The sequence below is a fragment of the Embleya sp. NPDC055664 genome, from assembly GCF_053618075.1.
In genome coordinates this window covers 225,164-282,834 of the sequence record NZ_JBSHGZ010000004.1, presented here as the reverse complement: position 1 = coordinate 282,834, position 57,671 = coordinate 225,164, and the positions used below count along the sequence as shown (strand labels likewise).

Sequence of the window (57,671 nt, the reverse complement as noted above, 5' to 3'; positions counted from 1 at the left end):
GGCACGCGCGGCCGATCTCGACCTCGCTCACCCAGGGCGGCCCCCAGCGCAGGTCGAAGGCGCAGCGCCGGGGGAAGTACAGCGCGGCCAGGAAACTCCGGCCGTTGGGGAGTTCGAGCCGGCCCTGCACACTCGCGCAGTGGATCCCGTCGAAGTGTTGGCCGACGTAGTGCACCGAGCCGGGGACGCCGAGGTGTGCGCCCGTCTCGCGCAGCCGGGCGTCGGCCTCGGCGAGCGCGGTCCGGACGCCGGCCGCCTCGTCTTCGGCGACAGAGGGGAAGACCCAGGTGGGGTCGCCGAGTTCGAGGGCAGTGGGGACGAAGTGCAGGCCGGATGGGGCGCCTTCGGGATCGGTGGTCATGCGCTGCCGAACCGGTGCCGGGCCGGTGCGGCCGCGGGGAACTCGATCTCGGGAATCGCGGTCACCGACCGAGCGTGCCGGGCGCGCGCACCTTCGGGCAAGCCGATTCGCGCGGTCGGGCCCGGGGCGGACCGGAGCCGCCGCCGGCGCGGTCAGGCGTGCGGGGCCTCCATCGCCGGGCGCAGCCGGCCCAGCAGGCCGTACAGCGCGGCGCGCTCGTCGAGGGTGAGTGCGTCGAGCGCGGCGCGCGTGGTGTGCATCTCGGCCCGGATCCGGCGGATCGTCTCGTGCCCCTCCTCGGTGGCCACCACGTTCTTGACCCGCCGGTCGGCGGGGTCGGCCTCGCGGCGGACCAGGCCGCGCGATTCGAGCCGGTCCACGATGCCGGTGACGTTGGAGGCGTCGCACACCAGCCGATCGGCCAGTCCGCGCATCGGCAGCGGGCGGCGCAGCAGGGACAGCGTCTTGGCCTGCACGGAGGTGAGCCCGTGCCGGCTGACCACCGCGGCGAAGTCGTGGAAGTACGCGGTACCCACGGCGGCCATGGCGTCCATGATCTCGGCGGTGCTCGGCTCAGGGGTGCTCGGCTCGGGACTGCTCATGACCCCAAGGTAATGCAAAAAGGTTGAGGACTTCAACCATTGAACTTGACGTAGCAATTTCCGGGTGTCTACGGTCGGTCCCGTCCAATTGCTTGAAGTCTTCAACCATCGAGGCCGACAAGCTTCTCGCTCGTAGAAAGAACACCCGTGACCCCCACCCCGCCCGACACGCGACGATCCGGTGGACCGCTGATCCTCGCCCTCGGCCTGGCCGCCATGGTCGTCGCGATGGCGCAGACCCAGGTCATCCCGATCCTGGGGCTGCTCCAGCAGGAACTGGACACCACGCCCGCCGGGGTCGGCTGGGTGACCACCGCGACGCTGCTGTCGGCGGCGGTGTTCACGCCGCTGCTCGGCCGATTCGGCGACCAGCACGGCAAGCGGCCGACCCTGATCGGCGTACTGATCGTGATGATCGCGGGCTCGGTGCTCGCGGCCGTGACGTCCTCGCTGCCGCTGCTGATCGTCGGCCGGGTGCTCCAGGGCGCGGCGACCGCGATCTTCCCGCTCGCGTTGTCGATCATCCGCGAGGAGGTGCCCGTCGAGAAGCTGCCCGGTGCGATGGCGCTGATCAGCGCCACCCTCGCGTTCGGCAGCGGTCTGTCGCTGGTGGCCACCGGGCTGCTCACGCGCGGTGACGACCCGAACTACCACCTGGTGTTCTGGTTCTCCGGGATCCTGTCCGTCGTGGCCCTGGTCGCGGTGCTGATCCGGGTGCCGGCGAGCCGGGTCAAGGCCGGCGGTCGGATCGACCTGCTCGGCGCGGCCACCCTCGGCCTGTTCCTGGTCCTGCTGCTCCTGGGCATCTCGCAGGGCCACGAGTGGGGCTGGGCGTCGGGCCGGATCATCGGCTCCTTCGTCGGCGCGGTGGTGATGGCCTTCGTGTGGGTCCAGGTCGAGCGCCGGGTCGCCGACCCGCTGGTGGACCTGCGGATGTTCGTGCACCGCCCGGTCCTGCTGACCAACCTGGCCGGTCTGTTCGTCGGTTTCGCCGCGTTCAGCCAGTTCATCGGCATCTCCTACCTGGTCCAGATGCCCGAGCGGGTGGCCGGATACGGCTTCGGCGCCTCGGTGTTGCGGGCCTCGGTGGAATATCTGCTCCCGGGCGCGCTGATCTCGCTGCTCGCGGCGCCGCCGGCCGGTCTGCTCGTGGGCCGGATCGGCGCCCGGGCCACGCTCGCGATCGGCTCGGCCGTCGGGGTGGCCGGCTTCGCCTGGCTCGCCTTCGGGCACGGCGCGTCCGCGTCGGTGATCCTCGCGGGCATGCTCACCGGTATCGCCATCTCGTTCGGCTACGCCGCGATGCCCGCACTGATCGTGGCCGGCGTACCGCACCACCAGACCGGCATCGCGAACGGCATCAACTCCATCTCGCGCAGCGTCGGCAGCTCGATCGCCAGCGCGGTGATCACCTCGCTGCTCGCGTCCAAGTCGGTCGAGGGCCTGCCCCCGGGCCTGCCGCCGATCCCGGCGGAGAGCCGGTTCACGCTCGGCTTCGTGATCGCCGGCGTGATGTTGGTCCTGGTCGTCGGGGTGGCGTTGCTCGGCCTACAGCGGGTACCCGCCAGGGCCGAACCCGTCGCCGTGCCCCACCCGCGGGTCCAGGAGTCCGTGGACGCCTGACCGACCGCGCCCGTCCCCTCCGTCCGTCCCACTTCGGAAAGGCCACCCGAGATGATCCCCACCACCAGCCGCGAATGGCACATCCTCGCCCGCCCGAAGGGCTGGCCGAAGGAGGAGGACTTCGCACTGCGCGAGGTCGAGATCCCGGAACTCGCGGACGGGCAGATCCTGGTCCGCAACCTGTTCCTGTCCGTCGACCCGGCGATGCGCGGCCGGATGAACGACGTCAAGTCGTACACCCCGCCCTTCGCGCTGAACGAGCCCATGGAGGGCGGCGCGGTGGGCCGGGTCGTCGCGTCCCGGTCGGACGCCTTCGCCGTCGGCGACTACGTGCAGCACTGGCTCGGGTGGCGCGAGTACTCGGTGGTCGAGGGCCGCGGGGCCGGGGCGGTCGAGGTCGATCCCGACCTCGCCCCGCTGTCCGCCTACCTCGGTGTGCTGGGCATGCCCGGTCTGACCGCCTGGGTGGGCCTGCTCGACATCGCGTCCTTCCGCGAGGGCGACGCGGTGTTCGTCTCCGGCGCGGCCGGCGCGGTGGGCAGCCAGGTCGGCCAGATCGCCCGGCTCAAGGGCGCTTCGCGGGTGATCGGCAGCGCGGGTTCGGCGGACAAGGTCGCCCTGCTCCAGGACGAGTACGGCTTCGACGCGGCCTTCAACTACAAGGACGGGCCGGTCGCCGAGCAGCTGGCCGAGGCCGCGCCCGAGGGCATCGACGTCTACTTCGACAACGTCGGGGGCGAACACCTCGAGGCCGCGATCGGCGCGCTGCACACACACGGCAGAGTCGCGATGTGCGGCGCGATCGCGCAGTACAACGCCACCGAGCCGACGCCCGCGCCGCGCAACCTCGCGCTGTCGATCGGCAAGCGGCTGCGGTTGCAGGGCTTCATCGTGATCGACTCCTTCGGCCGGCGCGACGAGTTCCTGGCCGAGGTCGGCGGCTGGTTGCGCAACGGCGAACTCAAGTATCGCGAGACGGTGGTCGAGGGGATCGAGAACAACCTGTCCGCGCTGCTCGGCATGCTGCGCGGGGAGAACACCGGGAAGATGGTCGTCGCGCTGCCGGAGTGAGCCGCCGCGGTGAGCGGGCGGGAGCCGGAGGGTGCGGTGACCGGCCGCAGTGAGCGGATGCAGACGTGCCGAAGGGCCGCGCGTGGGGGTCTACGCGCGGCCCTTCGGGGTGGTGCGGGCCGGTGACTCACCCTCGGGGGAGGGGAGTTCGACTCAGCCCAGGAACAGGTAGTCCGCCTGGTACGGCACTTCCGCCGTCGGCCGAGTGGCCGGGTCGCACGAGCCCGTCGGCGCCACGCCGCCCCGGGTGTTCAGGCGCAGTACCTGCGTGGTCGCGGACAGCAGCGCGTCCGGCTTGCCGGTCTGGGTGGCGTTCAGCACCAGCTCGGGGATGTTGCCGTCGCCGTTGGGCAGTTTGCTCGCCACCGCGCCGGTGACCGAGCTGCCGTCGGGGGCGACCCACTGCGGCGGGCCCGCCGTCGGGGTCACGAACGTGTGCTTGAGGTCGCCCTGGAGCTTGGCGGCGACGTCGAGCTGGGTGAACGCGGTGCCGCCGTCCTTGGCCGTGCACTGGTAGATCTGCTTGCCCGCGACCACCGACAGGTTCAGCGCCGGCGACTTCGGGGTGACCTTGCGGGAAAGCTGCCCGCGCACCGCGCCGCCCGGGAACTCGCCCGTGTGCAGGTTGGTGTAGTAGTTCGCCGGCGTCGCGTTGATCCGCTCCACCAGCGCCGGGTCGATGCCCTCGACGGTGCCGGCCAGTCCGGTCACCGACTGCGGCAGCCCCGCCTTCGCGTCGAACAGCGGCGCGACCACGTCGCCGTTGGCCCCGGCCGCCGCCCGGTGCAGGTGGCCGAGCGTGGGCGGGGCGATGCCGGTCCAGCTGAACGACCAGTCGATGCAGTTGCCCCACGGGCGGATCGAGGTGTCGGCCCGACCGTCCGGGTCGGCGCTCTTCTTGCCCTCGGCGTTCGGCACCTCCTGCTTGCCGGTCGCCTCGGCGGGCAGTGTGCCGGTCTTGAGCACACTGTTCACATCGGCCGCTCGGGCGAGCTTGACCAACTGCCCGCGTACCGCGCCGCCGGGGAACTCGCCGGTGTGCACGTTGAAGTACACGCTCGCCGGGTCGCTCTTGATCCGGTCGAGCAGCGCCGCGTCGGTGACCTTGACGGCGCCGGTGACCGCGGTCGCCGAGTCGGGCAGCGGCGAGGCGAAGAAGGGCACCTTGACCTCGCCGTTCTGCCCCTTGCCGCCCAGGTGCAGGTGCGCCGCGGTGGGCGCGCCGATGCCCTCCCACCGGATGCCGAAGCTGACCTGGTCGCCCTTGACCCGAACCAGCGCGGTGCCCTTGCCGTCGGGGTCGCCGACCCGCGCGTTGCCGCCGGGGACCTCGTTGGCCCCGGTCAGGCCCGCGGCGAAGAACGTCTCCTCGCCGGTCGCGGGCTCGGCGGCGCCGGTCGTGGTCAGGTCGGAGGCCGGCACGGCGCCGCCGTGTTCGGCGCCGTGGACCGTACCGGGATCGTTGGCGCCCTTGGCCGCGGCGGCCGGATCGGGGCGCGTGGCACCGGACTTGGTGTCCGAGGACGAGCAGCCGGCGACGGCGAACACGAGACCGGCGGCGAGGGCGAGTGCGGGCAGCGGATACCTGCGTGCGGACATGACGAGTCTCCCCGAAGACTGGGTGGGATGGATGCGTGCCGGGTGAGCGGCGCCGACGGGCGTCGGTGCATACCGCTCGGGTCGATCAGTAGCCGTAGCCGCCACCGCTGGTGGTCGGCGCCTTGCTCGTCTGCGGTGCGCCGGTCGCGGCCGCGCCCGCCTTCTTGCCGTCGGGGGTCACCGCGAACCAAGTCCCGTTCACGCCCTGGCCCTTGGTGTCGCCGGGCTGAGTGTCGGGCGCGAAGCGGTACACCGGCCAGCCGGCGATGGTGACCTGGGTGCTGCCGTCGCTACGGGTGACGCTGCCGACAGCGGACTGGTCGACGCCGGTCACGGTGACGCCGCCGGTGGTGGTCACCGGAGGCCACTGGGTTGCGCAGGCGCCGTCGCAGTTCGACTTGGACGGCTTGGCGGTGTCCTTGTCGAAGCGGTACAGGGTGAATCCGTTGCCGTCGGTCACGATCGGGCCGAGCTTGGCGTCGGTGCCCGCCTTCAGGACGGCCTTGCCCACCCCGCCGTTCGCGGCCCCGCCGGGTGTGCCGGGGGCGCTCGGCGCGGACTGCGCCGGCTGCGTGGCGGCCGGCGGCGTGGTGCCGGTGGACGTGTCGCTCTTCGAGTCGTTGCCACAGGCGGACAGACCGAGCCCGAGCGCACCGGCGATGGCGATCGCGGCGAAGCCGCGCGTGCTGAAGACAGACATGGTGAACCCCCGGAAAAGATCGATGAATGAGTCGAACTGCCTTACGGGGAACGGTTGTTGGTTCCGATCCCGGGCGGGTCGACCGGTGCGCTGCCGGTCGGTGGTGCGTCGACATCCAGCAGTACGGGGGAGGGGTCGAAGAGGGTTCAACGGTCGGGAAAGTTTTTTTCGACGAATCCCGACCGGACCCGAAACGGCCCCGGCGAGAATCCTCGCCGGGGCCGAAAAGCGCAGGTCGGCGGCCTACCAGGCGGCCGGCGCGTAGTCCTTGAGGAAGCAGCCGTACAGGTCCTCGCCGGCCTCGCCGCGCACGATCGGGTCGTAGACCCGGGCCGCGCCGTCGACCAGGTCGAGCGGCGCGTGGAAGCCCTCGTCGGCCAGGCGCATCTTCTGCGGGTGCGGGCGCTCGTCGGTGATCCAGCCGGTGTCCACGGCGGTCATCAGGATGCCGTCGGACAACATCTCCTCGGCGCTGGTGCGGGTGAGCATGTTCAACGCGGCCTTGGCCATGTTGGTGTGCGGGTGGCCGGGGCCCTTGTAGCCGCGGCTGAACTGGCCCTCCATCGCGGACACGTTGACCACGTACTTCCGCCGCGCCTTGGCCGCCGCCATCGCCGGACGCAGCCGGCTGACCAGGACGAACGGCGCGGTCACATTGCAGAGTTGCACTTCGAGCAGCTCGACCGGGTCCACCTCGTGCACACGCTGCACCCAGCTGTTGACCGGGTCCAGGTCGGGGACCAGGCCGCCCGCGTCGATCGCCGTGCCGGTCTCGATCCGGGCGGGTGAGGCCGAGCCGCTGGTCAGCGCGAGCGCGGTGAGCGCCTGCGGGGTCAGCGCCTGGTCGTCGCCGCGGGACTGGCCGGGCAGCAGCACGTGGCCGCTGCCGCCGACGTGGCCGAACGACACCATCTCCGGCAACTCGCCGGCGGGCAGCGGCGCGGCCTCGGCGGCGGCCAGCGCCGCGTACGCCTGCGGGGTCCGGCGTACCGTCTGCGCGGCGTTGTTGATCAGAATGTCCAGCGGCCCCGCCGCGGCCACCGAATCGGCCAGCGCGACCACCTGGGCCGGGTCGCGCAGGTCTATCCCGGCGATCTTGAGCCGGTGCAGCCAGTCGGCGCTGTCCGGCATCGCGGCGAAGCGACGGATCGCGTCGTTCGGGAAGCGGGTGGTGATCGTGGTGTGCGCGCCGTCGCGCAGCAGGCGCAGCGCGATGTACATGCCGATCTTGGCCCGGCCGCCGGTGAGCAGCGCGCGGCGGCCGGTCAGGTCGGTGCGCTGGTCGCGGCGGGCCCGGTTGAACGCGGCGCACTCCGGACACAGCTGGTGGTAGAACGCGTCCACCTTGTGGTAGCGCTGCTTGCAGATGTAGCAGGCCCGCGCGCGCTCCAGGACACCGGCGATCTCGGTGGTGGTGACCGTGGTCAGCGCGATCCCCAGCGTCTCGTCGTCGATCCGGCCCGGCGCGCCGGTCGCGGTCGCGGCGGTGACCGCCTCGTCGTTGGCGAGTACCCGGTCCCGGCGCTCCTTGCGGCGGCGCTCCTTGACGCTCTTGTAGATCGCGGCCGTGGCCCGCCGGATCCGCACCGCGTCCGGGTGCTCGACGTCGAGTTCCTCCACCTCGGCGAGCACGCTCAGGCACAACTCCATACGCGCGGGGTCGATCCCCTCCGCCACGCCCGTGTCCGCCTGAATCTCGCTACTCGCTGTCATCGCCGTTGCCGTTTCCTGTGCTCGCCGGTGCCACAAAACCCCGGCGGAACTCTACGTCGTGCCGACACGTGGGCCAATTTTTATCCGGCCCGGCGGTCCGGCGGTCGGTACGGAAGCGGCGGTCGGCGGTCGGTACGGGCGGGCTCGTCGGCGTCGCGGCTTCGCCTCGGTGTCAGGCGTCCTGCGCGTAGCCCTGGGCGACGTGCTCCAGCCACCACTGCGGTGCGGCGTTCATGAGCGTGCCGAAGTCCCAGTAGTCGTGCCAGCGCACGATCAGCCCGTCGCGGAACTCGTGCACCGACACGAACGGCAGCACCACCTGCTCGCCGGTCTTCCAGTGCCACTCCTCGGCGTGCTCGGTCACCACGAGGTTGCCTTCGGCGACGGTGCTCTTGTGGTGGTGGATGTAGCCGGTGAGCATGTCCAAGCCCAGTCGCAGCCGGGCCTCGATCGCCGCCGGGCCGGTCGCGCCGGGCCCGGGCGCGGCGACGTCCGTGTAGTGGCCGTCGGCGGCGAAGCAGGCCGCGACCTTGGCGAAGTCGCGGGCGTACAGGTCCTGCCAGAACTGTTCGATCAGCCGCTTGTTCGCGGTCGCGTCACTCATGGCGCGAACACTATGTACGAGCGCCGAAACTGAACAGAGGCAAGCTTTCTCGAAATCGGGACCGGGACCGGGATCGGGGCCGGGGCGAACACCCGGCCGCTCAGGTGCGATCGAGCAGGAGCACGGTCAGCAGCGGCGCGTTCGGCCACGCCGGGCGCAGGTCGCAGAGCACGTGGTAACCCCAGCGCTCGTACAGGGCCAACACCCTGGGATGGGTCGGGTCGACCAGCAGCGTCACCCGCTGCTCGGTGCGGGCGGCGAGCAGCCGGTCGTGGATCACCCGTGCCGCGCCCGAGCCCCGCCACGGTTCGCGCACCATCAACTCGTTGAGCGCGAAGGTACGCCGCCCGTCCTCCTCGATGTCCACCGCCGGCACCGGCTCGGTCAGCCCGATCCACCAGCGCGCGCCGGGCTGGAGGGTGTAGCCGAACGCGTAGCCGACCGGGATGTCCCGACTCCACCCGATCACACACTCGAACCCCGGCGAGGCGGCGTACCCGGCCAGCCGTTCGGCGAAGGCGTCCACCGACTGGAACGGCTGCGCCGACTCGGCCGCGTACACCTCGGCGTAGACGTCGAGCAGCACCTTCCGGATCTCGTCGAGGTCACCGCCGCGGTGGTGGGTCAGCTCGATCTCGGTCGCCACGCTTCCTCCCGGTCGGGGTGATCGGTCCCCGAGAGGGGACTTTCCCCGGGGCGCCGCGAGCCACGCCCGCGCGGTGATCCTGATGGGCCGTCAAAAGCCGTTCGGGGTCCGGAAATACTCGACGCGGACGGGCCGGTCGTGATCCCCTGCTCGGATGGCTGACCCCCTCCACGAACGTGATCTCGCCCGGCCCGCCCTCGACCTGGTGGCCAAGGCCGCCGGACGCTACCTGGAGGCGCTGCCGGAACTGCCGGTCCGTGACGCGGCCGCCGACGTGGTGTTCGACCGGTTGGGCGGCCCGCTGCCCGAGCGCGGCGACGGCACGCTGGCCAGTATCGAGGAACTGCTCGACATCGGTACGCGCGGCGCGATCCAGTCCTCGGGACCCCGGTTCTTCCACCTCGTCGTGGGCGGGGCCACCCCCGCCGCGCAGGCCGGCGACTGGGTCACCGGGCTGCTCGACCAGCCCGCGGGCCTGTGGATCGCGTCACCGCTGGCGACCGAGGCCGAGACGGTGGTGCTCGGTTGGCTCAAGGACCTGTTCGGGTTGCCCGACACGTACGGCGGCGTACTCACGCCCAGCGCCACCTTCGCCAACCTCACCGCGCTCACCTGCGCGCGCCACTGGTGGGCCGCGCAACACGGCGTGGACGTCACCGCCGACGGGCTGGCCGGGTTGCCGACCATGCCGGTCCTGGCGAGCGGCTACATACATCCCAGCAACCGCAAGGCGCTGCAGATCCTCGGCTGCGGGCGGGATACGGTCCGGATCTGCGCGCGCGACGACGCCGGTCGGGTGGACATCGACGCGATGGAGCGGGCGCTGATCGAGATCGACGGGCCCGCGGTGCTGATCGCCTCGGCGGGCGAGGTGAACACCGGCGACTTCGACCCGATCGACGCGCTCGCCGACCTGGCCCGGCGCTATGGCGCCTGGCTGCATGTGGACGGCGCCTTCGGGCTGTTCGCCGGCGTCTCGCCCCGACTCGCCCACTTGGTGCACGGCGTCGAGCGGGCGCACTCGGTGGCCGCCGACGGGCACAAATGGCTGAACGTGCCCTACGAGAGCGGCTTCGTGTTCGTGCGCGACGCCGAGATGCTCGGCCGGGCGTTCGGGTCCTGGAACGCCCCGTACCTGCCGGAGACCGGCGACACGCACCTCGACTACAACCGGCTCGGGCCCGAATCCTCGCGCCGCGCCCGGGCGTTGCCGATCTGGGCCACGCTGCGCGCGTACGGCCGCTCCGGCTACCGGGAGATGATCGAACGCCATCACGATCTCGCCTGCCGGCTCGGCGAACTGGTCGAGGAGGCACCCGAGTTGGAACTGCTCGCACCGGTGAGGCTGTGCGTGGTGTGCTTCCGCTACCGACCGGCCGAGTCGGACCCGGATGCGCGCACCGAACCGCTCACCGAGGCCGAGCTGGACGAGTTGAACCGGCGCCTGGGGGCCGAGCTGAACGCGGACGGCCGGGTGTACGTGGGCACCACCGTGTACCGGGGGCGGGTGGCGCTGCGCCCGGCGATCGTGAACTGGCGTACGTCGACGGCCGATATCGATCTGCTCGCGGCCGTGGTGCGGGAGATCGGCGCCCGGGTGGCGGCCGAGTCGCGCGGTGGAACGCCCGCGGGCGACGAGGCGTAGCGCCGCGCGGGTGGGTCGCGGCGATCCGGACGCGATGTCGAAACGATTCCGCGTAGGGGTCCGGGTGGGCGAATGGGGGGAGTACTTTGAGGAGACCGAGGGCACCTCGTATGCCGTTTGTCCGTCCCGGCGTCGTCTGCGGTGATCCGGACATTCGAGCACCAGGCCGACCGGAGGATTCGAACGCATGTACTCACAGCACTCGATCGCTGGACACCGCCGAAGCCCCCGCCCCACGGTCGAGATGACCTACGGCCTGGCCTGCACGATGTGCGGGCGCGATCTGCGCGCCCCCGCCGACAAGCCGGCGCCCGACGCGGTGCCGGTCGGCCACGTCGAGGAGCGGCAGACCTTCGCCTGTCGGGGGGTGTGCGCGCGCCTGGCGAGCGGTTCGGCCGACGGCATCGCCGAGGAGCCGGTGCCTCTGGCGGAGCGGATCGCGGCGTTCCCCACGGCCTGAGCGCACCGCCGGCGTCGTGACTCGCCGAGCCCGGAGTCGGGGCGCCGCGAGCCGGGGCGCCGGGGGTGCCGCGGGCCGGGTGCCGCCGTCGGCCGGTTCCTCGTCAGGCGCTGGTGCGTTTGCGGGTGGTCTTCTTGGCGGCGGCCTTCTTCGCGGTCGACGCCGACTTGCCCTTCCCGGACGAGCCCCCCGCCGACGTCTTCTTCGCGGCCGACTTGCGGGCCGTGCCCTTCTTCGCGGGGGCCCGGCCGTGGCTGCGGTTGGCCGCCTCGACGCTCGCGGTCAGCGCGGCCATCAGGTCGACCACGTTGTCCGGCGTCGCGGCGGCCTCCTCGCCCCCCTCCACCGGCTCGGCGCCCTCCAGGCGGGCGACCACCAGCGAGTCGAGGGCCTCCTTGTAGTCGTCGTGCAGCGACTGGATGTCGAAGTCCTCACTGAGCGTGTCCATCAGCGAGGTGGCCATCTTCAGCTCCTGCGGCCGGATGTCGAACTTGCCCTCGGGGGCCAGTCCGTCCGCCGCGCGCACCTCGTCCGGCCACAACATGGTCTGCAGGATCAGGATGTCGTCGTGCACCCGCAGCAGGGCCAGGCTCTCCCGGGTGCGCAGGGTGATCTTGGTGACGGCGGACTTGCCGGCCTTGGTCAGCGCCTCGCGCAGCAACACGTACGGCTTGGCCGCGGCCGGGGTCGCGGTCTGGAGGTAGTACGCCTTGGAGAGCATCAGCGGATCGATCTCGTCGTCGGCCACGAACGCGAGCACGTCGATGACCTTCTTGCTGGGCAGCGGCAACTCCGCCATGTCGGCGTCGGTGAGCACCGCCTGCCGACCGTCGGGCGCCTGGTACGCCTTGGCGATCTCCTTGTACGGGACCTCGCGCTCCTCCAGCTCGCAGTAGCGCTTGAGCCGGATCCGACCGCCGTCCGTCTCGTGCACCTGGTGCAGGGGCACGTTGTGCTCCTCGGTGGCGGGGAAGAGTTGGACCGGGATGCTCACCAGTCCGAACGTGATCGCGCCTTTCCAGCTGCTGCGCATCGGCTCTCCAGAATCGCGGGGCGGGGCATGGTCCGCTGTGGTACGTCTTTGCCTCGATGCGCCGCAAAATGCATCGAAAACGGGCATGAGGGGACCTTTACCGTATGCCGGACCGCATCGCCACGACAGTCGACGGACGCACCCTGACCCTCTCCCACCTGGACAAGGTCTGGTGGCCCGAGACCGGGTACACCAAGGGTCAGGCGCTGGACTACTACGCGAAGGTGGCCCCCGTGCTGCTTCCGCACGTCGCCGGACGTGCCGCCTCGTTCATCCGCCTCCCCGACGGCGTCGAGGGCACGACCCGGTTCTACGCCAAGCACGTGCCGCCCGGTGCGCCCGAGTGGGTGAGCACGATCGAGGTGGTCGGGCACGAGGAGACCAGGCGGCAGGTCGACGTCGACTCCCTGGCCACGCTGATGTGGGCGGCCAACCTGGCGGCGATCGAGATCCACGTGCCGCAGTGGGGCACCGACCCGGATGCCCACGACCGGTTGGTCCTCGATCTGGACCCGGGGCCCGGCGCGGGGATGGCCGAGTGTCGCGAGGTCGCGCTGCTGGCCCGGGACGTGCTCGCCGAGGACGGGCTGACCTGTGTGGTCAAGACGTCCGGGAGCAAGGGGCTGCACCTGTACGCGGCGCTGAAGCCGACTCCGGAGGCGGCCACGAGCGCCTACGCGAAGGCGCTCGCACAACGCCTGGAACGCGAGCGGCCCGAGCTGGTCGTGCACCGGATGGCCAAGAACCTGCGGGCCGGCCGGGTCTTCGTGGACTGGAGCCAGAACGCCTCCGCGAAGACCACCGCCGCGCCGTACACCCTGCGGGCCGGCCCGGAGCCGACCGTGTCCGCCCCGGTGACCTGGGCCGAGATCGACTCGACCGCGGAACTGACCTTCGGTCCGGCCGAGGTGCTGGAGCGCGTGGCCCGGGACGGCGACGGCTTCGCGCCGCTGCTGGCGGCGCGGACCACGGGGCGGCTGCCGTGACGGCGCCGGTGCCGCGTCGCGCGCTCAGTCCTCTGCCAGGTCCGGGCGTAGGCGGTGCCAGACCGGGTGGCGGAGCAGGCCTGCGCGGGTGCGGGTGGCGTAGCGGACCTCGCCGACCAGGCGCGGCAGTACCCAGTGGGCGTCGACCAGGTCCGGCTCCGGGGTGAACGGGCACTCGTCGATCGCGGACACCCGCAACAGCTCGCCGAGCATGGTCCGCTCCCGATCGGCGAAGCCGGACCCGACCGCGCCGACGAAGCGCAGCAGGCCGGCCTCGCGCACGCCCACGAGCAGCGCGCCGGGCAGATCGGCCAGCCGGCCGCGACCGGGCAGCCAGCCGCCCACGACCACGTCCAGGGTGTGTGCGTGCCGGATCTTCACCCAGTTCGGCGAGCGCACCCCGGGGGTGTACACCGAATCCAGGCGTTTGCAGACCAGGCCCTCCAGACCCGCCTCCCGGGTGGCCGCGAGGGCGGCCTCGCCGTGTCCGATCAGCGCGGTCGGCGTCGCCCAGTGCGATCCGTGCAGGTCGAGCCCTTCGAGCAGGCTGCGTCGCTCCAGGTACGTGCGGTCCACCGTGGTCCGCCGATCCAGGAACAGCACGTCGAAGAGCAGCAGCCGCACGGGCACCACGTCGCGCATCCGGGCCGCCTCGGCGGGGTGGCCGACCAGGCCCATCCGGGACTGCAACCGCTCGAAGTCGCTGTGCCCGTGCCGGTCCGGCGCGACCACCTCGCCGTCCAGGATCGCCGGCCGGGCGCCCAGGACGTCGCGCAACCCCTGCAACTCCGGGTAGGCCCCGGTGATGTCCGCACCCGAACGGGCCCGGAACGACACCGTTCCGTCGCCCGGGAGGTAGGTGAGGCAGCGTTGACCGTCGAGCTTGGTCTCGTACGCCCAGCGCTCGTCCTCGGCCGCGGGCGGCAGGGTGCCCGGGGTGGCCAGCATGGGCGGGTAGATGGGCAGCTCGGGCATGGGGTGAGCGTGGTCGCGCCGCCGCGGATGTACACCCTGCGTCGCCCGGACGGCGCAGCGGCCGACGGCCGGGGCCGGTCCGGGGCGCGCAGGGTTCAGACGAGCAGGCCGCGTCGGTAGGCCTCGGCGACCGCGGCGGCGCGGTCGCGGACACCGAGCTTGCCGTAAAGGTGCAGCAGGTGGGTCTTGACCGTGGCCTCGCTGACGAACAGGGCAGCCGCGGCCTCGCGGTTCGTGGCGCCGCCGGCGACCAGGCGCAGCACCTCCGACTCGCGCGGACTGAGCACCGCCGGGGCCGGCTCGGGAGCGCGGACCCGGCCCATCACCAGGCCGGCCACCGACGGCGAGAGCACTGCCTGCCCCGCGTGCGCGGCCCGCACCCCGCGTACCAGGTCGTCGCGCGGCGCATCCTTGAGCAGATAGCCGGTCGCCCCCGCCTCCACCGCCGGCAGTACGTCGCGGTCGGTGTCGTACGTCGTCAGTACCAACACGCGGACGTCCGGGGCGACCTCGCGCAGGGCCCGGATCGCCTCGACGCCGCCCATCCGGGGCATCCGCAGGTCCATCAGCACCACGTCCACCCCGCCCACCCGGACCCGGTCGACCGCCGCCGCGCCGTCGCCCGCTTCGCCGACCACGTCGAAGCCGGGGTCGCCGGCGAAGATGCCGCGCAGGCCGTCCCGGACCACCGGGTGATCGTCGACGATCAGCAGGCGGATCGGGGCCTCGCCGGGGGCGGGGTGGGCGGCGGTCATGCGGGCGTCTCCTTCGGGGTGGTGCCGGGGCCGGCGGCGGGCGGGCCGGTCGGGACGGACACGTTGACCGTGGTGCCCTCGCCGGGGGCGCCCTCGATCGTGACGGTGCCGCCGACCCGGGCCACCCGGTGGCGCATCGCGTGCAGGCCGTAGCCGCCGTCCCGGTCGAGCCGGGTGTCGTCGGTGCGGGTCGGGCCGATGCCGTCGTCGCGGACGTCGAGCAGGACCACGTCGTCCAGGTAGGTCAACGCGACCCCGACGCGGGTGGCGTGGGCGTGCTTCGCGACGTTGGCCAGCGCCTCCTGCGCGGCCCGGAACAAGGCCACCTCGCAGTCCACCGGAAGCGCCTGCACGACGCCGTCGGTCCCGGCGGCGGCCGGTGTGCCGGTGCTCTCGGACCAGCGCGCGACCAACTCGGCGATCGCCTCCGGCAGGTGTACCCGCTCCGCGAGCAGCGCGGGCCGCATCGCCTCGACCGAGCGGCGCGCCTCGTTCAGGCCGTCCCGGGCCAGGTCACGGGCCTGGTCGAGATGCCGCTGCCAGTCGGCCGGTACGCCGCCGTGCCGGCGGGCCTGCTCGTGCGCCGCGCCCAGTTGGGTGACGATGCCCGCCAGGCCCTGCGCGATCGTGTCGTGGATCTCGCCGGCCAGCCGCTGCCGCTCGGCCAGGACACCCGCCTCCCGGGCCTGGTTGAGCAGTTGCGCGTGCAGGCCGGTGTTCTCCCGCAACGCGGTCTCCAGGCGCGCGTTGGCGTCGGCGAGTGCGTCGATGACCTGCTTGCGCTCGTCGTTCTGCACCTGCACGGCGTTGGCGACCAGGACGATCGCGGACGCGATGATCGCGTTGATCGCGGTGAGCGAGACGTAGAGCGGGAGGTTGCCGACGGTGAACTCGGCGCGTCCGCCCATCTGGGCGAGGGCGATCACCGCGGCGGTGGCCACCTTGGCCACCGTGCCGAGTCGGCCGAAGCCGAAGCGGCGGGCGTCCACGTAGCCGAGGAATCCGAACACCGCGTACCAGGGATTGAGCGCGACCAGGACCGCACTCAATCCCCACCGGACCCAGAAATAGAGGTGGAACAGGCGCGGTCGCTCCGGGCCGATCGGGCGTCGGCTGTCCATCCACCACGACCAGGCGCCGGCCACGACGGTCAGGAGCAGGGCAGCCTGGTACTCGCCAATAGAGCCGTAGCCGTGCGCGACGCTGAGAGTGGCGAGTACGGCCGAGGCGGCGAGGAGGAAGAACGGGCCGAACCTGCGGTAGCGGGCGATCCGCGCGTCGTCGCGCTCGGTGCGGTCCCGGAGAGCGGAGTGCCCGGGGCCGACCCGGCCGGGGGTCTCGTCCGCCGTCGCCACGTCGATCGTTCCTTCCTTCCTCTCTCAGGGGGGATGTACCACCGGGATCCTCACGGATCCTCTCACCGGGCCCGGACGCGGTTCGCCCGGGCCGGGTCACTCCCAGCGGAACCAGCGGGCCGAGGCGATGCCGAAGACCAGGGCGTAGCCGGCCAGGACCGGGAGCGCGGAACCGTGCGGCCAGTGACCGGCGCCGGCGTCGCCCAGGGCACGGACGCCGGCGCCGAGCGGGGTGCAGTCGCCGATCGTGCGCAGCGTGTCCGGCATCTTGGCCCGGGGCAGCCACAAGCCGGCGAAGAACATCGACACGAAGAACAGCACCGCACCCGCGCCGTTGGCGACCTTGGTATCGGCGGCGACGGCGGAGACGAACAGCCCGATCGCGAACAGCGCGAGGCCGGTCAGGACGACGGTGACCACGAACGCGAACGGCGCTCGCGGCAGGTGCACGCCGAACGCGAACCGGGCGACCAGGGTGATCACGGCGGTGGCCAGCGTGGCGACCGCGCCGTGGATCAGAATCTGCGCCCCCAGCACCCGGCTCGGCGGCAGCGGCGTGGTGGACAACCGACGCAGCACACCCTTCTCCCGGTAGCCGGCCAGCGCCGGTGGCATCGCGTTCAGCGCGAGCATCGCGAAGGTGAAGGCGGTCAGGATCGGGACGTACGCCTCGACCACACTCTGCCCGTCGAGGTCGTCGCTGTGCTTGCGGGTGCCCGGGATCGAGCCGAGCACGACGAGCAGCACCACGGGAAAGAGCAGCCCCCACAGCAGGCCGACGGGTTCACGCAGGAACAGCCGCAGTTCGGTGCGGGTGACCTGGGCCAGGAGACCGCGCGCGGGGTGGCGGGGGGTGAGGGTGATGGTCGCGGGGGTGGTCGCGGGGGTGGTTGCGGTGGACATGCGGGCTCCCGAGTGGGGTGGTGGGGGGTGGTCAGGGTTGGTCGACGGTTCGGGCGCCTGCGCGTGTGTCGGCGTCCGCATCCGTGCCTGCGTTGGTGTCGGTCAAGGCCAGGTAGGCGTCGTCCAGGTCGGGGCTGTCCACGCGCAGGTTCTCGGCGATCACGCCGGCGCGGGCGAGCAGCGCGGTGACGCCGGTGAGTACGTCCGGGGCGCCGGTGATCACGATCCGGTCGTCGATCTCGGTCAGTTCCCGGACCTGGGGGAGTGCGGCCAGGTCGGCGCGCAGCTCCGGGGTGAGCGGGGTCCGGGGGCGGAAGCGCACGATCTGGTGGCGGACGACCCGTTCGATCAGCGCCTGCGGGGTGTCGAGGGCGACGATCCGGCCGCGGTCGAGCACCGCGACGCGGTCGCAGAGCCGTTCGGCCTCCTCCATGAAGTGGGTGACCAGGAGCACCGTCACCCCCGCGTCGCGGATCTCCTCCACCAGCGACCAGGTGTCCCGGCGGGCCTGCGGGTCGAGTCCGGTGGTGAGTTCGTCCAGGATCACCACGCGCGGCGCGCCGATCAGCGCGAGGGCGATGGACAACCGCTGCTGGAGACCGCCGGAGAGCTTGGCGTACGGGGTGCGCAGGTGCGCGTCGAGGCCGAGCCGGGTGAGCAGCGGGCCCGGTTCGATCGGGGCGCGGTGGCAGGAGGCGTACAGCTCGATCGCCTCGGACACCCGCAACTTGTCCGGCAGCGCGCTCTGTTGCAACTGCACGCCGAGCACGTGCCGCACCTCGTCGCGCTGCGTCCGAGGGTCGAGCCCGAGCACGCGCGCCGTACCACCGTCGGGCCGGCGCAGCCCGGTCACGCACTCGACGGTGGTGGTCTTGCCGGCTCCGTTGGGCCCGACCAGGCCGAAGATCTCGCCGACGTCGACACTGAAGGAGACGTCCCGCAGGACGGACTTGCCGGGGTAGGACTTGCTCAACCCCTCGACACGCACCGCTTCGACATTCGCCATGGTGGCTGACCACTCCCCGCACTCCGAGCCGACCTCGTGCCGACCCCTACGAGAATGCGACCGAGGCGGACACCCCCGAATCCACCGACGAGCCGCACTCACCACAGGCCCCGGTGGACCCCCATCCACCGATCGGTGGATGGCCGGAAGGCGAAAGGGGGCCGCCACGCTTTTCGTCGCGGCAGACGCGCAGGACAACGCCGACGCGACCTGGAGCCGGGCACTCGGCAGACGGACCCGGCGATCGGTCCACCCAACGCGGTACAGCCCGGACCGCCGCCGGCCGCCGGCCGCCGGCCGCCGAGGCGACGAACACGACGTGGAACCGGCCCTGTTGCCTGGTCGGGTGATGGCGGCGGAGGAGAGGATGCCGGGCCGGGTGGGATGCTTCCGGCGGGTGTTGCGCTTGTGGTTGCGGGCCGGGTGGTGCGGGGTTGGTCTGAGTCGGTGGTGGGCCGTTGCCCGGGGTGGGGGCTTCGGGGTGTGGGGTTTCGTCGGGGCGGGTGCCCGGGTCGGGGGAAGGGCGACCAGCGGCGGGTGGCGGGGTGGGGGGTCGGGTTGGGTTCCGCCGGGCTTGCGTTGTCGGGTGGGTCGGGTTTGTTTCGGCGTGCGTTGTGCTTGGGGTTGTGGGCCGGCTGGTGTGGGGTTGGTCCGGGTCGTGGGGTGGGCCGGCGCCGGTGGGGGCTTCGTGGTGTGGGGTTTCGTCGGGGGTGGGTGCCCGGGTCGGGGGAAGGGCGACCAGCGGCGGGTGGCAGAGGAGGGGGTCGGGTTGGGTTCCGCCGGGCTTGCGTTCGCTGGTGGGTCGGGTTGTTTCGGCGTGCGTGGTGCTTGGGGTTGCGGGCCGGGTGGTGCGGGGTTGGTCCGGGTCGTGGGGTTGGCCGGCGATGGTGGGGGCTTCGGGGTGTGGGGTTTCGTCGGGGCGGGGGCCCGGGTCGGGGTGAAAAGCGACCAGCGGCGGGTGGCGGGGTGGGGGGTCGGGTTGGGTTCCGCCGGTCGTGCGTTTCCGATTGGGCCGGGTTTGTTTCGGCGTGCGTTGCGCCTTTGGTTGCGGGTGGCCGGTGCGGGGTTGATCAGAGTCCGTGATGGGCCGCTGCCGGCGTACGGGGGCTCCGCGCCGTCGGCTCCCGACGAGGCGAGCGTGTTGGTTGGCGAAAAAACCGGCCTGCAGCGGCGGGCAGGGAGGCGGCCCGGTCGAGTTCTCCGGAGAGCCTTCCCGAGTGGGTTGGGCAGGGCGTTGCGAGGTGCGGTGGGCTTGTGGGGGGCGGGAGTTCACGAAACCGGACGGCGTCGGGTGCCGTGGTCTCGGCGCGAGAGAAAACCGCAGGTCAGCGGAGAGGGAAGCCGTTTCGTGTGCCTCGGGATCCGGTTTCGGCTCCCACTGGGCACTTTCGGTCGGCTCGACGGCCTCTGCGAGGTCGCAGCACCCGAAGCCGCCCCGACCGGGCAGTTTCGGTCTTTACACCGGTGTCGAGGAGGCCGGAGCACACGAAACCGGCACTCGACGCCCGACTTTCCACCCCGACACCACAAAACCGCAGGTCACCGAAGCCCGAAGCCCCCAACCACCCACCGCGATCCGGTTTCGAACCCCAACTCCCCTCCAACACACCCGAAAACGTCCCAACCCAGCAGGAAGGACTCCCCGGCAGACTCGACCCGAGCATCCTCCCTGCCCGCCGCTGCCGGCCGGTTTTTCGCCGACCAACACACCCGCCTCGCCGAAGACCGGCAGTCTCGGAGCCCCGCACCCCGGCGGCGGCCCATCACCGACTCGGACCAGCCCTGCACCGGCCGGCCCACAACCCCAAGCACAACGCACGCCGAAACAAACCCGACCCACCCGCGAACGCAAGAGCGGCGGAACCCGACCCGGCCCCCTCCTCTGCCACCCGCCGCTGGTCGCCCTTCCCCCGACCCGGGCACCCACCCCCGACGAGACCCCACACCCCGAAGCCCCCACCGGCGCCGGCCAACCCCACGACCCGGACCAACCCCACACCAGCCGGCCCGCAACCCCAAGCGCAACGCACGCCGAAACAAACCCGACCCACCCGACAACGCAAGCCCGGCGGAACCCAACCCGACCCCCCACCCCGCCACCCGCCGCTGGTCGCCTTTCACCCCGACCCGGGCACCCACCCCCGACGAAACCCCACACCCCGAAGCCCCCACCCCGGGCAACGGCCCCCCACCGACTCAGACCAGCCCCGCACCACCCGGTCCCGCAACCACAAGCGCACCGTGCGTCGGGAGCATCCCGGCCCACTCGGGAAGGCGGCCGGTGAACCGGACTCGACCGCCCTCCCGTGTCGCCCCTCCGGCCCCGCCGGCCCCTCCGCTCCCGCTACACGGTGCGTGTCAGCAGGTTGTGGATGGTTGAGTTCGGGGACTCCGCATGCCACGTCGGGTCTTGGGCTGTCAGGGCTGCGTAGACGTGGGGCCATTCGGGCTTGCTCGTCGTCAGGATGGAAGTGATTTCCGTTTGGGCTTCGTGGCCGGCCCTGTGGATTTGGGTGGGGGCCTCGAGGCGGTGGGTGGATTCGGCTATCCAGCGGAGGATCGTGGCGGCGCCTCTGGCCTTGTGGACCAGGTCCCTTCCGGTGATGTGGCCCCTCGTGACCAGGTCGTCCATGTGGGCGTACCACTTGGCGTCGCCGAGGGAGGATTGGCCGGAGGAGATCGAGGCGAGTGCGTGTGCGGGGTCGAGGAGGGCGGAGCGGCGGGCGGCGCCGACGTCGACCGGGCCGAGTTCGAGGAGCCTCGCGGGGGACTCGCGGTGGAGGACGAGGCGGCTCAGGACCTGCCCCGGGAAGGGCTCTCGTTCGTGTTCGGCCAGGATCAGGTCCCAGTCCTGGATGTACGGCAGGTCCAGTGCCTCGTCCGTGTCGGCCACACCGGCGCACCGGCGCAGCTTCGCGACCAACTTGTCGCCGCCCCGCTCGCGGTCGATGCGGGCGGTGAGCGTCGCGTCGGGGTCGGCATCGGTGAGGGCCTTGGCCACCAACCGGCCGGCCGTGGCACCGAGTACGCCCTCCTCGACCAAGGCCCCGATCCGGTCCGCGCCGCCGTGCCGCAGCAGGCCGCGGACACCGATGAGCCGGTCCAACAGCGAGAGCTTTCGGCCGAGTTGGCGCAGCGCGTGCTCGACCACCTCCGGGTCGGCCGCCTCCACCTTCAGGCGCAGCGCCGACACGAGCGAGGCGGTGGGCCGGTGGTCCATCAGCAACTGCGCGCGCAGATCCGGGTCGAGCGCGAGCAGATCGTCGGGGCCGGTCGTGGGCCGGCCCTGCGGCACCCGGGAGAGCACCACACGTCGGATCGAGGCGCCCTCGTCCTCCAGGGGCGAGCCGTACAGGTCGCGGTTGAGTTCGGGGTCGTCGAGGCTCAACAGCCGCTTCAGCAGCACGGGGTTCTCGGTGTGGGTCGCGACGATCCGCAGCGCGACGCGGTCGTTGGCGAGGAACGGGTACTCGTCCAGCGCTCGGGAGGAGTGCTCGACGTGCCGCGAGTACGCCCACAGCGAGGGGTAGGCGTGCGGGCCGAGTCGCGGCAGGATCGCCACCAGCGCCTCGGGCGAGGCGTGCAGCAGGAGATCGGCGGCCGGCCACCGCCACGCGCGCCGGATTCGCCATTCGGCCTCGTGCACCACCGCGGCCTCGATCGTGTGCGGGGATTGGAGACGCTGCCAAGCGGCCTCCCGATCCGTCTCCGTCTCCGCCTCCGCGACGGTCCCGAGGCCCGCCTCCGCCTCCACGACGGACCCGGCCACCGCCCCCGACCCGGACCCCACCGCCGCATCCAGGAGTTCCCCGATCGGCCGATCCCCCGCCGTCCCCATCGCCGTCAGCGCCCGCAACCACCGATCCGGGTCCACGCCCAGTCGGTCGGCCACCAGCGTGCCGACCGCCCGCTTGATCGGGTCCGCCACGATTCGGTGTCGCCACTTTCGGGGCAGCGGGGTCAGTGCCCGGGTCGGGAGGATGCCGAGGATGTCGGTCGGCCCGACGATGCCGTGCCGGTAGGCGCCCTCGGCGAGGTATTCGCCGCCACCGCCGCGGCCTTGTTCGAAGTACTCACGGATCCAGCGCAAGAACGCGGTCGGTGCGGCCGCGCTCGGCCAGGTGTCCCGGGACGGGTATTGCGCGGGGCGATCGGTCGGCGTGCCCGCCAGGATCGCGGCGACCCGGTCCGCCGTCGGCTTCTCCAGGCCCTTGTTCTCGCCGAGCGCGCCCAGCACCTCCGGCTCGCCCAGGTCGATCAGGTCGTTGGCGACCGACTCGTCGAACACCCGGCGTCCCAGGGCCACCCGCGGCTCGACCGACTTGCTCGCGAAGCACGCCTCGTACAGCCAGCTCGGATACTCGTAGCCGGGCGCGTCGAACGTCGACAGCGAGGCCAGCGCGGCGAGCACGGCCGGATCGTCGGGCACGGGCGCGGCCTCGGGGTCGCCGGCGGCGGCCCCGGCCAGCGTGCGCAGCAGGTCCACCGCGACCAGGCGCGAGGTGCGGTCGGGCTCGGTCGTCCGCTCCCGGCCCCGACGTGCGTTCGCCGCCGGCGTCGCCGGATCCGCGGTCGCCGGCACCGATGCGGTCAGCGCGGTCTCGGCCGCCTCGCGCCGGGCCTGTGCGAGGGCAGCGGCGTCGGCCCGGGCCACCTCCTCGGCGTCCGGCCGGGGGCCCGCCGCCTGCCCGGCCAGCGTGACCAGTTCGGCGAGCGAGCCGTTGAACTCCTCGACCAGGCCCACCGCGATCGCCAACGCCTCGGTGTGGCCCGCGAGGTGATCCCGAGTCAGTTCGGTGAGCCGCTCCCGCATCGGGTCCACGACCAGGGTCGGGCTCATGCGGTTGATGCTCGCGACCACCGCATGCGCCGGATAGGCGATGTCCACCAGGTGCGCCGGGTCGAGCAGGCCGTTCTCGACCGCCGCGTCGGCCCAGTCCTCGTCGCGGTTGAACGCCTTGGTGCGCAGCCACTCCTGCGGTGAGATGTCGACCGCACGACGGTCGTACCCGCGCAGGAAGTTGACCAACTCCAGTTGCAGCGCGGCCCGATCCGCGTCGGTGGCGTCCTCGTGCCGGATCAGGTCGTCGAGCGCCTCGTACGCGAACGGCTCCGTGCGGTTGGCCGCCATCAGCAGCGGGAAGTCGTGCGCGTACGGCTCGTGGACCAGGTCGCGCACGGTGGTTCGACTGGTCCGGGTCTGGAAGCGGTTCGGCAGCGTGGCCGGATCGTCGTACGGCTCACCGCTCGCGCGCAGGTCGGCCAGGCCGTCCTCGGCTTTGAGCGCTGCCTCCACCCGCTTGCGGATCTGCGCGGCGGTGCCCTTGCCGGCGGCGGCCAGCAACTCGCGGACGCCCTCCGGGCCGTGCCGCTCCCAGACCTGGATGTACGCGTACTGCTGGGCGATCTTGCGGCACCCGAACTCCAGGGCTCTAGCCGCCAGTTCGGGTTCGCCGCAGGCCACGAGCGGCAGCAGTGTACGGCGGTCGCCGCCGGCGAGGAGTTCCCTGCGCAGGCCCGGGTCCAGCGGCGTGCGGCGGGCGATGGTGCGGCGCAGCGACGGGGTCGAGCGCATGCTCATGTACGCCGCGGCGTCCACCGCCGGGACCCGCTTGTCGACCAAGCGGGCCAGTTCGCGGACGTCCAGGCCGATGTTGCGGGCCAACGCCTCCCACGCTCGCGGGTCGGTGGAGGCGATTGCCGCCTCGTGCACGCGCCGCGGCAGCGAGCCGCTGGAGAGCAGGTCGCGGACCAGCGCGTCGGGCAGCGCGGGCAACACCTCGCGCAGGTCGTCGGGGTCGGCCGCGGTGAGCAGGTAGCGGTAGGGCTTGGTCAGGGTCGGCGGCGGGCCGCCGACCGGTTCCGCCGGTGCGGTGACGGTGCCCGCCGCGATCTCGGCCACCAACGCGGGCAGCGTCGCGCGGTACCGGGGCAGCGCGGTGCGCAGCGTGTGCCAGCGGTCGGCGTGCGCGCCCAGGTGACGGTGCAGCAGGTCGCGCAGCTCGGTGTGCTCGGGGAGTTCGAGCAGGGTGGCCACGGCGGTCCGGGCGGGGGTCACCTCGTGGATGATCCGCGCCACGTCGGCGGGCGCGGCGCAGTCGCGGGTGAGCACGGCGATCCGGGCCAGCGCCGGGTGTTTGGGCAGGTCGATCGCCGCGCGCAGTACGGCCGCCGCCGGCCGGGCCACCGGGCCGACCGCCGTCGGATGCGCCCTGTACAGCGCGACGAGCAGCTCCTCCGGACACTCGGCGTCGGCGGCGAGCACCACGGCGATCGCCTCCGGCAGCGGCTCGTCCCGATGCGCCTCGGTCACCGCGGCCCAGTCGACCCCGCGCCGCCAGGTCGTCGGCCGGATCCCGGCCCGCAACTCGGCGATCAGCCCCACGGCTCCCTCGGCCTCGGCTACGGCGGCGGCCAGATCCGCGCCGCCCACCCCAGCCTCGGCCGACCCCTCCGTACCCGACCCCGCGAGCGCGGCGACCTCGGGCCGTACATATCGCGCCGCCTCCGCCAACAGCCCCTCTCCACCGAACCGTTGCAGCGAGAGCAACCCCCTCAGCTCCTCGGCGACCGTCAACGTCCCGACGCACACCCGCAACGTGTGCACGACCAACTCCGGCCGATCGGCCACCACCGCCGCGCCCAACCGGCGCGGCAGCGCGGATTCGGCGGACAGCGCGAGCAGTTCCGCGTGCAACACGGCCAACGGGTGCGGTTCGTCGGGATACCGGCCCGGCGTGAGCACCACCCGGCGCATCCACGCGGTCGCCTCGGGGTGCGCGTACACGATGCGATCGACCACGGGATCGGGCTGCTCCAGCAGCGCGCCCAGATCGGCCGCGGTCAGCGCCGACGAGTTGGCCGCCACGGCCCGCCGGACCCACGGATCGGGGTCGAGCGCGGCCAACGAGCGCAGGCGCGGGGTGAGTCGTTTGTCGGTGAGCAGGGTGGCGATCACCTCGTCGCCGAGACGATGACGGACGCGGCCGAGGTCGCCCACCGCCGCCCCTTCGAACAAAAGTCCGACCAGCAAGGCCTTGTTCGCGACCTGAACCCCAGACACCACACGCCCCCACACTCACCTGTTCGGCTACCGGGATCCACCCCATCACAACGGCCGGACATCGGGCGCGCCGACCCCGCCACACCCGGCCCCGACCGCGGCCCCGAACCGACCCCGAGCAGCGCCCCACACCGCCCCCACCCCCGGCCCCCCATCGGTCCCGACCCGGCCGGACGTGTCGACCTGTGGTGGTTACGGGTACAACCGATCGAGTCCTCCCAAGTAATACGACCTGTCCGGATCTTGGTCGAGCACGTCGTGGGTCGCGATGCCGCACCGTGTGGGGTTCGGGGATATTCCCGAGGGCTACGGGGTACCGGGGCACGGGTCGTGGCGCGTACCGGCCGCCGGTGGGTCAGGTCCTGGTGGAGGCCCTGCCCGGCGGGTTCGCGCCCGCTCGAAAGGACGGTTCGGTGATCACCACCCTGGGTGTCGAGGAGGAGTACCTGCTCGTGGACCCCGTCAGCGGTCTACCGGCGCCGGCGGCGGAACGGGTCCGCGCCGAGGCGTGCCTGCGGCCCGGTCTCGGTGTCGGCGACGTACAACCCGAGTTGCTCAAGGCGCAGTTGGAGGTGGCGACCCCCGTCTGCAACTCGCTCGACGAGATCGGCGGACACCTGCATCGCATGCGCGGGGAACTGTCGGCGGCGGCCGAACGCAGCGGCTGCCGGATGATCGCCTGCGGGACCGCGCCCGTGGGCAACGGGAAGATGATGGAGATCAGCGAACACCCGCGCTATCTGGCGATCCGAGCCAACGCCCGGCGGCTGGCCGACGTGCAACTGATCCACGGGATGCACGTACACGTCGCCGTGCCGGATCGGGAGACCGGCGTGCAAGTGGTCAACCGGATCCGGCCCTGGTTGCCGGTGTTGGTCGCGATGGGCGCCAACTCGCCCATCTGGCAGGGCATGGACACCGGGTTCGCCAGCTGGCGAACGATTCATTACGCGCGGTGGCCGGTGGAGGGGCAACCTCCGGTGTTCGTGGACCTGGAGGAGTACGAGCGGCGGGTGGACGCGCTGCTCGCGGTGGGGGTGATGTTGGATCGGGGACAGGTGTACTGGCAGGTGCGGTTGTCCGAGCGCTTCCCGACCATCGAGATCCGCTGCCCCGACGTGCAACTGCGGGCGGACGACGCGGTGATGCTGGCGGGCCTGGTGCGGGCTCTGGTGGTGACCGCGCTGCAACAGCACGACGAGAAGGCGCCGTACGCCGCGCCCGACCAGGAACTGCTGCGCGCCGCCTGCTGGATGGCCGCGCGCGACGGATTGGAAGCGGAACTGTTCGGACCGGTGGGGCCGGCGGGCGCCGCCCGGCGGATCGACGCGGGGGACCTGGTCGGCGAGCTGTTGCGACACGTCGCCCCGGTGCTGGACGAATTCGGCGACACCGCCCAGGTGTTCGCGCTGGTGGACCGGATGATCCTGGAGGGGACCGGGGCCGATCGCCAGCGGGCGGCGTTCGCCGCCGGGGGGCTGCAGAGCGTCATGGACCTGCTGATCTCGGACACTTCGCCGAGCTAGGGCGCGCCGGCGCCGGCGGCAGGGGGCTCGGTCGGGGGCTCGGTGGGGTACGGCCGGGAAGAAAGGGGCTGACGGGGGACGGCCCGGCGGGCAGGGTGGGGGTGTGTCGACTCCTCCGCACCACCCGACTCCCGCGCCTCGGACCGGACACCTGGTGGTGTGCGGCGACGACGCGCTCGCGCAACGACTCTCCTACGAACTGGCCCGCGTCTACGGGGAGCACGTGACCGTACTGCTGCCCTCGGTGCACCGCAATCACGGCCCCCAGATCGACGATCTCGCCCGGGCCGGCGGTGTGGCGGTGGTCGAGGCCGCCGAACCGGACGACGACGCGCTGCGCTCCGCGGGCGTCCCGGGCGCGGCGGCACTGGCGCTGGTGTATCGCGACGACCGGGCCAACATCCACGCGGCGTTACGGGCGCGCCGTCTCGATCCGCGGATCCGCCTGGTGGTGCGGCTGTACAACCGCAAACTGGGCCGGCATCTGGAGGACCTGCTGGATCGGGCGGCGGCCCGGGCCGCCGACGGATCGGCCCGGGACGTGACCACCACCGTGCTCTCCGACGCGGACACCGCCACACCCGCGCTGGTCGCGGCGGCGATCTCCGGCGCGGACAAGGTGGTTCAGGCCGACGGACTGCTGCTGCGGGTGGCCGAGCGGCCGCCCGCCGAACCCGATCCGGCGCCGTGCCTGCACACCCTCGCACTGGCCGCCGACGGCTCCGGGGGCAGCCCGGATCTGCTGCCGGACGAGGCCGACGTGGTCGCGGCCGGGGCCGCCCGGGGGCGGACCGTACTGGAGGCGATCGGCCTCGCCGAGGCCGCCGGGCCACCCGTCAACCGCCCCCGGATGCCCCAGGCGCTGCCGGTGGCCACTCTCTTCCCGCGCCGGCTGCGCTATGCCGTGGTCGGCCTGGTGGCGCTGCTGTTCGTGTTCGCGGGGCTGACGTGGTGGGTCACCCGGGATCCGCCGATGCGCGCCGCGTACCGCTCGATCCTGGACGTGTTCGGGATGGGCGATCCCGCGATCGGGGAGAACGCCGGGCGCCAGATCCTCCAGGTCCTGTCCGCAATGGCCGGGATGGCGCTGCTGCCACTGCTGTTCGCGGTGGTACTGGAGAGCCTGGGCACGTTCCGTACCGCGACCATCCAGCGACCGCCACCGCGTGCCATCGCCGATCACGTGGTGCTGCTCGGACTGGGCAAGATCGGTACGCGGGTGCTGGATCGGCTGTGCGACCTGGGCATACCGGTGGTGTGCGTGGAACGCGACCCGCAGGCACTCGGCGTCGCGACCGCACACGCCCGGCGGGTACCGCTGGTGATCGGTGACGTGACCCGCGAAGGGGTTCTGGAGGCCGCGCACATCGAGACGAGCCGGGCCCTGCTCGCGCTCACCAGCGACGACGCGATCAACCTGGAGGCGGTCCTGTACGCCCGCGAGGTGGATCCCGAACTACGGGTGGTGCTGCGGCTGTTCGACGACGACTTCGCCAAGTCCGTGAACGGGACGCTGCGCCGGTCCTATCCACTCGCGCGCACCCGCAGCCGCAGCGTGTCGTCGTTGTCCGCACCGGCGTTCGCGGGCGCGCTGATGGGGCGACAGATCCTCGGCGCGATCTCGGTGGAGCGCGAGGTGCTGCTGTTCGCGGCGGTCGACATCGCGGGCCACCCCGAACTCCAGGGCCACACCGTCGCGGAATCGTTTCGGGCGGGCCGCCGGCGGGTCCTGGCCCTGGACACGACCGAGTCGCCCGCGCCCGGTGTCGCCGCGTCGCCCGGCGCGGGCCGGTCGGTCGCCGTACCACCCTCGGACCACCGGCTGCTGCCGACGGATCGCGTCATCCTGGCCGCCACCCGCCAGGGGTTGGCCGAACTCCTGCGCGAGGACGTGAGCCGGGCCGACCGGGAGCCGAGCGAACCGGGCGGCGGGCCCGGGCGCGGGCCCGAGTAGCGCGGGCCTGAGCCGCGCCGGAATCGTGCCGGCAGGGAAGGGAATTCGAAGAATGGCCGGATTCGATCTTCATTGTCACGATCCGTCACCGTCAGACTGCATGGCGATGCCGGCATCGTGTCGGCGCGTCCGTGGGCCGGCGAGTCGGCGAAGGATCGGGTGAGCTGTGTGGTGACCGAGGAATCCCCGCCGACCGGGTCGGGCGCGGCCGATGCGATCTTCCATGGCGGTGAGATCGAGACGGTCGCCGGCCCGGCGGCCGGTCCCAGGTCACCGGATCCACGGCCGGAGGCGGTCGCGGTCAAGGATGGGCGGATCGTCTTCGTCGGTGACCTGGACCAGGCGTGTGCGCAATGGCAGGGCGACGGGACGCGCATGCGCGATCTGGGCGGGAGCGCGCTGCTTCCCGGTTTCATCGACCCGCACGGGCATGTGGTCGGCACCGGACTTCAGGAGAGCATCGCCGACCTGCTCGGTGAGCCCGACGGGGACGTCGAGGATATCGCCGGAATCCAGCGCAAACTGGGCGAGTTCGCGGTGAGCGAGATCGGCTCGCGCTCCACCTGGATCATCGGCTTCGGCTACGACGATTCCCGGCTCGCCGAACGGCGCCACCCCACCCGGGCGGACCTGGACGAGGTCTCGCTGGAACGGCCCGTGTTGGCCATCCACCAGTCGTTCCACCTGGGCGCGGTGAACAGCAAGGGCCTGGAACTGCTGAACTACACGGCACAGACGCCGGATCCGCCGGGTGGGGTGATCCGTCGCGGCGACATGTCGGTGCCGCCGTACGGTGAACCCGACGGTGTCCTCGAAGAGACCGCGTTCAACCCCGCCGCCGGGCACGCGATCTTCGGTATGGCCGACCGGGACAAGGCGGGCTTTTTGGCCAAGGGATTGGCCGCGGCGGCGAGTTACGGCTTCACCACGGTCCAGGAGGGCGCCGCCGAACTGGACGTACTGGGCCAACTGCGGGACGTCGCCGACGCCACACCCGGCGGTCTGCCCCTGGACGTCGTGGTCTACGTCAAGGCGGCCGAGGCGATCGAGCGGCCCGAACTGGTCCGGGTGAGCCGGGAGTACGACAACGGCCTGCGCGCCGCCGGCATCAAGCTCGTCCTGGACGGCTCCCCGCAGGGCCGCACCGCGTGGTTGCGCAAGCCCTACACCACCCCGCCGGACGGCATGGACAAGGACTATCGCGGCTACGCCGCGCTCGACGAGAAAGTCGCGCTCGACCAGGTCCGCGCCGGCTACGAACACGGCTGGCAGGTGATCGCGCACGTGAACGGCGACGCGGCGATCGCGCAGCTGATCCGCTGCGTACGCACCGCCGAGGAGGAGGCCGGACCGGGCGATCGGCGCACCACCGGCATCCACTGCCAGACGGCCGGTGAGGACCAGATCGAGCAGTTCCGCCTGCTCGGCATCATCCCGTCGTTCTTCTCCATGCATACGTTCTACTGGGGCGACTGGTACTACGAAACCGTCCTCGGACCGGTACGCGCGGTGGACATCTCGCCCGCCCGGTGGGCGCTGGAGCGCGGCATGATCTACACCTCCCACCACGACGCGCCCGTCGCCCGGCCCAGCTCCATCGCGATCCTGTCCAGCCAGGTCACCAGGCTCACCCGCAGCGGCGAGACGCTGGGCGCACACCAGTGCGTGTCGGGCCTGGACGCGGTGCGCTCGATCACGGTCAATGCCGCCTACCAGTACGGCGAGGAGGCGGAGAAGGGCACCATCGAGGTCGGCAAACTGGCCGACCTGGTAATCCTGAGCGCGAATCCGGTGACCGTGCCGGGGACGGAGATCGCCGGCATCACGATCGAGGAGACGATCAAGGCGGGGCGGACGGTCCACCCGCCGCCGCCGTCGGGGGATTCGGCGTCGGCCCCGATTCCGGAGGGCGTGGGGTTGAACCTCTTCGCGCCGCACTGCTGACGTTCGGCTGCGGTACGCGGGCTGCCCTGCCCGGCTCGTGATCGTGCTCGGGCAGGGCGGGGCGTACGCGTGGGCTCCGGCTTCGGTCAGGCGATCGGGACGCCGAGGTCCGAGACGACCTCCGCGCCCGGGAGGTCGGCCAGCAGCCGACCCGGGACCCACAACTTCGAGCCCCGGATCCCGGATCCGACCACGACGCCCGGATGTGCGGCGACGGCGGCGTCGATCAGCACGGGCCAGTCGGCGGGCAGGCCGATCGGGGTGATGCCCCCGTACTCCATGCCGGTCGCGGCCAACACCACGTCCACCGGCGCGAACGAGGCCTTGCGCGCGTCGAGTCGGCGGCGGACCAGGCCGTTGACGTCCGCACGGGTCGTGGCGGCGATCAGGCAGGCCGCGTAGCCGACGGTGCCGCCGCGCTTGGCCGCGATCACCACACAGTTGGCGCTGTCGGCCGGGGCCACGTCGTAGCGGTCGCAGAACGCGGCGGTGTCGGCCAGTTCCGGATCGATCGCGGCCACCTTCACCAACTCGGCGGACGCGGGCGGCCAACCGGCCAGCGCGCGGGCCACGGGCTCCGCGAGCAACTCGGGTCGGGTCAGGGCGGGATGCAGGTCGAGTGCGGTGGTCATGGACCCATCCAAACGCACCCGACGCGGCGATGCGCGCACCCGGGCCCCGTGGCGGTACCCGGTCCCGGGCGCGGAGGATGCCACGCACCCGGGTCAGCCGCGGACCCGGCGGACCATGCGGGCGTACATCGGCCGGCCCATCACGTACCAGATCAGCCGGGCCGGGAGCGGGAGCCCGCCCAGCATCTGCGCCCGCTCCTGCTCCGTCGCGTCCTCCAGCACGATGCCGAGCAGCAGCAGGATCTGCGGCTTGGGCGTGGACTCGACGAAGTGTTCGCCCATGGCGTGCCACTCCGCCGCGGTGAGCAGGCGCTGGGCCAGCGGCAGCAGCTCGGTCTCCTCGTCGTCCAGGTGTTCGATCAGCGCCGTGCGGTGTTCGACGAGTGCCGCGACCAGCGCGTCGCGTTCGGCGACCCCGGCGCCCGCCGCCCAGGCGCCGGCCAACTGCTCGGCGACGGCCAGCGAACCGGCGACCCGCTCGTGCTGGGCCTCCATCCGCAACACCAGCTCGGCCTCCAGGTCGACGCGGGCCAGCAGCGGCGGCCACAGCAGCTCGTCCTCGCCGGTGTGGTGGCCGTGCAGGCCGAGGCGGTACAGGTCGAAGTGCTCGGCGAGCACCTTGGCACGGGCGGTGTCGCCCGGCTCGACCGCGCCGATCAGCTCGATCAGCAGCCGCGATTCGCGCCGCAACCCGCGGTGGATGACGACCATCTCGCGGGTGTCGAAGCCGGCCTGCGCGGGGGTGATGGGGGTGGTGGTCATGGCGATGATCCCTTTCGGCGACCCCCGACCCGTCGTCGTGGGGAGTGGTGCAAGCCTCGTCCCGCCGTCTTGGAACAATCCTGGAAGGCACCTGGAAGGAACATGGAGCGGCCCGGTCGGGTTGTCCCAGGACCGGTACGGGTGGTCGCCGGGGCGGACATCGACGAATTCGGGTTGGGGTCGGAATGGTGTACCTGCGCGTGCTCGGCCCGTTCGAGGCCGAGGTGGCGGACGTGACCGTGCCCCTGGGCGGTCCGCGGCAGCGTGCGGTACTCGCGCTCCTGACGGTCGCGCGCGGCCGGGTCGTGTCGATCGACCGCATGGTCGAGGACCTGTGGCGCGGCGAGCCGCCCACGCAGGCGGTCACCTCGCTCCAGGCGTACGTGTCCAACCTGCGCCGGCTGCTCGAACCCGGTCGGCCGCGCCGGGCGCCGGCCACGATCCTGATCAGCGCGGCGCCCGGCTACGCACTGCGACTGCCGGACGACGCGGTGGACGCGTGGCGCTTCGAACGCCTGCTCCACACCGCGCGCGAGCGGGTCGAGGCCGATCCCGCCGAGGCCCGCAAGCTGGTCGAAACGGCGCTGGCGCTGTGGCGCGGACCGGCCTTCGCCGCCGCCTCGGACGAGCCGTGGGCCGTCGCTGAGGCCGCGCGACTGGCCGAACTACACCTGAGCGCCCGCGAATTGCACATCACCGCCGGCCTGCGCACCGGCGACCCCGCGGACGCGGCGGTCGACGCCGAACGCCTCACCCGCGAGGCCCCGCTGCGCGAGGAGGGCTGGCGGCTGCACGCACTGGCGCTGTGGGCGAGCCACCGCCAGGCCGACGCCCTGGCCACCCTCCGGCGGGCCCGCGCGGTGCTGGCGGACGATGTCGGCCTGGACCCGGGGCCGGCGTTGACGGAGGTCGAGGAGGCGATCCTGGGGCAGCGGATGGAGGTGCTGCGGGCGGCGGTGGGGTCGGGGGGTGAGGGCTTCGGTGTCGGCGAATCGGTGGAAGCCGGGGCTGGGACCGGGACCGGCTTCGCGTCCACTCCTCGACCCGGTCCGGGCTCCGGGGGCGGTTTTGGCCTCGGCTTCGATCCCGGCTCCGAGATGCGTTCCGGCTCCGGTTCCGAGGTCGGGTCCGGTTTCGGTTCCGAGGTCGCTTCCGATCCCGGCTCGGGTCCCGGCGAGACCTTCGTCGGGCGGGACGAGGAGTTGGCCGCGTTGCTTCGGGCGGCTCGGGAGGCCGCGGCAGGCGGGGTTCGGGCCGCGTTGGTCACCGGTGAGGCCGGACTGGGGAAGTCCGCGCTGTTGGGCCGACTCGGTGCGGAACTGCAGCGGGACGGCGGGCTCGTGGCCACCGGGCGCTGCCCCGAGGTCGACGGTGCGCCGCCCGCGTGGGCCTGGGTCGAGGCCCTGCGCGCGGTCGCCGCGATCGAGCCGCCGCCGGACGAACTCCTCGACGCGCTCGCGCCGTTGCTGGCCGACGATGCGGCCGGCGGGCCCGGTCCCGACACCTCGGCAGGGCGATTCCGGTTGCACCGCGCGGTCTGGGCCTGGCTGACGGACGTCGCCCGACGCCGACCGCTGACCGTCGTGCTCGACGACCTGCACCGGGCCGACGCCGAGACCCTGGCCCTGCTCGCCGCCGGCGTCCGAGCGGAGGCCGGGACGACGGGGGCGGCCGACGGAAAGCAGGCGCCGGTACGGCTGTTCGTCGTCGCCGCCTATCGGCCCGACGAGGTCGACGGCAGATTGACCGAGACGCTGGCGGATCTCGCCCGCCGGTCGCCGGTGCGGCTCGCGCTGGGTGGGCTGTCGGCGGACGCCGCCGCCCGCGTGGTGGCCTCGGTGTCGCAGACCGCCGTCGACGCCGCCACCCTCACCGCGCTGGCCGAGCGTACCGGCGGCAACCCCTTCTATCTCCGGGAGAGCGCCCGCCTGTTGGACAGCGAGGGCGCCCTCGTCGCGCTGTCGGACGTCCCCGAAGGGGTCCGCGACGTGCTGCGCCGCCGGCTGGCACGGCTGCCCGATCCCGCCGTCGCCGTCCTGCGCCTGGCCTCGATTGTCGGGCGTGAGGCGGACGTGGACGTCCTGGTCGACGCGGCCGAGGTGGACGAGGGCGGCGTGCTGGACGCGCTCGACGCCGGCCTGATCGCCGGCCTGCTCACCGAACCCGCCCCCGGCCGGGTCCGGTTCGTGCACGCGTTGGTCCGCGACACGATGGCCGCCGACCTCAGCGGCCTGCGCCGGACCCGGATGCACACCCGGATCGCCGCCGCCCTGGAACGCCTCGGCACCCACGACGTGTCGGCCCTCGCCCACCACCACGGCCACGGCGTCGGCGCCGCCACCGCCGCCCGGGCCGTCGAAGTACACATCGCCGCCGCCGAGTTGGCCGAACGCCGCTTCGCCCACGACGCCGCCGTCGACCTGCTCGCCCGCGCCCTGGAATGCCTGGACCGCGTCCCGGCGGCCATCCCCGGTGACCGGGACGCCGAACGGGCCGACCTGTACGGCCGGTTGTTGCGCGCCCGGGTCCGCGCCGGCGACGTCTCGGGCGCCCGGCGCACCCGGCAACTCGCCTTCGAGGCGGCCGAGGCGGCGGGCCGGGACGACCTCGTCGTCGCCGCGTTCACCGCCTGGACCGTGCCCACCCCGTGGCAGCGCCGGCCGTACGGGGTCCTGGACGAGCCCGTCGTGGCGGCGCTGCGCCGCTTGTCGGCCCGTACCGATTCGCCCCCGGAGATCCGCTGCCGGCTGTTGGAGGCATACGCGTCCGAGGTGTCCGAGGAAAACATTGTCCCCGATCCGCGCGCGCTCGCCGAGGAGGCCGTGGCGCTCGCCCGCGAACTCGGCGATCCCGACCTGCGCGGCCTGACCCTGGCCACGCTGGCGGCCAATCTGGGCCGGCTGTCGGAGCAGGCCGCCCGGGACGCGGCGGCGACCGAACTCCGGGACCTGGCCGACGAATACGACCTGCCCGTCTACGGCTGGTACGCCCGGTTCAACCTGGCCACGACGGCGGCCGACCGCAACGACCCCGCGACCGCGCGGCGCCTGGTCGAGGAGAGCGCGGCGATCGCCGAGGCGTACCGGATGCCCGAGGCGATCGGTGTCGGCGCCCTCGCACAAGCCACCCTCGCGCACATCGCGGGCCGCCACGAGGAGGCCGAGGAGCGCTATCACCGGGCCATCGAGCCGATGATCGCCCAGGGTTCGCCGCACGCGTTCGGGTTCCGGTGGGTGGCCGTGTCCACGATCCGGCTCGGACAGGGCCGGATCGGCGAACTCGCCGAAGAGGCACCGCAGATGCTGGCGACGTTCGGCCCGTTCGCGGCGGATCTGTGTGCGCTCGCGATGGCCGCCGCCGGCCGGATCGACGAGGCCCGCGCGATGCGGGCGCTGAACGAGCCGATCCGCCCGGACTTCTTCCACACCCCGATGTCCGTGCTTCGCGCGACGGCGGCGATCGCCCTCGACGAACGAGAGGAGGCCGCCGCGCTCTACCCGACCCTGCTCCCCCTGGCCGGAGCACCCCCGGCCTGCGCGGGACTGTCCATCGCGATCCGCCCTCCGGCCCTGACCCTGGGCGAACTGGCCCGCTTCCTGGGCCGAGAACAGGAAGCAACCGAACACTTCACCCGCGCCGCCGCCATCGCCGACACGTGGGGAGCGAACGACTGGGCATACCAGGCACGTTCGGCTCTGGGCCGGCCCGAAGAATGGTCATCCACCGGCTGACCCGCCCCGGCTGCCGGCAGAATCCGAAGTCCTGTCGACGGGGGAGGACCAGGATGTCGGATTCGGAAGGGCTGCCCGCGGAAGACGAGCGACCCGCGCTCGGCGATGCGCAGACGCGCGTGTCGGTGGAGTGGCAACGGCGTCGGCAACGCCGCTTGGACGCGGCGATGTTGTTCGGCGTGGCGGCGCTTGTGACGTTGACCGTCGTCTTCCACGACTCGTTCGGCGCGTTCTTCGCCCTGGGCGGGATTCCGGTATACCTCGGCATCCTGCTGTCCCGCCGTCACGCCTCGGTCCGCGCCGCGGAGCGGATACTGCGCGAATACCCGTGGCGCCGCTACGGCTACCGCCTGGAGCGGCAGGGCGAGGGCGTGCGCGCCACGCTTCGGCTCGTGCTGCTCGATCCGGTGACCAAGCGTGCGATCGGCTCGTATGTCGGGGGTGCGCGGTTCCTGTTCGACGCGGCCGGCAACCCCCTGAGCGAACTGGTGCTGTTCGCGGGCAATCCCGTCTACGGCGGCGTCCTGCGGCTGCCCGACGGCGCGGAGTTCAATGTGTTCAAGCGGGTCAAGATCCCCCGCCACACCGACACCGAGGAGGAGGCGGCCAGGGCCCGCCGCGCCCGCATCGCCCGCGGCTGATCCGGCCGCGGCCCCACCGGTGGCGCGTCAGGCGGATGCACCCGACAGCGCGCTCGCGATGCGGGCGCGGCCCGGGCCGGTGACGGCTGCCAGGCCCGCCGGGCGGCCCGTGGTCAGCAGGAGGAGTTCGGCGACCGGGCCGCGGACCTCGTCCGGTCCGGTACCCGCCGACCAGTCCGCGTCGGTGGCCACCAGGCGGGTGCCCCGGCACCGCTTCCGGGCACCATAGAACGGACTGGCCAACACGTGGCCGACGGCCGCGACCGCCTGTTCCGTGGGCATCTCGCGGCTTCGACCCAGCGGCCGGGCCACGTCCTGTCCGTGCACCAGCGCGTCGACGAGCGGGTCGAGCGGGGACGTCAGGGGCGCGCGACGCGGTGAGCCGGCCGTCTCGCGGAGTTGGGCGATCAACTCCGCCGGCGTGAACCTGACGGCCAGCGCCCGGGCCTCCTGCGACGTCATCCGGTCGAAGTCGCCCCGGGCCCGGATCGCGCCTCGGATCATGCTCATCACCGTCGTACGCGTCGACGTGGTCAGATGCGCGGCCAACTCGTGCATCGTCCAATCGGAGCAGAGCGAGGTCACGCCCCAGTCGTCCGGCCGCAGGTCGTCCAAGAGGTCGGCGAGGCCGAGCCGCTCGTCCCGTACCCACGCAGGAATCCTGTCGCGATCCATGTCCGGCTCTCCTCGGGTCGTGTCGTCTCGTTCGGCGCGTACACCGACACGACGAACGCACGACGCCCGGATCGACAGCCCGCGGAGAATTCTTTTTCGCAGCCCGCTGCCCCGCCCGCTGCCCGACCCGCCGTCAGTCCTTCGTCGGCCGAGGGCCCGAGCGGATCTCCACGATCGGCAGTCGCAAGGCCGCCGGGGCGTCTGCCGGGACCGTCGGGGACACCGGTGCGGTGTAGGGGACTTGGCGGTAGGGCTCGCCCAACTCCGGTCGTTTGTCGGGCTCGCCGCGGTTGGGCCACATGGCCGTCGCGCGTTCGGCCTGGGCGGTGATGGTCAGCGACGGGTTCACGCCGAGGTTGGCGCTGACCGCCGAGCCGTCGAGGACGTGCAGGCCCGGGTGGCCGTAGATGCGCTGGTACGGGTCCACCACGCCCGTGGCCGGCGAGTCGCCGATGACGCAACCACCCAGGATGTGCGCGGTCATCGGGACGTTGGCCAGGTCGCCCCACGAGCCGCCGGCCACGCCGCCGAGGCGGGTCGCGATACGGCGCACCGCCTCGTGGCCGGCCGGGATCCAGTTCGGGTTGGGCTCGCCGTGGCCCTGGCGTGTGGTGATCCGGGTGCGGCCGAACAGGCCCCGCTTCCGGTACACCGTCAGCGAGTTGTCCCGGGACTGCATGACCAGGGCGATCACCGCGCGTTCGGACCACTTGCGTACGCTCAGGAATTTCAGCTTGGCCGGGTCGCGCACCACCGTGCCGAGCAACTGCCGTACCCGGGGCCGGTCCCCGTCGGTCAAGAACGTCTGCAACAGCCCCATCGCGTTCGAGCCCTTGCCGTAGCGGACCGGTTCGATGTGGGTGTCCGCGTCCGGGTGCCACGAGGACGTGATGGCCACCCCGCGCGTCGCGTCGATCACCCCGGTCGTCGGCGCGACCGCGCCCACCAGAGCCTCCGAGTTGGTTCGGGTCAACCGGCCGAGCGTAGGGGACAGGCGCGGGAGCGTACCGTCCGCCGCCATCCGGTGCAGCAGCCGCTGGGTGCCGAGCGTGCCGGCGGCGAACACGACCTGCTCGGCGGTCCAGGTACGCGGCGCGCGGGCGGTCGTGGGCGGCCCGCTGCGGATCGTCTCCACCGCGTAGCCGCCGGGCGCTCCGTCCGGACCCGCGGCCAGCGGGCGCACCCGGCGCACGGTGCGCTCCGCGTGTACCTCCGCGCCCGCCCGCTCGGCCAGGTGGAGGTAGTTCTTGAGCAGCGTGTTCTTCGCCCCGACCCGGCACCCCGTCATGCACGAGCCGCACTCGGTGCACGTGGTCCGGCTCGGGCCCACCCCGCCGAAGTACGGATCCGGCACCTCCTCGCCGGGCCGCTGCCCCTCCTCGGGGAACAGCACGCCGACCGGTGCGAGATGGAACGAGTCGCCCACGCCCATGTCCTCGGCGACGGCCTTCATGTGCTCGTCGGCGGGCGTCATGTGCGGGTTGCGCACCACGCCGAGCATACGTTCGGCCTGGGCGTAGAACGGCGCGAGTTCGGCGCGCCAGTCGGTGATGTGGCCCCACTGCGGATCGTCGAAGAACGGCTGGGGCGGCTGGTACAGGGTGTTCGCGTAGTTCAGCGAGCCGCCGCCCACACCCGCCCCGGCCAACACCACCACGTCCTTGAGCACATGGATGCGCTGGATGCCGGTCAGCCCGATCGCCGGCGCCCACAGGAAGTCGTGGGCCTGCCACGACGTCTTGGGGAAGTCCGCGTCGGCGAACCGTCGGCCGGCTTCGAGTACGCCGACCCGGTAGCCCTTCTCGGTCAGCCGCAGCGCCGCGACCGAGCCGCCGAATCCGGAGCCGATGACCAGAACGTCGTAGTCGAACACGAGGGGACCCTTCGCCGGGCGGGCAGTAGGCATGCCGTGAAATCTCGCGATCCCGGCGATCCTACTCCCCGGTAACCCGGCGAAGGCAGCCCCTCGACGAGCCGACCCGTGTGTCGACCCGTGTGTCCGGTCGGGTGGCGACCCGTGCGTCGAGCCCGTGTGTCGACCCGTGCCCGACGCGGTTCGGGGGTGGGTCGATTCAGCCGCTCTTGCGCCGGAACGAGCGCTGTTGTGCCGCAGGCCCGTGCGCACCGTGGATCTTCGAACCGTCGCCACCGGGGTTCTCACCGGCGCCGTCGGTCTTGGTGCCGCGCTTGCGGGCCAGTGCCTCGCGGAACTTGCGCTTGGTCTCGTCCTCGGCGCTTTCGGGCTCGGCGGCTTCGCCGGCCTCGGGGGCCGTCTCCTCGGGTGTCTCGTTCGCGGGTGTCTCGTCAGCCATGGTGCGTTCCTGCTCTCGAACTGGATGCGATCCGTGAGGACACCCTTCCATGTCGAGGCCCGCGATGGCACGCCCGGTTGCGGTAACGGCCACAACGGCGATCGATTCGGACCGTGACGGACCGGTTCAGCCCACATGGGTGACCTGCGCCGTTCGGATGACCAGGGTGTCGATGAACGTGTCCAGTTCCGGCCACTCGAAGACCGGCGCGGTCATCCGCAGCAGCACCGCGCCGTGCATCGCGGCCCAGACCGCCAGCGCGTCCTGGAACGGGTCGGTGCCGGCGGCCTGGCCGGCCGCCTGGGTCCGGGCGATCGCGTCGATGAGGGTCTGGAAGACGTCCATGCGGCTGGGCAGCCTGGGCAGCGGCGGGGGTGCGACCGGTGCCTCGGGCGGGTTCGGCGCGTCCGGTGCCTCCGACACCTCCGATGCCTCTGGTGCCGGGCGCATCCGGTGGAACAGTGCCCGATAGCGGCCCGGGCGCTCCATCGCGAACCGGGCGTAGGCGCGGCAGCCCGCGAGCAGCGAGCGGGCCTGCGTGTCCTCGGCCCCCGAGGCGGCCAGGATGGCGGCGCGCAGGTCGTCGAAGTAGCCGTTGAGGACCGTGTCGAGGATGTCGTCCAGATCGGTGAAGTGCGCGTAGATCGACGGCGCGGTGATCGCGGCCTCCCGGGCGATCCGGCGCAGCGTCACGTCGCCGGAGTGGCCGTCGCGCTCGATCAGGTCGGTCGCCGCGGCGAGGATGTCGTCGCGGAGCAGCGCCCCTTGGCCGCGGCGATTGCGTCGGCGATTCGGCCCGTGGTCGTCGTCCATGGCGCTCAGCGTACGAGGCGTGGAAACGGCGTTGTTCGGCATGGGGCCTCCTCGGGGGTTCTCGACGGCGCATGGCATGACGCCCGCCACCCGGCGGCCGGCGGGGGCCGGTCGTCGGGTGGCGGGCTGAGGCTTCATCAGACGGTTTGTACCGCTTGGGCGTTGATCGGTTCGGCGGGGACGTCGACCGATTCGGCGGGCTTGCCGGCGGGGGCGGTGGCCTGTGCGGCCCGGCGGGGAAGGCCGAAGCCGACCAGCAGGACGCCGAGCGCGGCGACCGCGGCGGCGACGAGCGCGCCGTTGCCCATCGCGGTGGTGAAGGCGTGGTCGGCGGCGGAGGTGAGCCGGCCGGCCGCGTCCGGGGACAGGTGCTCGGCCACGACGTGGGCGCTGGGCAGGTCGTGCCCGGCGACGGCGGCGGGGCCGGTGAGGTGTTGATCGCCCATCTCGCTCCGGTAGTGCGAGGAGACCAGCGTGCCGACCACGGCGATGCCCAGTACGCCGCCGAGTTCGCGGACCACGCTGTTGAGCGCGCCGGCCATCGCGGAGAAGCGCGCCGGTACGGACGCGGTGATCTCCATGCTCGCGGGCGCCATCATCATTCCCATCCCGGCGCCCACCAGCATCATTTCGCCGGCGAGGGCGACGAACGGGGTGTCGGTGGCGGTGGTCAGGCCCATCACGCCCAGGCCGAGCGCGATGGCGCCGAGCCCGGTGGTGAGGGTGCCCCGAATGCCCAGTCGGGCGGTGACGATCGGCGACAGTCCGGACATCGCCGCCATCGCCGCGGCGAACGGCATGGCGCCGAGCCCGGCCTTCAGCGTGCTGTAGCCGTGGACGAGTTGGAAGTACTGGGAGAGTACGAACAGCGTGCCGAACAGGGCGAAGAAGGTGATCGCCAGGGTGCCGGCGGCGAGGACGAAGCCGCGGTTGGCGAACAGCCGTACCTGCACCATGGGTTCGTCCCGACGCAGTTCCCAGACGACGAACGCGGCGGCGACCACGACGAAGACGACGAGTTCGACGAGGGTGACGGCGTCGGTCCAGCCGCGTTCGGGCGCCTCGATGATCGCGTCGACCAGGATGCCGAGGCCGAGCACGGACAACACGGCGGCGGGCAGGTCGAGTCGGGCGGTGCCCTGGCGCGGGATGGTCGGGACGATCCGCAGGATGCCGACGAGCGCGGCGAGCACCAGCGGGACGTTGATCCAGAACGCGCTGGACCAGGAGAAGTGCATCAGCAGCGCGCCGCCGGTGACCGGGCCGATCAGCACCCCCACGCCGGCCGAGGCCGACCAGACGGCGAACGCCTTGGGGCGCTCGACGGGCGGGAACATCCGGATGATGATCGCGAGCGTCGCGGGCATCACGAAGGCCGCGCCCAGGCCCATCACCGCGCGCCAGGCGATCAGTTCGCCGGCGGTCGTGGACACCGCGGCGACGGCCGAGCCGCCGCCGAACAGGACCAGGCCGCCAAGGAGGGCGCGCCGGGCGCCGAACCGGGCGCCGAGGCTGCCGGCGAGGAGCAGCAGGGCGGCGAAAACGAGGGTGTAGGCGTCGGTGATCCATTGGAGGTCGGCGGTCGACGCGTCCAGGCCCTTGGCCAGGGACGGCAGCGCGGTGTTGAGCACCGAGTTGTCCAGGGTCACCGCGACGAGGGTCGAGCACAACACGAGCAGTGCGGCCCACCGGCGGGGGTGCCCGGCGGGATCGGGAACGTCGGTCGGTGTCGGTGATGCGGTGGTGGTTCGGGTCGATGCGGTGCCGGTCACGAGCTGCCCCCATGGATTAACGCCTGTTTCCTTACGGCTGTAAATCTAGAGCTTCGACATACGGCTGTAAAGCCAAGGAATGGCAAAGTTGGTCGCCGTGCCGGACTCTTTCTGTAGCGATCGCTAATAAACCTGCGCTACGATGCTGCTCGGCAAGATCTTTAGCGATTGCTAAAGAAATGCCGCCGAGAGAGACGTACGAAGCGGCACACACGAGAGGAAGGGCGCCATGTTGCGCACGCTCACCCACACGCTCACCGGCAAGACCGCACTCGTCACCGGGGCGAGCCGGGGGATCGGCCGCGCCGTCGCGGAGCGGCTGGCCGCGGACGGGGCGCTGGTCGCGGTGCACTACGGCCGGGACGAGTCGGCCGCCAAGGATGTGGTCGCGACGATCGAGGCGGCCGGCGGCCGGGCCTTCGCGGTGCGGGCCGAACTCGGCGTACCGGGCGACGTGGACACCGTCGTCGACGGACTGCGGGCCGGCTGGGCCGAGTTCGGGGCGGACGGCCTGGATGTCCTGGTGCACAATGCCGGCATCGGCTCGACCGGGCCGATCGAGGCGGAGACCGAGGCCGGCTACGACCGGGTGTTCGCGGTCAACACGCGGGCCCCGTTCTTCCTGACCCAGCGGGTGCTGCCGCTGCTGCGCGACGGCGGTCGGATCGTGACCGTCACCTCCGGGGCGACCCGGATCGCGTTCCCCGAGTCGATCGCGTACGCGATGACCAAGGGCGCCCTCGACACGTTCACCCTGGCCCTGGCCAAACACCTGGGCCCGCGCGGGATCACCGTCAACAACGTCGCCCCCGGCATCGTCGACACCGACGTCAACGCGTCCTGGCTGCGCGGGAACCCGCAGGCGCAGGCGCAGGCGGCGAGCCGCGCGGCGCTGGGCCGGGTCGGCCGCCCGGACGACATCGCCGACACGGTCGCTTTCCTCGCCTCCGACGCCGCCCGGTGGGTGACGGGTGCGACGCTGGACGCCACGGGCGGGTCGGAGCTGTAGCGGCGTGGCGGGGGCGGGCCGAACGGGGTGGCGTCCGGCTCCCGGTATGCCGGGCAACTGCCGCCCCGGGCCGCCGACTTCGGGGCCGTGATCGCCGCCGCTACAGGTCCCGCGTCACGCCCAGCGGAGCGCAGTGCAGGCTGCCGTGCGCGGCGGGGGCGGCGATCCAGCTGTCGGCGCTGACGAAGCCCCGCCCGCGCTGGTGTGCTTCGCGGGCCGGGGTCGGGTCGGCCCAGGTCACCGCGAGCGGGTTGTGCTCGACGTCCCACTTGGCCCCGCCGAGCGCGCGGTCGTCGGAGGAGGTCGCCTCGACATGGGTGAGCAGACCGGTCTCCGTGGCCAGCACGCCCGCGTGCCACAGCGTCACGCCCGCGTCGCTGTGCACGATCGCAGGCGGCGTGCGCAGGGTGAGCCCGGTGCCGTCGTGGCGTTCCGAGTCGAAGCGCAGCACCAGGCGGCGCGGGATGGTCGGCAACACCACGTCCAACACGAGGTCGCCGTCCGGGACATGGCCGAACAGACACGAGGTGAACCGGATCGGCCCGGCGGACAGGGTCGTGGCCAGCGCCGAGTGGGCGAACCGGTCGCCCGACCGGGTCACCGACACCCCGTACCGACCGAACACCTGCGGCGCGGGCGGGCGCGGGCCGGTCGGGCGGGCCAGGGTCTCCATGCCGATGGTCGTATACAGGCCGGCCGGCGTACGCAGGATCCCGCCGTGGAAGACCCGGACCTCGTCGTGCGCGAGCAGGATCTCGGGCGGCCTGACCAGCTCGATGTCCACCGGGGCAGTGCTGTCGCTCATGTGGGCGACCCTATCGCCGGGGCCCCGCGAGACCCGGCGCCCCGCCGGCGGGCCCCGATACCCCGTGTCCCACCTCGGCGATCCGTTCGGGATTCCCCCGCTCGGCCCAATCGGGGGCTACGGGGCGTTGTACGCGAATCGCGTCCCGCGGATGCCGGCGGGCGGGTACCGCGTGACCTGCGGGAGCGGCGCCGAGGTGGCATTTCGGTCCGGTTCGGCGGGCGCATAGGGGATTCGAGCCGCCATATCGTGGGGACACTTTCCGGTTACGGCTTCGCCTATACCGCCCCGGAACGCCCCACGCGTCACCCGACAGGCGCATACTGAGGGAGATGACGACCTCAGCCGTGACCCGGCGCATTCTGCCCACCAGTCCCTTCAATGTCCCGGTCGCTCCCATCATCGAGGATTTCGAACTCGGTGCTCGAGTGACGCACGATCAGTACGGACTCGGTCGGATCGTCGGTGTCGAAGAGGACATCGCGGTCACTGTCGACTTCGGATCGCGCCAGGAACGCATCTGCCGTCCCTACGCGAAGCTGAGCAATCTCTGAACCACGACACCGTTCCGCACGTCCCGACACCACGCGGTCGGTACGAGGAGGCGCTCCCGGACAACCGGGTCGGCGCCTCCTTCGCGTTGTGGGCCGCGGCTTGACGGACCCTGCCATACGCCAAGACATCAGGTTGTCAGACAAGTTGTGCTATCGTCCCGGACATGAAGCTGCGCGTGGTCCTTCTTCTCGGCCGCCGCGGCGGGGCCTGATCCGACCGGCACCCCGCCGCGGGGTTCGGTGTCGCCGGTCGACCCCTCCGAGCGGCGAGGACGATCCCGCACCATGACCGACCGTATGACCAACCACACCTTCCCCACCCTGCGCACCCCCGCAGGCCCGATCCCCGAGGGCCGCCCGCACTGGAACCGGCAACGTCCCGGCACGATGCCGCACCACCGCTACCGCCCGGCGCACGAGCGGGTCCGCGTCGCTGTCGACCCGGCCCGGCGGAGTTGGCCGAACCATCGCATCGAGCAGGCGCCGCTGTGGGTCCCGGTGGACCTGCGCGACGGCAACCAGGCGCTGGCCGAGCCGATGGACCCCGTACGCAAACGCCGGATGTTCGACCTGCTGGTGGCGATGGGCTACAAGGAGATCGAGGTCGGCTACCCTTCGGCGAGCCGCGCCGACTTCGACTTCGTTCGGCATCTGGCGGAGAGCGACGCGGTCCCGGACGACGTCACCGTCGTGGTCTTCACCGCCGCGCGGACCGACCTGATCGAACGTACGCACCAATCGATCGAGGGCCTGCCGCACGCGGTCGTACACATGTACACCGCGACCGCGCCGACCTGGCGCGAGGTCGTACTCGGCCACGACCGGGCCGCGCTGCACGCGCTGATCCTGGCCGGCGCGAAGGACGTGGCGCGCGGGGCCGACGCGCGACCCGGGGCGGACATCCGGTTCCAGTTCTCGCCTGAGGTGTTCAACCTGACCGAGCCCGACTACGTCCTGGAGGTGTGCGACAGCCTCACCGAACTGTGGGACGCGAGCCCGGATCGGCCGGTGATCCACAACCTGCCGGCCACGGTCGAGATCGCCACGCCGAACGTGTACGCGGATCAGATCGAGTACATGCACCGCCATCTGGCCCGCCGGGACGCGGTCGTGCTGTCCGTGCATCCGCACAACGACCGCGGGACGGGCGTCGCGTGCGCCGAGTTGGCGCTGCTCGCGGGGGCGCAGCGGATCGAGGGCTGCCTGTTCGGCAACGGCGAGCGGACCGGCAACGTGGACCTGGTCACGCTCGCGCTGAACCTGTACACGCAGGGCGTGGACCCGATGATCGACTTCTCCGACATCGACGAGATCCGGCGCACGGTGGAATACGCGAACCGGATCGATGTGCACGCCCGGCATCCGTACGGCGGGGACCTGGTCCACACCGCGTTCTCCGGAACGCATCAGGACGCGATCAGGAAGGGGTTCGCGCACCACACGCGCGAGGCCGCGCGGCTGGGGGTGGGGGAGGACCGGGCGCCGTGGAACGTGCCGTATCTGCCCATCGACCCCGCCGACGTCGGGCGCGACTACGAGGCGGTGATTCGGGTCAACAGCCAGTCCGGCAAGGGTGGCGTCGCCTACCTGATGCAGAGCGCACACGGCCTGGACCTGCCGCGTCGGCTCCAGATCGAGTTCTCCCGGGTGGTTCAGGAGGCCACCGACGACAGCGGCGAGGAGATCGGAGCGGGCGAGTTGGGGGCGCTGTTCGGGCGGGAGTATCTGGAGCGGCGTACGCCGGTGGAGATCACGGGGTGGCGCGCCGAGGAACCGGCGGCGGGGCGGCATCGGTTCAGCGGGACGCTCGTCGGGTCGCCTTCGGGGTCACATGCGGGGTCGTCTTCGGGGTCGCGGGCGGTGGTCGGGGAAGGCAACGGGCCGCTGTCGGCCCTGACGGCAGCGCTGGGTACGGCCGGGATCCGGGTCGAGATCCTGGACTACGTCGAGCACTCGATCGGCGCGGGCGGGGATCGGCAGGCGGCGGCGTATGTCGAGTGCCGGGTGGACGGGGTGACCCGGTGGGGCGTGGGGATCGACACGTCGATCCTGGCGGCCTCGGTGCAGGCGACGTTGTCGGCGGTGAACCGGGCGCGGGTTGACGCGGGATAGGATTCATCAGACAACCTGAGATGCAGCAGCCATGACGTAAGGCGACACACGATGACGTTCGGCCCCCTGCGCCGCAACCCGCTGGTCGGCCAGGCGGCCGAACGGCTTCGGGACCAGATCGCCACCGGGCGCTGGCCGATCGGGACGAAACTGCCCGGCGAGGTGGCACTCGGCCGGGAACTCGGCATCGGCCGGTCGACGGTGCGGGAGGCGATCCGTGCGCTGGCCGGTGCCGGGTTGGTCGAGTCGCGTCAGGGGTCCGGCGTTTTCGTGATCGCGACCGAGCCGACGGAGGACCTGACCGCGCGGCTGCGGCGGGCGTCGGCGGTCGAGGTGTACGAGGTGCGCAACCTGATCGAGGTGCGGGCCGCGATGTTGGCGGCGGAGCGGCGCACGGACGAGGACCTGGCGGTACTGGACGCCCGACTGCGCGCGCGGGCTGCGGCGCTCGGCGACGACGAGGCGTACATCGATGCCGACATCGCGTTCCACGCGGCAATCGTGGCGGCGGCACACAACGAGGTGCTCACGGACTTGTTCGCGGTCTTCCAGGTGACCATGCGCCCCGGCCTCCTGGACCTCTTGGCCGCGATGGACGCACAGGGCCTGCGAGCAGCCGCACCCGACCCGGGAGCCGATGCCCACGCGGCCATGGTCGCCGCAATCCGAGCAGGCGACCCGGCAGCAGCCGGCCGGGTCACGGAGACGGAACTCGAGGTCAGCCTGCGAATCCTCCGCGACTAGACCTCGCCCCGGTGGCGTCCGTCGATCGAATCCGGGGCGGTCCACGGCGGCGACGGTTTTGGCAACCCGTGCCGGCGACGCGGCAGCGGACGGTCGCGTGGCCGGGGCGGATCCCGGGGGCGGGGTGCGGATCGTGCGCGAGTGGGCGCGTCCCGTGGCTTGCCGGCCCGGATCGTCCCGTGTCGGTTGCCGGGTGCATTGCCTCGGGGCGTTCCGGGGTCGAGGCTGCTTGCTCATTCCGGGCGGTCGGCACTGTCCAGTACGTTCAGGGCCTTGTCGAGGCGGAGCTGCCCGGCCTCCGGGGTGAGGGCTTGGAGCAGCGGCAGGATCAGCAGGTAGCGCCCGGTTTTGTCGAGTGCTTCGAATCCGGCCGCCCCCGCCGCACCCGCCGCCCGCCGCGCCTGCCCGCTGTGCCTGCACCGACTACCCGCCCCCGCCCGCGCTCGCTCCCGCCCGTCCGCGCCCGCCCCCGTCCGCGCGCCCGCCGCCCCCGCTGCGCCCGGCTGTGCGGGGGTGCGGGTGGGTGGGAATACCCGGCGTGGGATTCTGCTTGGACGGGGTGATTGAGAGTTCAACTACTGAGAGAGTGGTCATCGTGCAGTTCGGGATCTTCACCGTCGGTGACGTCACCGTCGACCCCACGACCGGTCGGGAGCCGACCGAGCACGAGCGGATCAAGGCGATGGTGGCCATCGCGCTCAAGGCCGAAGAGATCGGCATGGACGTGTTCGCCACCGGTGAGCACCACAATCCGCCGTTCGTGCCGTCCTCGCCGACCACGATGCTCGGCTACATCGCCGCGCGGACCGAGCGGATCATCCTCTCCACCTCCACGACGCTGATCACCACCAACGACCCGGTGAAGATCGCCGAGGACTACGCGATGCTCCAGCACCTGGCCGACGGCCGGGTGGACCTGATGATGGGGCGCGGCAACACCGGGCCGGTGTACCCGTGGTTCGGCCAGGACATCCGTCAGGGCATTCCGCTGGCGATCGAGAACTACGCGCTGCTCCACGAGCTGTGGCGCAAGGAAGTGGTGGACTGGGAGGGTCGTTTCCGTACCCCGCTGCAGAGCTTCACGTCGACGCCGCGCCCGCTGGACGGCGTGCCGCCGTTCGTCTGGCACGGGTCGATCCGCAGCCCGGAGATCGCCGAGCAGGCGGCCTACTACGGCGACGGGTTCTTCGCCAACAACATCTTCTGGCCGCGCGACCACTTCGTGCGCCTGATCAACCTCTACCGGGACCGCTTCGAGCACTACGGGCACGGTACGCGCGACCAGGCCATCGTCGGCGTCGGCGGACAGATCTTCATGCGGCGCAACTCGCAGGAGGCGGTGCGCGAGTTCCGTCCCTACTTCGACAACGCGCCGGTGTACGGGCACGGTCCGTCGTTGGAGGAGTTCACCGACCAGACGCCGCTGACCGTGGGCAGCCCGCAGGAGGTCATCGACAAGACGCTGACCTTCCGCGACTCGTTCGGCGACTACCAGCGCCAGCTGTTCCTGATGGACCACGCGGGCCTGCCGCTGAAGACCGTGCTCGAACAGCTCGACCTGTTCGGCGAGGAGGTACTGCCGGTGCTGCGCAAGGAGTTCGCCGCCCGACGCCCGGCCGGGGTGCCGGACGGCCCCACTCACGCGGCGCTGGTCGCCCGGCGCGACGCGGCGCCGGTGCCGGTCGACGCCGTCCCGCAGATGTCCTGACGGCAGCGAACCCACCGGCGTGGAAAGGGAGAAGGTAACAGTGATGGCAGAACCGCTGAAGCTCGTCGTCGTCTCGGCCGGACTCGGCAAACCGTCGTCCACCCGGCTGCTCGGCGACCGGCTCGCCGAGGCGACCCGCCGGCGCCTGGACGAGCGGGAGGTCGCGGTCGAGGCGCACACGATCGAACTGCGCGATCTCGCCGTGGACATCGCGCACAACCTGGTCACCGGCTTCCCGCCGCCCGGGTTGCGGGCCGCGATCGACACGGTCGTCGCGGCCGATGCGCTGGTCGTGGTCTCGCCGATCTTCAGCGCGTCCTACAGCGGGCTGTTCAAGTCGTTCTTCGACGTCCTGGACAACACCGCGCTGATCGGAAAGCCGGTGCTGATCGCGGCGACCGGCGGCACGGCGCGGCACTCGCTCGCCCTTGAGCACGCGCTGCGCCCGCTGTTCGCCTACCTGCGGGCCACGGTCGTGCCGACCTCGGTGTACGTGGCCACCGACGAATGGGGTGCGGCGGCCGGGGAAGGCGTCGAGGGAGTGGGCACGCGGATCGCTCGCGCAGGCGGCGAACTGGCCGACTTGGTGGCCGGGTTGCCGCCACACCCGGCGACCCGGGCGGCGTCGTCCGCGACCGACACGATGGACGAAGTCGTGCCCTTCGCCGAGCAGTTGGCGGCGCTGGGACGGGGCTGAGCGGGCCCCGACAAGGCGGACGTCGACGGGGTGGGCCCGTCGACGGCCGCCGGTCGAACTCGGTGCGTGCCGATGGGGTCCAACATTCGGAATCCCGTTCTCGGTATGTGGGCTCGTCGTTACTCTGTGCTGGACCCGGCCCTGGAGGCCCATCGGGAGGCGGTCATGGAGCGTGTCGAACGCTCGCCCGTACGGTCCACGCTGAGCAGACAATTGGTCTTCGACCCCGCCTGAGTGACGGCCCGATGGGCGCGTTGCACCGGCCGTCGCCGCCGGCGAGGCTATGCGCCGAACATGTCCCGGCAGGCGTCCAGGCCCGTGACCTCGACCGGGGTGGTGCGATGCGCCGACCACGCCTCGCGGGTCAGCCGCAGGCGTTGGAAGGGGCGAGGCGCGCCGTCGTGCGGCAGGACGTCGATGCCGTCGTCGACGTAGCCCAGGCGGCGCGAGACCGCCAGCGACGGAGCATTGTCGAACAGGGCGGCCGAGATCGCCCATCGTGCGCCCAGGCCGGTGAAGGCCAGTTCCAACAACCCCGCGCGCATCTCGGTGCCGAATCCCTGCCCCTGGTGGGCCAGGCCCAGCCACGAGCCCGAGCCGATCTCGCGCCGGTGGGCGAAGTCCTTGGCGCTGCCCTCCTGGGTGCCGATCACCCGGCCCTCGTGCACGACGGCAAGCAGCAGGCGCCAGTCGTCCGGCTGCCAGTTGGCCCACGTACTCCAGTAGAAGCGCAGCGCGTTCCGGGCCTTGGCCGGTTGCGGCTCGCGCGTCCACGGCCGGCTGAACGGCATGTAGTCGGGAGCGTGCACACCCTTCTCGGCCAGTTCCACCAGCGCCACCAGGTCGTCCTGGGTCGCCGGGCGCAGTTCCAGTCTGGGCGTGGTCACGCGGATGCCGAATACCGGCCAATGATCGGTGAGCATGTTCGATTGTGGGCGCTGCCGCGACGCCGATGCCACGGGATTTTCAGCGCGTCGCCGTCGGCGCCAGCCCGTGCAGCAGCAGGTCGGCGAACGCGTCGCCGACCTCGCGCGGCGACATCGGCCCGTCGAACTGGTACCAGCTGTTCAGGTGGTGCACGCCGCCGAAGAAGTTGTGCGTGGCGATGTCGGCCGATACGTCCCGGCGCAACAGGCCCTCGCGCTGGCCCTGTTCGATCAGCGCGCGGAACCGCTCGTGGTAGCGCCGACGCTCGGCCCGGATCTCGGCGCTCTTGTCGGGCGCAAGCAGGTGCATCGAGCGGAAGTAGACCACCGCGTCGTCGATGTTGCCGAGGGTGGTGACCACCACGTCGGCGGCGGCCTCGCGCAGTCGGTCGAGCACCGGCTCGGCTCCGTCGGCGATGGTGTTCAGGCGTTTGGTCTGCATCGCCAGCATGCGGTGGTAGATCTCGACGAGGAGGTCGTCCTTGGACGCGTAGTAGTGGTACATCGCACCCTTGGTGACCCCCGCGGCGGCCACGATCTCCTGGACCGAGGTGCTCTCGAAGCCGCGCTCGGCGAACATCCGCGAGGCGATGCGCACCAATCGCTGCGGCAGCGACGCCCCGTCGGCGTCGGACTCGACCGGCGCCGCGTTTCCGCGACCTCTTGCCGCCATGATGTTCAACCTTTCGCGGGAGCGTACGCACGCCAGTCTAGCCAAGATACCGACCGGTCGGTACCGTGAATCGGGCGCGTCGTGTTCCGTGCACGCCTCGCGAAAACCCTACGGACTCGACGCCGTCGACTCGGGAACGACCCAGGAGGAGGTACACGCCGGTGGACTTCGGCTACGACGCCCGGACCGAGGAACTGCGCGAGCGGCTGCTCGCGTTCATGACCGAACACGTCTACCCCGCCGAGGCCGTGTTCGACGAACAGGTGGCCGCTCCGGGCGCCGACCCGTGGGGCCGCCCGCCGGTGCTGGCGGAGCTGAAGGCCGAGGCGCGCAAACGCGGCCTGTGGAACCTGTTCCTGCCGGGTGAGGAGGGCGCGGGGCTGACCAACCTGCAATACGCACCGCTGGCCGAGATCGCCGGGCGCAGTCCGCACCTGGCCCCGGAGGCGCTTAACTGCGCCGCGCCGGACACCGGCAACATGGAGCTGCTGCACGACTTCGGCACCCCGGAGCAGCGCGAGCGTTGGCTGCGGCCACTGCTCGACGGCACCATCCGCTCGGCGTTCTGCATGACCGAGCCCGACGTGGCCTCCTCCGACGCCACCAACATCACCACGAGCATCGTGCGCGACGGCGACGACTACGTGATCAACGGCCGCAAGTGGTGGTCCTCCGGGGCGATGGCGCCCACGTGCGAGATCCTGGTCGTGATGGGTCGTACCGACCCCGACGCGCCGCGTCACCGCCGGCAGAGCATGATCCTGGTGCCGCGCGACACCCCGGGGGTGGACATCCGTCGCGGGATGCACGTCTTCGGCTACACCGACGGTCCGCACGGCGGACACGCCGAGGTGGTCTTCGAGGACGTACGGGTGCCCGCGACCAACCTCGTCGGCAACGCCGGCGACGGCTTCGCGATCGCCCAGGCCCGGCTGGGCCCCGGGCGGATCCACCACTGCATGCGGCTGATCGGGATGGCCGAGCGCGGCCTGGAACTGATGTGCCGTCGGGTACTGGCGCGCGAGGCGTTCGGCGGACCCCTGGCCGAGCAGGGGGTGATCCAGGAGTGGATCGCCGAATCCCGGGTGCGCATCGAGCAGTTGCGGCTGCTGGTGCTGAAGACCGCGTGGCTGATGGACACCGTCGGCAACCGCGGCGCGCACCGCGAGATCCAGTCGATCAAGATCGCCACACCGAGCACCGTGGAATGGATCCTGGACAAGGCCATCCAGGCGCACGGCGCCGGCGGCCTGTCCCAGGACTTCGTCCTCGCCTCGCTGTGGACGCACGCCCGTACGCTGCGCCTGGCCGACGGGCCGGACGAGGTACACCGTCGTTCGCTCGCCCACCGCGAACTCAAGCCCTACCGAGACGCGGACCAGTGAACCGCGCACCCCGTTGACGCGGACCATGACCCGCGCACCCCGTTCCGACCGAGAGGCAGCCGCCCAGTGACCGACACCTCCCGCCCCGTGGCCATCGTCACCGGCGCCAGCCGCGGCATCGGCCTGGGCATCGCCCAGGCGCTGGTCGCGCGCGGCGACCGGGTCTGCGTGACCGCGCGCGGCGCGGACACCCTGGCCGAGGTGGTCGCCTCGCTCGGTGGCCCGGAGCATGCCATCGGCGTCGCGGGCAAGGCGCACGACCCGGCCCACCAGGACGCGGCCGTGGCCGCGACCCTGGAGGCGTTCGGCCGGATCGACATGCTGGTCAACAACGCCGGGATCAACCCCGTCTACGGCCCGCTGGTCGAACTCGACCTCGACGCCGGGCGCAAGATCCTGGAGGTCAACCTGCTCGCCGCGCTGGCCTGGACCCAGCGGGTGCACAAGGCGTGGCTGGGCGAACACGGCGGTGCCATCGTCAACGTGTCCTCGATGGCCGGCGAGCGGCCCGCGCAGGGGATCGGGTTCTACGGCGTGAGCAAGGCCGCGCTGACCCACCTGACCGCGCAACTCGCGAGCGAACTCGGGCCGCGCGTACGAGTGAACGCGGTCGCGCCGGCCGTGGTCAAGACCGTCTTCGCGACCGCGCTGTACGAGGGTCGCGAGGAGGAGGTCGCGGCGGCGTACCCGATGGGGCGACTCGGCGTGCCCGAGGACGTGGCCGGCGCGGTGGCGTTCCTGCTGTCCGAGCAGGCGGGGTGGATCACCGGCCAGACGCTGCTGGTCGACGGCGGCGTGAGCCTGTCCGGCGGTGTGGGGTGACGGTGCTCGCGGGGGCGGGCGTGGTGGTCACCGGGGGCGGCGCGGGGATCGGCGCGGCCCTGGCCCGCCGCTTCGCCGCCGCCGGTGCGCGGGTGGTGGTCAACGACCTCGACCCGGACGCGTGCCACGCGGTGGCCGCCGACATCGACGCCGTCGCGCTGCCGGGCGACGCGGCCACGGAGGCGGGCGTCGCGGCGCTGGTCTCCGGGGCCCGGGCGGCGCTCGGCGAGGTCGACATCTACTGCGCCAACGCCGGCGTCGGTGCGGGTGTCGGCCTGGACGCGCCCGAGGAGGCGTGGGAGCAGTCCTGGGACGTCAACGTGATGGCGCACGTACGCGCCGCGCGACTGCTCACCCCGGCCTGGCTGGCGCGCGGTCGCGGCCACCTGGTCACCACGGTCTCCGCCGCCGGGCTCCTCACCATGTTGGACGCGTCGGCGTACGCGGTCACCAAACACGCGGCGTACGCGTTCGCCGAGTGGATGGCGATCACGTACGGCGCCAAGGGCATCACGGTCCAGGCGGTCTGCCCTCGGGGCGTGCGTACGGCCCTCCTGGATGCCTCCGGTCCGGCCGCCCGCCTGCTCCTGGACGACGACGCCGTGGAGCCGGAGCAGGTCGCCGACATGGTGGTCGACGCGGTCGCGGCGGGCGCCCCGTTCCTGATCCTGCCCCACCCGGACGTGGCCCCGATGTACGCGGGCCGCGCCGCCGACCCGGACCGCTGGCTGACCGGCATGCGCAAACTCCAGGGCAGACTGGACCAGGCCCGGGAGGACTGAGGCACCGCTGCCGCGTCGGAGGAACGGTCGCGGACTCAACCGGAGTTCGGGCGCCACGCCTGCGGCGCGAGGCTCTCTTGCCTCGGTCACCGCCGATGTCGAGATGCCGGGCCAACTTCGGCACATCGCCCGCGTTGAGCAGTGCGACGTAGCCGTCCAGGTACTTCCGCAGTCGCCCTTCATCCGGTACGGAGTCCTGCTCCGCAGAACTTGATGCCGCATCGCCGCCATCGCCCACGCAACCCGCCGAAACAATCGCGAGCAGCACCCCCAGCGCGACAGCCGCAACCTTGCACCATACGGGCGCTGTACCACGAACGGCCATCGGTCCCCCCTCCGTTCACCGGGGGTGCCTTTCCAACAAACGCTATCGACAACCATTTCGCGGGTCCGGCGCTCGGCCTCAGGCCACGAGCAGGCGCAGGCCCAGTTCCGCCGCGTCGAGGTCGGCCAAGTCGCCGTTGCGCTCGGACCACCGGCCGGAGGCGAGGTCGTCGCGGAGCCGGTCCACCGCCCGCTGTTCGGCCTCCGGTCCGACGCGGGTCCACAGCGAGATCGCGCGGCGCACGGGTTCGTCCAGGTACGCCTCGGGGCGGCGCCAGTACGCCTCGAAGAAGCCGTCGGCGCAATCCCACGGGATGAGCAACGGCTCCAGGCGCGCGCCGATCGTGCCGGCCAACCGCTGCACCGAGGGCCGGCCGGCGACGAGTCCGGTGACCTCGGGCAGATAGTCGCGGATGAGCCAGAACCGGTCCCGCCACGCGGTGTCGTGGGCATCGTGCGTGAACACCACCACGCGCCGGGCCACTCGCCGCATCTCGCGCAGCCCGGCGATCGGGTCGCGCCAGTGGTGGATGGTGCTGAAGGCCATGGCCGCGTCGAAGGACTGGTCCGGGAACGGGAGGCTCTCCGCTTCGGCCGCCACGCACGGGGCCGCCCCCGCGGGACGCTGCGCCCGCATGACCGCCGACGGCTCCACCGCGGTCACGTCGCGGTCCGGGGGTTCGTACGAGCCGGTGCCGGCGCCGACGTTCAGGACGGTTCGGGCGTCGCCGAGTGCTTCCCAGACCCGCGCGGCGATGCGCGGCTCGGTGCGGCGCGTCGCCGGGTATGCGGATCCGATCGTGTCGTACAACTGTGCGCCGAATACCTTCAGCTGGTCCTCCGAGGTGGTTCTGATGCCCATTGCCCGTGCCTCCGGTTCCGTGTCGATGGCCGTCACCATGGCGGTGGCCCGGTCGCGCTGTTCCAGCAGCAGACCGCGCAATCGGCGCAGGTGCGCGACCGCGTCGGTGTCGGGGTCGTCGACCAGATCCGCGATCTCGCGCAGCCCGAAGCCGAGTCGCCGATAGGCGAGCACCTCCCGCAACCGCTCCACGTCCCCGGCGGGCGTACGCCCGGTACCCGGCCGCCGTCCGCGCGGACGGCCGCACAAGTCCGATCTCGTCGTAGTGATGCAACGTCCGGACGCTCACACAGGCCAACTCGGCCACACGCCCCACAGTCAGGTGCTCCTCCACACCCCCGACAATGCGCCATGACGCCACGTGAGGGTCAAGCATCGGCGGTTCGTGCGTCAGCTGCGGATTGTGCTGGTCAGGGCTGTCCACGCGGCTGTGGTTATCGTCAGGTGTCCGATGCTTGGGGCTTTCGAGTCGCGTATCGGGACGATGCCCGGGAGATCATCGCGGACCTCGACGCAGTTGCCTTGATCCCCGTTGCTGTACGTGCTCTTTCGCCACGTCGTGACGTCTGCGCCTCGGGTCTTTCGCATGCTTCCAACTCCTGGATGACTGCCCGGATCATCGCTGCCGACTCTCTCGGGGACAGAGCGTAGGCTCGTAGACGATCGTAGGCCGCCTGATGGTCGGCGACAGTGGTTGGATCCTCGCGCAACTGTCCGGTGTGGCTGCCTTCGAGGTAGGCCACGGGCTCACTGTCCGGGAGCGTCAGAAGTGTCAGCGATCCGCCCAAGACGGAGTGGGCACCGGCGTCGAACGGCAGGACTTGGATCGTGCCGTATCGCGTGTCCATCCGGGGCAACAGTGTTTCGAGTTGTGCGCGCATGACGGCCGGCCCACCGATCGGCCGAGCGATGGCTGCCTGGTCGAGGATCGCGCCGTATCGTGGCGGATCCTTCCGCGTGAAGATGCGTTGGCGATTGATGCGCGCGATGACGCGACGTTCGATCTCGGCCGCCGGCGCACCGGGCTCGAACCCGATGAATTGCGCGCGGGCGTAGTCGGGGGTTTGCAACAGACCGGGAATCGTCTGTCCGGCGTACTCCAGGATCTGGATCGCCGTCGCCGCCAGAGTCATGAACGCGCGGTAGCGGTCCGGGAATTGGTCGTGCTCCACCATCTCGTACAGCCGCTGGAACAGCCCGTCCGTCTCGAACGTGATGTCCAGCTGTGCCGGCATGTCCGGCGGGATCGCGCTTTCGCCCGTCTCGTACCGGGACAGGGCCGCCTTGCTATAGCCCAGGATTGACGCGCACGTCGTCAGTGACATGCCCGCGTTGTTGCGCTTGACCCGAATCTCGCGTCCATACATTCGGCGTGGCGAGCCTTGAGGGTCGACGTCTTTCTCTTGGTATCGCACGGGTGTTCCCTCTTTCGTTCCACCGCAAATCGGTAACGGCGCCGAGATGCGCAGGTCGGTCCGCCCACTTCATGATGGGACGCAGGGCGACGGACCGTGTGCGAAACGAAGCGGAAAGTCCCCTTGTTCGAGAACGTCGTCGGGCACAGGAGCCGAAAGGCCCCGCCGGCGACAGGCGTTGGGGGTGGGGATCTACCTGGCAGCGGACCCCACCCCCGGCGTGCCCCAAGAGAAAGGACACGTGCCCACGATGACATATCGAATCGGGTGGACTCAACGCGGCGCGGTGCCCGTGTCGGCGATGCATCGCGACTGGCAGGACGAGCAGCTGAGGCTGTTGGTTCGAGAGTGGGTTGCGGAATCGCAGGCCGAGAGCGCTGTTTCCGTTCCGGTCCCGACCCTCGCAGGGCGGTTGTGGCCGCGCCGGCTGTGGCGGGCTTGGCGATTGTTGGTGCGGTTCCGCTCGGATGGGCGGAGCGGGCGATGACCAGGCGGAAGTGGGTTTCGGGGAGTACGCAGGAAGACCTCGTCAAGGGGCGGGAGTTCTTTGAGCGTTATCGGCATGCGTGGTGTCGGGACGCGTATTCGGGGCGTGAGGGGGTGCTCATGGATGTGCAGGGGCGGCAGGTGTATCTGCGGCTGCGGAGTGGGACGGAATTCACCTCTGACGTAGCCGATTTGGTGATTCTTCGGCTGCCGCCTCCGATTGTGGGTCAGGTGGTGCGGTATGTGGGTGGGGGAGACGTGGGGGTTCGGCCTGAGGGGACGCTTGCAGAGCTTTGTGCCGTGGAGGGTGGTGTGCTGGCGACGGTGCAACCGGCTGACGGGGACGCGTGGTTTGCGTTGTTGGCGGATTTGGAGCGGGTTGGGTGTCCCGTGGGGGCGGTGGCGGAGTGGGGGGAGCCGCCGGAGGACGCGTTTCGGGAGGTGTGGGAGAGGATCAAGGCCGCCCAGGATGCTTGGTGGGTGCGGGGGCGATAGGCGACGGCCC

General features: G+C 71.9%; 44 protein-coding genes and 2 pseudogenes (1 of these 46 cut by a window edge). 19 read left to right on the top strand and 27 right to left on the bottom strand.

Translation table 11 applies throughout. The annotated features are described in order from the left end of the window. Both ACWGR4_RS09075 and ACWGR4_RS09070 read right to left on the bottom strand, forming a co-directional pair. Positions 1 to 361 carry the 5' portion of a hypothetical protein gene (locus ACWGR4_RS09075; RefSeq protein WP_452131783.1) on the bottom strand. 191 nt of this gene lie to the left of the window's left edge, so only the first 361 of its 552 coding nucleotides appear in the window; the start codon lies at positions 359 to 361; the stop codon falls past the left edge of the window. A 152-nt stretch (positions 362 to 513) separates the two neighbouring features. Beyond that, complete coding sequence (locus tag ACWGR4_RS09070; protein WP_379998227.1) at positions 514 to 963, bottom strand: MarR family winged helix-turn-helix transcriptional regulator; 450 nt, start codon at positions 961 to 963, stop codon at positions 514 to 516. Between the two features lie 147 nt (positions 964 to 1,110). Here ACWGR4_RS09070 and ACWGR4_RS09065 point away from each other — a divergent pair, with 147 nt between their 5' ends. Further along, positions 1,111 to 2,586: an MFS transporter gene (locus ACWGR4_RS09065; RefSeq protein WP_452131782.1), complete on the top strand. Its 1,476-nt coding sequence runs from the start codon at positions 1,111 to 1,113 to the stop codon at positions 2,584 to 2,586. 51 nt (positions 2,587 to 2,637) lie between these two features. Next, positions 2,638 to 3,657 (top strand): NADP-dependent oxidoreductase, encoded by a 1,020-nt coding sequence (locus ACWGR4_RS09060; RefSeq protein ID WP_452131781.1) that lies wholly within the window; start codon positions 2,638 to 2,640, stop codon positions 3,655 to 3,657. A gap of 153 nt (positions 3,658 to 3,810) precedes the next feature. Here ACWGR4_RS09060 and ACWGR4_RS09055 read toward each other — a convergent pair whose 3' ends face one another. The 5 genes from ACWGR4_RS09055 to ACWGR4_RS09035 all read right to left on the bottom strand — a co-directional run bounded on the left by ACWGR4_RS09055 (position 3,811) and on the right by ACWGR4_RS09035 (position 8,919). After that, entirely contained in the window at positions 3,811 to 5,256 is a 1,446-nt protein-coding gene (locus ACWGR4_RS09055; protein ID WP_452131780.1) for a CHRD domain-containing protein, read from the bottom strand. An 85-nt stretch (positions 5,257 to 5,341) separates the two neighbouring features. Further along, positions 5,342 to 5,956, bottom strand: a complete 615-nt coding sequence (locus ACWGR4_RS09050) for a hypothetical protein (RefSeq protein WP_452131779.1) — start codon at positions 5,954 to 5,956, stop codon at positions 5,342 to 5,344. Positions 5,957 to 6,199: 243 nt separating this feature from the next. Beyond that, positions 6,200 to 7,669 (bottom strand): SDR family NAD(P)-dependent oxidoreductase, encoded by a 1,470-nt coding sequence (locus tag ACWGR4_RS09045; RefSeq protein WP_452131778.1) that lies wholly within the window; start codon positions 7,667 to 7,669, stop codon positions 6,200 to 6,202. A gap of 172 nt (positions 7,670 to 7,841) precedes the next feature. Then, a complete protein-coding gene (locus tag ACWGR4_RS09040) occupies positions 7,842 to 8,273 on the bottom strand; it encodes a nuclear transport factor 2 family protein (RefSeq protein ID WP_379998215.1) in 432 nt (143 codons plus the stop codon). A 100-nt stretch (positions 8,274 to 8,373) separates the two neighbouring features. After that, positions 8,374 to 8,919, bottom strand: coding sequence for a GNAT family N-acetyltransferase (locus ACWGR4_RS09035; RefSeq protein ID WP_379998213.1), 546 nt, complete (start codon positions 8,917 to 8,919; stop codon positions 8,374 to 8,376). A gap of 154 nt (positions 8,920 to 9,073) precedes the next feature. Here ACWGR4_RS09035 and ACWGR4_RS09030 point away from each other — a divergent pair, with 154 nt between their 5' ends. After that, on the top strand, positions 9,074 to 10,564 hold the full coding sequence (locus tag ACWGR4_RS09030; RefSeq protein WP_452131777.1) for a pyridoxal phosphate-dependent decarboxylase family protein: 1,491 nt from the start codon (positions 9,074 to 9,076) through the stop codon (positions 10,562 to 10,564). A 187-nt stretch (positions 10,565 to 10,751) separates the two neighbouring features. Beyond that, on the top strand, positions 10,752 to 11,024 hold the full coding sequence (locus ACWGR4_RS09025) for a hypothetical protein (protein WP_379998208.1): 273 nt from the start codon (positions 10,752 to 10,754) through the stop codon (positions 11,022 to 11,024). A gap of 103 nt (positions 11,025 to 11,127) precedes the next feature. Here the strand turns inward: ACWGR4_RS09025 and ku are convergent, their stop codons facing one another. Further along, positions 11,128 to 12,057: a non-homologous end joining protein Ku gene (ku, locus tag ACWGR4_RS09020; RefSeq protein WP_395786269.1), complete on the bottom strand. Its 930-nt coding sequence runs from the start codon at positions 12,055 to 12,057 to the stop codon at positions 11,128 to 11,130. Positions 12,058 to 12,161: 104 nt separating this feature from the next. Here ku and ligD point away from each other — a divergent pair, with 104 nt between their 5' ends. Beyond that, positions 12,162 to 13,043, top strand: coding sequence for a non-homologous end-joining DNA ligase (gene ligD, locus ACWGR4_RS09015; RefSeq protein ID WP_452131776.1), 882 nt, complete (start codon positions 12,162 to 12,164; stop codon positions 13,041 to 13,043). Positions 13,044 to 13,067: 24 nt separating this feature from the next. Here ligD and ACWGR4_RS09010 read toward each other — a convergent pair whose 3' ends face one another. The 6 genes from ACWGR4_RS09010 to ACWGR4_RS08985 all read right to left on the bottom strand — a co-directional run bounded on the left by ACWGR4_RS09010 (position 13,068) and on the right by ACWGR4_RS08985 (position 25,037). Further along, entirely contained in the window at positions 13,068 to 14,018 is a 951-nt protein-coding gene (locus ACWGR4_RS09010; RefSeq protein ID WP_452131775.1) for an ATP-dependent DNA ligase, read from the bottom strand. A 95-nt stretch (positions 14,019 to 14,113) separates the two neighbouring features. Next, positions 14,114 to 14,773 carry a response regulator gene (locus ACWGR4_RS09005; protein WP_379998200.1) on the bottom strand — a complete coding sequence of 220 codons (660 nt, stop codon included), beginning with the start codon at positions 14,771 to 14,773 and terminating at the stop codon, positions 14,114 to 14,116. Beyond that, positions 14,770 to 16,128, bottom strand: coding sequence for a sensor histidine kinase (locus tag ACWGR4_RS09000; RefSeq protein WP_452131774.1), 1,359 nt, complete (start codon positions 16,126 to 16,128; stop codon positions 14,770 to 14,772). The genes ACWGR4_RS09005 and ACWGR4_RS09000 overlap by 4 nt, the downstream gene beginning before the upstream one ends. Before the next feature lie 96 nt (positions 16,129 to 16,224). Continuing rightward, entirely contained in the window at positions 16,225 to 17,031 is an 807-nt protein-coding gene (locus ACWGR4_RS08995; protein WP_452131773.1) for an ABC transporter permease, read from the bottom strand. Between the two features lie 31 nt (positions 17,032 to 17,062). Further along, the gene (locus ACWGR4_RS08990; RefSeq protein WP_452131772.1) at positions 17,063 to 18,037 is read right to left on the bottom strand and encodes an ABC transporter ATP-binding protein; all 975 of its coding nucleotides are present in this window, start codon (positions 18,035 to 18,037) and stop codon (positions 17,063 to 17,065) included. Positions 18,038 to 20,381: 2,344 nt separating this feature from the next. Next, the gene (locus tag ACWGR4_RS08985; RefSeq protein ID WP_452133129.1) at positions 20,382 to 25,037 is read right to left on the bottom strand and encodes a hypothetical protein; all 4,656 of its coding nucleotides are present in this window, start codon (positions 25,035 to 25,037) and stop codon (positions 20,382 to 20,384) included. Positions 25,038 to 25,516: 479 nt separating this feature from the next. Here ACWGR4_RS08985 and ACWGR4_RS08980 point away from each other — a divergent pair, with 479 nt between their 5' ends. The 3 genes from ACWGR4_RS08980 to ACWGR4_RS08970 all read left to right on the top strand — a co-directional run bounded on the left by ACWGR4_RS08980 (position 25,517) and on the right by ACWGR4_RS08970 (position 30,524). Further along, on the top strand, positions 25,517 to 26,626 hold the full coding sequence (locus ACWGR4_RS08980; protein WP_452133130.1) for a carboxylate-amine ligase: 1,110 nt from the start codon (positions 25,517 to 25,519) through the stop codon (positions 26,624 to 26,626). A 103-nt stretch (positions 26,627 to 26,729) separates the two neighbouring features. Further along, the gene (locus tag ACWGR4_RS08975; protein WP_452133128.1) at positions 26,730 to 28,580 is read left to right on the top strand and encodes an NAD-binding protein; all 1,851 of its coding nucleotides are present in this window, start codon (positions 26,730 to 26,732) and stop codon (positions 28,578 to 28,580) included. A gap of 117 nt (positions 28,581 to 28,697) precedes the next feature. Next, on the top strand, positions 28,698 to 30,524 hold the full coding sequence (locus ACWGR4_RS08970; RefSeq protein ID WP_452133127.1) for an amidohydrolase: 1,827 nt from the start codon (positions 28,698 to 28,700) through the stop codon (positions 30,522 to 30,524). 86 nt (positions 30,525 to 30,610) lie between these two features. Here the strand turns inward: ACWGR4_RS08970 and ACWGR4_RS08965 are convergent, their stop codons facing one another. Next, positions 30,611 to 31,156, bottom strand: a complete 546-nt coding sequence (locus ACWGR4_RS08965; RefSeq protein ID WP_452133126.1) for a YbaK/EbsC family protein — start codon at positions 31,154 to 31,156, stop codon at positions 30,611 to 30,613. A gap of 93 nt (positions 31,157 to 31,249) precedes the next feature. Next, positions 31,250 to 31,918, bottom strand: a complete 669-nt coding sequence (locus ACWGR4_RS08960) for a hemerythrin domain-containing protein (protein ID WP_452133125.1) — start codon at positions 31,916 to 31,918, stop codon at positions 31,250 to 31,252. 185 nt (positions 31,919 to 32,103) lie between these two features. Here ACWGR4_RS08960 and ACWGR4_RS08955 point away from each other — a divergent pair, with 185 nt between their 5' ends. Next, positions 32,104 to 35,649, top strand: coding sequence for a BTAD domain-containing putative transcriptional regulator (locus tag ACWGR4_RS08955; RefSeq protein WP_452133124.1), 3,546 nt, complete (start codon positions 32,104 to 32,106; stop codon positions 35,647 to 35,649). A 53-nt stretch (positions 35,650 to 35,702) separates the two neighbouring features. After that, on the top strand, positions 35,703 to 36,290 hold the full coding sequence (locus ACWGR4_RS08950; RefSeq protein WP_452133123.1) for a hypothetical protein: 588 nt from the start codon (positions 35,703 to 35,705) through the stop codon (positions 36,288 to 36,290). A 27-nt stretch (positions 36,291 to 36,317) separates the two neighbouring features. Here the strand turns inward: ACWGR4_RS08950 and ACWGR4_RS08945 are convergent, their stop codons facing one another. From ACWGR4_RS08945 to ACWGR4_RS08925, 5 genes are all read right to left on the bottom strand, one after another. Next, a complete protein-coding gene (locus tag ACWGR4_RS08945; RefSeq protein WP_452133122.1) occupies positions 36,318 to 36,965 on the bottom strand; it encodes a maleylpyruvate isomerase family mycothiol-dependent enzyme in 648 nt (215 codons plus the stop codon). 133 nt (positions 36,966 to 37,098) lie between these two features. Then, positions 37,099 to 38,871, bottom strand: coding sequence for an FAD-dependent oxidoreductase (locus ACWGR4_RS08940; RefSeq protein ID WP_452133121.1), 1,773 nt, complete (start codon positions 38,869 to 38,871; stop codon positions 37,099 to 37,101). Between the two features lie 166 nt (positions 38,872 to 39,037). Further along, a complete protein-coding gene (locus ACWGR4_RS08935) occupies positions 39,038 to 39,277 on the bottom strand; it encodes a DUF5302 domain-containing protein (protein WP_379998176.1) in 240 nt (79 codons plus the stop codon). 126 nt (positions 39,278 to 39,403) lie between these two features. Further along, positions 39,404 to 40,132, bottom strand: coding sequence for a TetR/AcrR family transcriptional regulator (locus tag ACWGR4_RS08930; protein WP_452133120.1), 729 nt, complete (start codon positions 40,130 to 40,132; stop codon positions 39,404 to 39,406). 95 nt (positions 40,133 to 40,227) lie between these two features. After that, positions 40,228 to 41,862, bottom strand: coding sequence for an MFS transporter (locus ACWGR4_RS08925; protein ID WP_452133094.1), 1,635 nt, complete (start codon positions 41,860 to 41,862; stop codon positions 40,228 to 40,230). A gap of 229 nt (positions 41,863 to 42,091) precedes the next feature. Between ACWGR4_RS08925 and ACWGR4_RS08920 the strand changes: the two genes are divergently transcribed. Beyond that, positions 42,092 to 42,871, top strand: a complete 780-nt coding sequence (locus ACWGR4_RS08920; protein ID WP_452133095.1) for an SDR family NAD(P)-dependent oxidoreductase — start codon at positions 42,092 to 42,094, stop codon at positions 42,869 to 42,871. Positions 42,872 to 42,971: 100 nt separating this feature from the next. Here the strand turns inward: ACWGR4_RS08920 and ACWGR4_RS08915 are convergent, their stop codons facing one another. After that, positions 42,972 to 43,676, bottom strand: coding sequence for a hypothetical protein (locus tag ACWGR4_RS08915; protein ID WP_452133096.1), 705 nt, complete (start codon positions 43,674 to 43,676; stop codon positions 42,972 to 42,974). 332 nt (positions 43,677 to 44,008) lie between these two features. Here ACWGR4_RS08915 and ACWGR4_RS08910 point away from each other — a divergent pair, with 332 nt between their 5' ends. The 5 genes from ACWGR4_RS08910 (at position 44,009) to ACWGR4_RS08890 (ending at position 49,491) form a co-directional block, all read left to right on the top strand. After that, the gene (locus tag ACWGR4_RS08910; RefSeq protein ID WP_026218929.1) at positions 44,009 to 44,230 is read left to right on the top strand and encodes a hypothetical protein; all 222 of its coding nucleotides are present in this window, start codon (positions 44,009 to 44,011) and stop codon (positions 44,228 to 44,230) included. Between the two features lie 285 nt (positions 44,231 to 44,515). After that, the gene (leuA, locus tag ACWGR4_RS08905; protein ID WP_452133097.1) at positions 44,516 to 46,342 is read left to right on the top strand and encodes a 2-isopropylmalate synthase; all 1,827 of its coding nucleotides are present in this window, start codon (positions 44,516 to 44,518) and stop codon (positions 46,340 to 46,342) included. A 51-nt stretch (positions 46,343 to 46,393) separates the two neighbouring features. After that, positions 46,394 to 47,086, top strand: coding sequence for a FadR/GntR family transcriptional regulator (locus ACWGR4_RS08900; RefSeq protein WP_379998164.1), 693 nt, complete (start codon positions 46,394 to 46,396; stop codon positions 47,084 to 47,086). A 595-nt stretch (positions 47,087 to 47,681) separates the two neighbouring features. Next, positions 47,682 to 48,794, top strand: a complete 1,113-nt coding sequence (locus ACWGR4_RS08895) for an LLM class flavin-dependent oxidoreductase (protein ID WP_452133098.1) — start codon at positions 47,682 to 47,684, stop codon at positions 48,792 to 48,794. A 43-nt stretch (positions 48,795 to 48,837) separates the two neighbouring features. Then, entirely contained in the window at positions 48,838 to 49,491 is a 654-nt protein-coding gene (locus tag ACWGR4_RS08890; RefSeq protein WP_452133099.1) for an FMN reductase, read from the top strand. A 281-nt stretch (positions 49,492 to 49,772) separates the two neighbouring features. Here ACWGR4_RS08890 and ACWGR4_RS08885 read toward each other — a convergent pair whose 3' ends face one another. Then, positions 49,773 to 50,414 carry a GNAT family N-acetyltransferase gene (locus tag ACWGR4_RS08885; RefSeq protein WP_379998154.1) on the bottom strand — a complete coding sequence of 214 codons (642 nt, stop codon included), beginning with the start codon at positions 50,412 to 50,414 and terminating at the stop codon, positions 49,773 to 49,775. 43 nt (positions 50,415 to 50,457) lie between these two features. Beyond that, a complete protein-coding gene (locus tag ACWGR4_RS08880) occupies positions 50,458 to 51,090 on the bottom strand; it encodes a TetR/AcrR family transcriptional regulator (RefSeq protein ID WP_452133100.1) in 633 nt (210 codons plus the stop codon). A 161-nt stretch (positions 51,091 to 51,251) separates the two neighbouring features. Between ACWGR4_RS08880 and ACWGR4_RS08875 the strand changes: the two genes are divergently transcribed. The 3 genes from ACWGR4_RS08875 to ACWGR4_RS08865 all read left to right on the top strand — a co-directional run bounded on the left by ACWGR4_RS08875 (position 51,252) and on the right by ACWGR4_RS08865 (position 54,079). Then, entirely contained in the window at positions 51,252 to 52,475 is a 1,224-nt protein-coding gene (locus ACWGR4_RS08875; RefSeq protein ID WP_379998148.1) for an acyl-CoA dehydrogenase family protein, read from the top strand. A 66-nt stretch (positions 52,476 to 52,541) separates the two neighbouring features. Continuing rightward, a complete protein-coding gene (locus ACWGR4_RS08870) occupies positions 52,542 to 53,297 on the top strand; it encodes an SDR family oxidoreductase (RefSeq protein WP_379998146.1) in 756 nt (251 codons plus the stop codon). Beyond that, a complete protein-coding gene (locus ACWGR4_RS08865) occupies positions 53,294 to 54,079 on the top strand; it encodes an SDR family NAD(P)-dependent oxidoreductase (RefSeq protein WP_452133101.1) in 786 nt (261 codons plus the stop codon). The genes ACWGR4_RS08870 and ACWGR4_RS08865 overlap by 4 nt, the downstream gene beginning before the upstream one ends. A gap of 403 nt (positions 54,080 to 54,482) precedes the next feature. Here the strand turns inward: ACWGR4_RS08865 and ACWGR4_RS08860 are convergent. The 3 genes and pseudogenes from ACWGR4_RS08860 to ACWGR4_RS08850 all read right to left on the bottom strand — a co-directional run. Beyond that, a pseudogene (locus ACWGR4_RS08860) lies at positions 54,483 to 55,572 on the bottom strand (MerR family transcriptional regulator). Positions 55,573 to 55,655: 83 nt separating this feature from the next. Next, a complete protein-coding gene (locus tag ACWGR4_RS08855; RefSeq protein WP_452133102.1) occupies positions 55,656 to 55,853 on the bottom strand; it encodes a DUF397 domain-containing protein in 198 nt (65 codons plus the stop codon). Positions 55,854 to 55,888: 35 nt separating this feature from the next. Continuing rightward, positions 55,889 to 56,632: pseudogene (locus ACWGR4_RS08850) on the bottom strand (helix-turn-helix domain-containing protein); the annotation flags it as partial. Positions 56,633 to 57,671 lie beyond the last annotated feature (1,039 nt).

Coding starts and splice junctions, on each gene's coding strand:
- ACWGR4_RS09060 (WP_452131781.1), top strand. CDS start 2,638: ATGATCCCCACCACCAGCCGCGAATGGCACATCCTCGCCCGCCCGAAG.
- ACWGR4_RS09050 (WP_452131779.1), bottom strand. CDS start 5,956: ATGTCTGTCTTCAGCACGCGCGGCTTCGCCGCGATCGCCATCGCCGGT.
- ACWGR4_RS08930 (WP_452133120.1), bottom strand. CDS start 40,132: ATGCCGAACAACGCCGTTTCCACGCCTCGTACGCTGAGCGCCATGGAC.
- ACWGR4_RS08945 (WP_452133122.1), bottom strand. CDS start 36,965: ATGGATCGCGACAGGATTCCTGCGTGGGTACGGGACGAGCGGCTCGGC.
- ACWGR4_RS09055 (WP_452131780.1), bottom strand. CDS start 5,256: ATGTCCGCACGCAGGTATCCGCTGCCCGCACTCGCCCTCGCCGCCGGT.
- ACWGR4_RS09045 (WP_452131778.1), bottom strand. CDS start 7,669: ATGACAGCGAGTAGCGAGATTCAGGCGGACACGGGCGTGGCGGAGGGG.
- ACWGR4_RS08950 (WP_452133123.1), top strand. CDS start 35,703: ATGTCGGATTCGGAAGGGCTGCCCGCGGAAGACGAGCGACCCGCGCTC.
- ACWGR4_RS08995 (WP_452131773.1), bottom strand. CDS start 17,031: ATGTCCACCGCAACCACCCCCGCGACCACCCCCGCGACCATCACCCTC.
- ligD (WP_452131776.1), top strand. CDS start 12,162: ATGCCGGACCGCATCGCCACGACAGTCGACGGACGCACCCTGACCCTC.
- ACWGR4_RS08900 (WP_379998164.1), top strand. CDS start 46,394: ATGACGTTCGGCCCCCTGCGCCGCAACCCGCTGGTCGGCCAGGCGGCC.
- ACWGR4_RS09070 (WP_379998227.1), bottom strand. CDS start 963: ATGAGCAGTCCCGAGCCGAGCACCCCTGAGCCGAGCACCGCCGAGATC.
- ACWGR4_RS08990 (WP_452131772.1), bottom strand. CDS start 18,037: ATGGCGAATGTCGAAGCGGTGCGTGTCGAGGGGTTGAGCAAGTCCTAC.
- ACWGR4_RS08880 (WP_452133100.1), bottom strand. CDS start 51,090: ATGGCGGCAAGAGGTCGCGGAAACGCGGCGCCGGTCGAGTCCGACGCC.
- ACWGR4_RS09040 (WP_379998215.1), bottom strand. CDS start 8,273: ATGAGTGACGCGACCGCGAACAAGCGGCTGATCGAACAGTTCTGGCAG.
- ACWGR4_RS08940 (WP_452133121.1), bottom strand. CDS start 38,871: ATGCCTACTGCCCGCCCGGCGAAGGGTCCCCTCGTGTTCGACTACGAC.
- leuA (WP_452133097.1), top strand. CDS start 44,516: ATGACCGACCGTATGACCAACCACACCTTCCCCACCCTGCGCACCCCC.
- ACWGR4_RS08890 (WP_452133099.1), top strand. CDS start 48,838: ATGGCAGAACCGCTGAAGCTCGTCGTCGTCTCGGCCGGACTCGGCAAA.
- ACWGR4_RS09005 (WP_379998200.1), bottom strand. CDS start 14,773: ATGACCGCCGCCCACCCCGCCCCCGGCGAGGCCCCGATCCGCCTGCTG.
- ACWGR4_RS08955 (WP_452133124.1), top strand. CDS start 32,104: ATGGTGTACCTGCGCGTGCTCGGCCCGTTCGAGGCCGAGGTGGCGGAC.
- ACWGR4_RS09030 (WP_452131777.1), top strand. CDS start 9,074: ATGGCTGACCCCCTCCACGAACGTGATCTCGCCCGGCCCGCCCTCGAC.
- ACWGR4_RS08965 (WP_452133126.1), bottom strand. CDS start 31,156: ATGACCACCGCACTCGACCTGCATCCCGCCCTGACCCGACCCGAGTTG.
- ACWGR4_RS08855 (WP_452133102.1), bottom strand. CDS start 55,853: ATGCGAAAGACCCGAGGCGCAGACGTCACGACGTGGCGAAAGAGCACG.
- ACWGR4_RS08915 (WP_452133096.1), bottom strand. CDS start 43,676: ATGAGCGACAGCACTGCCCCGGTGGACATCGAGCTGGTCAGGCCGCCC.
- ACWGR4_RS09010 (WP_452131775.1), bottom strand. CDS start 14,018: ATGCCCGAGCTGCCCATCTACCCGCCCATGCTGGCCACCCCGGGCACC.
- ACWGR4_RS08935 (WP_379998176.1), bottom strand. CDS start 39,277: ATGGCTGACGAGACACCCGCGAACGAGACACCCGAGGAGACGGCCCCC.
- ACWGR4_RS09025 (WP_379998208.1), top strand. CDS start 10,752: ATGTACTCACAGCACTCGATCGCTGGACACCGCCGAAGCCCCCGCCCC.
- ACWGR4_RS08885 (WP_379998154.1), bottom strand. CDS start 50,414: ATGCTCACCGATCATTGGCCGGTATTCGGCATCCGCGTGACCACGCCC.
- ACWGR4_RS08960 (WP_452133125.1), bottom strand. CDS start 31,918: ATGACCACCACCCCCATCACCCCCGCGCAGGCCGGCTTCGACACCCGC.
- ACWGR4_RS08910 (WP_026218929.1), top strand. CDS start 44,009: ATGACGACCTCAGCCGTGACCCGGCGCATTCTGCCCACCAGTCCCTTC.
- ACWGR4_RS08920 (WP_452133095.1), top strand. CDS start 42,092: ATGTTGCGCACGCTCACCCACACGCTCACCGGCAAGACCGCACTCGTC.
- ku (WP_395786269.1), bottom strand. CDS start 12,057: ATGCGCAGCAGCTGGAAAGGCGCGATCACGTTCGGACTGGTGAGCATC.